55 protein-coding genes (1 of these 55 only partly in view) are annotated in these 56409 nt (G+C 63.9%); 31 read left to right on the forward strand and 24 right to left on the reverse strand.

Annotation, left to right across the window (positions count from 1 at the left end):
• Positions 1–288 precede the first annotated feature (288 nt).
• The 4 genes from FYC77_RS15010 to FYC77_RS15025 all read left to right on the forward strand — a co-directional run bounded on the left by FYC77_RS15010 (position 289) and on the right by FYC77_RS15025 (position 4802).
• Positions 289–1635: an ABC transporter substrate-binding protein gene (locus FYC77_RS15010; protein WP_238386971.1), complete on the forward strand. Its 1347-nt coding sequence runs from the start codon at positions 289–291 to the stop codon at positions 1633–1635.
• A 33-nt stretch (positions 1636–1668) separates the two neighbouring features.
• Positions 1669–2679 (forward strand): carbohydrate ABC transporter permease, encoded by a 1011-nt coding sequence (locus FYC77_RS15015; RefSeq protein WP_149082315.1) that lies wholly within the window; start codon positions 1669–1671, stop codon positions 2677–2679.
• Positions 2679–3593, forward strand: a complete 915-nt coding sequence (locus FYC77_RS15020) for a carbohydrate ABC transporter permease (protein WP_149082316.1) — start codon at positions 2679–2681, stop codon at positions 3591–3593. The genes FYC77_RS15015 and FYC77_RS15020 overlap by 1 nt, the downstream gene beginning before the upstream one ends.
• 63 nt (positions 3594–3656) lie before the next feature.
• Positions 3657–4802 carry an ABC transporter ATP-binding protein gene (locus FYC77_RS15025; RefSeq protein ID WP_149082317.1) on the forward strand — a complete coding sequence of 382 codons (1146 nt, stop codon included), beginning with the start codon at positions 3657–3659 and terminating at the stop codon, positions 4800–4802.
• 61 nt (positions 4803–4863) lie between these two features.
• Here the strand turns inward: FYC77_RS15025 and FYC77_RS15030 are convergent, their stop codons facing one another.
• From FYC77_RS15030 to FYC77_RS15045, 4 genes are all read right to left on the reverse strand, one after another.
• Entirely contained in the window at positions 4864–5616 is a 753-nt protein-coding gene (locus FYC77_RS15030) for a hypothetical protein (protein ID WP_149082318.1), read from the reverse strand.
• A 190-nt stretch (positions 5617–5806) separates the two neighbouring features.
• A complete protein-coding gene (locus FYC77_RS15035) occupies positions 5807–6649 on the reverse strand; it encodes an aldo/keto reductase (RefSeq protein WP_149082319.1) in 843 nt (280 codons plus the stop codon).
• Positions 6650–6759: 110 nt separating this feature from the next.
• Positions 6760–8136 carry a geranylgeranyl reductase family protein gene (locus FYC77_RS15040; protein WP_149082320.1) on the reverse strand — a complete coding sequence of 459 codons (1377 nt, stop codon included), beginning with the start codon at positions 8134–8136 and terminating at the stop codon, positions 6760–6762.
• Positions 8137–8257: 121 nt separating this feature from the next.
• Complete coding sequence (locus FYC77_RS15045) at positions 8258–9001, reverse strand: proteasome assembly chaperone family protein (protein ID WP_149082321.1); 744 nt, start codon at positions 8999–9001, stop codon at positions 8258–8260.
• Positions 9002–9159: 158 nt separating this feature from the next.
• Here FYC77_RS15045 and FYC77_RS15050 point away from each other — a divergent pair, with 158 nt between their 5' ends.
• The 3 genes from FYC77_RS15050 (at position 9160) to FYC77_RS15060 (ending at position 11550) form a co-directional block, all read left to right on the forward strand.
• A complete protein-coding gene (locus tag FYC77_RS15050) occupies positions 9160–10068 on the forward strand; it encodes an RsmB/NOP family class I SAM-dependent RNA methyltransferase (protein ID WP_149082322.1) in 909 nt (302 codons plus the stop codon).
• Entirely contained in the window at positions 10068–10631 is a 564-nt protein-coding gene (locus FYC77_RS15055; RefSeq protein ID WP_149082323.1) for a DUF7122 family protein, read from the forward strand. Before FYC77_RS15050 ends, FYC77_RS15055 begins: the two co-directional genes overlap by 1 nt.
• 166 nt (positions 10632–10797) lie before the next feature.
• Positions 10798–11550: a pirin family protein gene (locus FYC77_RS15060; protein ID WP_149082324.1), complete on the forward strand. Its 753-nt coding sequence runs from the start codon at positions 10798–10800 to the stop codon at positions 11548–11550.
• A gap of 52 nt (positions 11551–11602) precedes the next feature.
• Here the strand turns inward: FYC77_RS15060 and FYC77_RS15065 are convergent, their stop codons facing one another.
• On the reverse strand, positions 11603–12451 hold the full coding sequence (locus FYC77_RS15065) for an alpha/beta fold hydrolase (protein ID WP_149082325.1): 849 nt from the start codon (positions 12449–12451) through the stop codon (positions 11603–11605).
• 181 nt (positions 12452–12632) lie between these two features.
• On the reverse strand, positions 12633–14180 hold the full coding sequence (locus FYC77_RS15070; RefSeq protein WP_149082326.1) for a DUF790 family protein: 1548 nt from the start codon (positions 14178–14180) through the stop codon (positions 12633–12635).
• Positions 14181–14409: 229 nt separating this feature from the next.
• Between FYC77_RS15070 and FYC77_RS15075 the strand changes: the two genes are divergently transcribed.
• Both FYC77_RS15075 and FYC77_RS15080 read left to right on the forward strand, forming a co-directional pair.
• Positions 14410–16128: a cation:proton antiporter gene (locus tag FYC77_RS15075; protein WP_149082327.1), complete on the forward strand. Its 1719-nt coding sequence runs from the start codon at positions 14410–14412 to the stop codon at positions 16126–16128.
• The gene (locus FYC77_RS15080; protein WP_149082328.1) at positions 16121–17767 is read left to right on the forward strand and encodes a cation:proton antiporter domain-containing protein; all 1647 of its coding nucleotides are present in this window, start codon (positions 16121–16123) and stop codon (positions 17765–17767) included. The genes FYC77_RS15075 and FYC77_RS15080 overlap by 8 nt, the downstream gene beginning before the upstream one ends.
• A 144-nt stretch (positions 17768–17911) precedes the next feature.
• Here the strand turns inward: FYC77_RS15080 and FYC77_RS15085 are convergent, their stop codons facing one another.
• Both FYC77_RS15085 and FYC77_RS15090 read right to left on the reverse strand, forming a co-directional pair.
• Positions 17912–18277, reverse strand: a complete 366-nt coding sequence (locus FYC77_RS15085; protein WP_238386974.1) for a universal stress protein — start codon at positions 18275–18277, stop codon at positions 17912–17914.
• Between the two features lie 141 nt (positions 18278–18418).
• Entirely contained in the window at positions 18419–18742 is a 324-nt protein-coding gene (locus FYC77_RS15090; RefSeq protein ID WP_149082329.1) for a hypothetical protein, read from the reverse strand.
• Between the two features lie 461 nt (positions 18743–19203).
• Between FYC77_RS15090 and FYC77_RS15095 the strand changes: the two genes are divergently transcribed.
• Positions 19204–21201 (forward strand): glycoside hydrolase family 15 protein, encoded by a 1998-nt coding sequence (locus tag FYC77_RS15095; protein WP_149082330.1) that lies wholly within the window; start codon positions 19204–19206, stop codon positions 21199–21201.
• A gap of 123 nt (positions 21202–21324) precedes the next feature.
• Here FYC77_RS15095 and FYC77_RS15100 read toward each other — a convergent pair whose 3' ends face one another.
• The 3 genes from FYC77_RS15100 to FYC77_RS15105 are packed head-to-tail and all read right to left on the reverse strand — an operon-like array spanning position 21325 to position 23921.
• A complete protein-coding gene (locus FYC77_RS15100) occupies positions 21325–22251 on the reverse strand; it encodes an AEC family transporter (protein WP_149082331.1) in 927 nt (308 codons plus the stop codon).
• A gap of 42 nt (positions 22252–22293) precedes the next feature.
• A complete protein-coding gene (locus tag FYC77_RS20195; protein ID WP_162354541.1) occupies positions 22294–22467 on the reverse strand; it encodes a hypothetical protein in 174 nt (57 codons plus the stop codon).
• The gene (locus FYC77_RS15105) at positions 22464–23921 is read right to left on the reverse strand and encodes a DEAD/DEAH box helicase (RefSeq protein WP_149082332.1); all 1458 of its coding nucleotides are present in this window, start codon (positions 23919–23921) and stop codon (positions 22464–22466) included. Before FYC77_RS15105 ends, FYC77_RS20195 begins: the two co-directional genes overlap by 4 nt.
• Positions 23922–24052: 131 nt before the next feature.
• Between FYC77_RS15105 and grpE the strand changes: the two genes are divergently transcribed.
• The 6 genes from grpE to FYC77_RS15135 all read left to right on the forward strand — a co-directional run bounded on the left by grpE (position 24053) and on the right by FYC77_RS15135 (position 30039).
• Complete coding sequence (gene grpE / locus FYC77_RS15110; RefSeq protein ID WP_149082333.1) at positions 24053–25180, forward strand: nucleotide exchange factor GrpE; 1128 nt, start codon at positions 24053–24055, stop codon at positions 25178–25180.
• A 254-nt stretch (positions 25181–25434) separates the two neighbouring features.
• Positions 25435–26361, forward strand: coding sequence for a substrate-binding domain-containing protein (locus FYC77_RS15115; RefSeq protein ID WP_149082334.1), 927 nt, complete (start codon positions 25435–25437; stop codon positions 26359–26361).
• A gap of 11 nt (positions 26362–26372) precedes the next feature.
• On the forward strand, positions 26373–27092 hold the full coding sequence (locus FYC77_RS15120) for an ABC transporter permease (RefSeq protein ID WP_149082335.1): 720 nt from the start codon (positions 26373–26375) through the stop codon (positions 27090–27092).
• Positions 27089–27856 (forward strand): amino acid ABC transporter ATP-binding protein, encoded by a 768-nt coding sequence (locus FYC77_RS15125; RefSeq protein WP_149082336.1) that lies wholly within the window; start codon positions 27089–27091, stop codon positions 27854–27856. Before FYC77_RS15120 ends, FYC77_RS15125 begins: the two co-directional genes overlap by 4 nt.
• A 46-nt stretch (positions 27857–27902) precedes the next feature.
• The gene (locus FYC77_RS15130) at positions 27903–28592 is read left to right on the forward strand and encodes a TOBE domain-containing protein (RefSeq protein ID WP_149082337.1); all 690 of its coding nucleotides are present in this window, start codon (positions 27903–27905) and stop codon (positions 28590–28592) included.
• A 406-nt stretch (positions 28593–28998) separates the two neighbouring features.
• Complete coding sequence (locus FYC77_RS15135) at positions 28999–30039, forward strand: DnaJ domain-containing protein (protein ID WP_149082338.1); 1041 nt, start codon at positions 28999–29001, stop codon at positions 30037–30039.
• 28 nt (positions 30040–30067) lie between these two features.
• On the opposite strand, the gene menD is transcribed toward FYC77_RS15135, so the two are convergent.
• Genes menD through FYC77_RS15150 form a run of 3 tightly spaced genes read right to left on the reverse strand, consistent with a single transcriptional unit; the run spans position 30068 to position 33911 of the window.
• Positions 30068–31876, reverse strand: a complete 1809-nt coding sequence (menD, locus tag FYC77_RS15140) for a 2-succinyl-5-enolpyruvyl-6-hydroxy-3-cyclohexene-1-carboxylic-acid synthase (RefSeq protein ID WP_149082339.1) — start codon at positions 31874–31876, stop codon at positions 30068–30070.
• Positions 31873–33237, reverse strand: a complete 1365-nt coding sequence (locus FYC77_RS15145; protein WP_149082340.1) for an isochorismate synthase — start codon at positions 33235–33237, stop codon at positions 31873–31875. Before FYC77_RS15145 ends, menD begins: the two co-directional genes overlap by 4 nt.
• 32 nt (positions 33238–33269) lie before the next feature.
• The gene (locus FYC77_RS15150) at positions 33270–33911 is read right to left on the reverse strand and encodes a sulfite oxidase-like oxidoreductase (RefSeq protein ID WP_149082341.1); all 642 of its coding nucleotides are present in this window, start codon (positions 33909–33911) and stop codon (positions 33270–33272) included.
• A 254-nt stretch (positions 33912–34165) separates the two neighbouring features.
• Between FYC77_RS15150 and FYC77_RS15155 the strand changes: the two genes are divergently transcribed.
• Positions 34166–34465: a hypothetical protein gene (locus tag FYC77_RS15155; protein WP_149082342.1), complete on the forward strand. Its 300-nt coding sequence runs from the start codon at positions 34166–34168 to the stop codon at positions 34463–34465.
• A 267-nt stretch (positions 34466–34732) separates the two neighbouring features.
• Positions 34733–34957: a ribbon-helix-helix domain-containing protein gene (locus tag FYC77_RS15160; protein WP_149082343.1), complete on the forward strand. Its 225-nt coding sequence runs from the start codon at positions 34733–34735 to the stop codon at positions 34955–34957.
• Between the two features lie 5 nt (positions 34958–34962).
• On the opposite strand, the gene FYC77_RS15165 is transcribed toward FYC77_RS15160, so the two are convergent.
• Positions 34963–35148 carry a DUF7550 family protein gene (locus FYC77_RS15165; RefSeq protein ID WP_149082344.1) on the reverse strand — a complete coding sequence of 62 codons (186 nt, stop codon included), beginning with the start codon at positions 35146–35148 and terminating at the stop codon, positions 34963–34965.
• A gap of 139 nt (positions 35149–35287) precedes the next feature.
• Between FYC77_RS15165 and FYC77_RS15170 the strand changes: the two genes are divergently transcribed.
• Together FYC77_RS15170 and FYC77_RS15175 are read left to right on the forward strand one after the other, a co-directional pair.
• Positions 35288–35977: a hypothetical protein gene (locus tag FYC77_RS15170; RefSeq protein ID WP_238386976.1), complete on the forward strand. Its 690-nt coding sequence runs from the start codon at positions 35288–35290 to the stop codon at positions 35975–35977.
• Entirely contained in the window at positions 35974–37317 is a 1344-nt protein-coding gene (locus tag FYC77_RS15175; protein WP_149082345.1) for a hypothetical protein, read from the forward strand. The genes FYC77_RS15170 and FYC77_RS15175 overlap by 4 nt, the downstream gene beginning before the upstream one ends.
• 29 nt (positions 37318–37346) lie before the next feature.
• Here FYC77_RS15175 and FYC77_RS15180 read toward each other — a convergent pair whose 3' ends face one another.
• Positions 37347–37535, reverse strand: a complete 189-nt coding sequence (locus tag FYC77_RS15180) for a hypothetical protein (RefSeq protein ID WP_149082346.1) — start codon at positions 37533–37535, stop codon at positions 37347–37349.
• Between the two features lie 39 nt (positions 37536–37574).
• On the opposite strand from FYC77_RS15180, the gene hisF reads away from it, so the two are divergent.
• Both hisF and FYC77_RS15190 read left to right on the forward strand, forming a co-directional pair.
• Positions 37575–38390: an imidazole glycerol phosphate synthase subunit HisF gene (gene hisF, locus FYC77_RS15185; protein ID WP_149082347.1), complete on the forward strand. Its 816-nt coding sequence runs from the start codon at positions 37575–37577 to the stop codon at positions 38388–38390.
• Positions 38391–38651: 261 nt separating this feature from the next.
• Positions 38652–39497 carry a hypothetical protein gene (locus FYC77_RS15190; RefSeq protein WP_149082348.1) on the forward strand — a complete coding sequence of 282 codons (846 nt, stop codon included), beginning with the start codon at positions 38652–38654 and terminating at the stop codon, positions 39495–39497.
• Here FYC77_RS15190 and FYC77_RS15195 read toward each other — a convergent pair.
• Entirely contained in the window at positions 39494–39778 is a 285-nt protein-coding gene (locus FYC77_RS15195) for a DNA-directed RNA polymerase subunit L (RefSeq protein ID WP_149082349.1), read from the reverse strand. The two genes, FYC77_RS15190 and FYC77_RS15195, sit on opposite strands and share 4 nt — an antisense overlap.
• 116 nt (positions 39779–39894) lie before the next feature.
• Between FYC77_RS15195 and FYC77_RS15200 the strand changes: the two genes are divergently transcribed.
• The 4 genes from FYC77_RS15200 to FYC77_RS15215 all read left to right on the forward strand — a co-directional run bounded on the left by FYC77_RS15200 (position 39895) and on the right by FYC77_RS15215 (position 45313).
• On the forward strand, positions 39895–41730 hold the full coding sequence (locus tag FYC77_RS15200) for a rhomboid family intramembrane serine protease (RefSeq protein WP_149082350.1): 1836 nt from the start codon (positions 39895–39897) through the stop codon (positions 41728–41730).
• A 352-nt stretch (positions 41731–42082) separates the two neighbouring features.
• Positions 42083–42847, forward strand: a complete 765-nt coding sequence (locus FYC77_RS15205; protein WP_149082351.1) for an ABC transporter ATP-binding protein — start codon at positions 42083–42085, stop codon at positions 42845–42847.
• The gene (locus tag FYC77_RS15210; protein ID WP_149082352.1) at positions 42837–44084 is read left to right on the forward strand and encodes an FtsX-like permease family protein; all 1248 of its coding nucleotides are present in this window, start codon (positions 42837–42839) and stop codon (positions 44082–44084) included. The genes FYC77_RS15205 and FYC77_RS15210 overlap by 11 nt, the downstream gene beginning before the upstream one ends.
• Positions 44081–45313, forward strand: a complete 1233-nt coding sequence (locus tag FYC77_RS15215) for an ABC transporter permease (protein WP_394349025.1) — start codon at positions 44081–44083, stop codon at positions 45311–45313. Before FYC77_RS15210 ends, FYC77_RS15215 begins: the two co-directional genes overlap by 4 nt.
• On the opposite strand, the gene FYC77_RS20530 is transcribed toward FYC77_RS15215, so the two are convergent.
• The 3 genes from FYC77_RS20530 to FYC77_RS15230 form a co-directional block, all read right to left on the reverse strand.
• Positions 45261–45680, reverse strand: a complete 420-nt coding sequence (locus FYC77_RS20530) for a DUF5680 domain-containing protein (RefSeq protein ID WP_202911849.1) — start codon at positions 45678–45680, stop codon at positions 45261–45263. The two genes, FYC77_RS15215 and FYC77_RS20530, sit on opposite strands and share 53 nt — an antisense overlap.
• 85 nt (positions 45681–45765) lie before the next feature.
• Entirely contained in the window at positions 45766–46404 is a 639-nt protein-coding gene (locus FYC77_RS15225; RefSeq protein ID WP_149082353.1) for an METTL5 family protein, read from the reverse strand.
• Between the two features lie 9 nt (positions 46405–46413).
• Positions 46414–46815, reverse strand: a complete 402-nt coding sequence (locus tag FYC77_RS15230) for a hypothetical protein (RefSeq protein WP_149082354.1) — start codon at positions 46813–46815, stop codon at positions 46414–46416.
• A 151-nt stretch (positions 46816–46966) separates the two neighbouring features.
• On the opposite strand from FYC77_RS15230, the gene FYC77_RS15235 reads away from it, so the two are divergent.
• The gene (locus FYC77_RS15235; RefSeq protein ID WP_149082355.1) at positions 46967–47137 is read left to right on the forward strand and encodes a zf-TFIIB domain-containing protein; all 171 of its coding nucleotides are present in this window, start codon (positions 46967–46969) and stop codon (positions 47135–47137) included.
• Between the two features lie 40 nt (positions 47138–47177).
• Here the strand turns inward: FYC77_RS15235 and FYC77_RS15240 are convergent, their stop codons facing one another.
• The gene (locus FYC77_RS15240; RefSeq protein ID WP_149082356.1) at positions 47178–48203 is read right to left on the reverse strand and encodes a disk-shape morphogenesis protein volactin; all 1026 of its coding nucleotides are present in this window, start codon (positions 48201–48203) and stop codon (positions 47178–47180) included.
• A gap of 97 nt (positions 48204–48300) precedes the next feature.
• Positions 48301–49209, reverse strand: coding sequence for a DUF7139 domain-containing protein (locus FYC77_RS15245; RefSeq protein WP_149082357.1), 909 nt, complete (start codon positions 49207–49209; stop codon positions 48301–48303).
• 160 nt (positions 49210–49369) lie between these two features.
• On the opposite strand from FYC77_RS15245, the gene dph2 reads away from it, so the two are divergent.
• The 4 genes from dph2 (at position 49370) to FYC77_RS15265 (ending at position 54415) form a co-directional block, all read left to right on the forward strand.
• A complete protein-coding gene (dph2, locus tag FYC77_RS15250; RefSeq protein WP_149082358.1) occupies positions 49370–50419 on the forward strand; it encodes a diphthamide biosynthesis enzyme Dph2 in 1050 nt (349 codons plus the stop codon).
• Between the two features lie 156 nt (positions 50420–50575).
• Entirely contained in the window at positions 50576–51418 is an 843-nt protein-coding gene (locus FYC77_RS15255; RefSeq protein WP_149082359.1) for an MBL fold metallo-hydrolase, read from the forward strand.
• A gap of 79 nt (positions 51419–51497) precedes the next feature.
• On the forward strand, positions 51498–53435 hold the full coding sequence (locus tag FYC77_RS15260) for an AAA family ATPase (protein ID WP_149082360.1): 1938 nt from the start codon (positions 51498–51500) through the stop codon (positions 53433–53435).
• 53 nt (positions 53436–53488) lie between these two features.
• A complete protein-coding gene (locus tag FYC77_RS15265; RefSeq protein WP_149082361.1) occupies positions 53489–54415 on the forward strand; it encodes a hypothetical protein in 927 nt (308 codons plus the stop codon).
• A 65-nt stretch (positions 54416–54480) separates the two neighbouring features.
• Here the strand turns inward: FYC77_RS15265 and FYC77_RS15270 are convergent, their stop codons facing one another.
• Both FYC77_RS15270 and FYC77_RS15275 read right to left on the reverse strand, forming a co-directional pair.
• Positions 54481–55599 carry an ABC transporter ATP-binding protein gene (locus tag FYC77_RS15270; RefSeq protein WP_149082362.1) on the reverse strand — a complete coding sequence of 373 codons (1119 nt, stop codon included), beginning with the start codon at positions 55597–55599 and terminating at the stop codon, positions 54481–54483.
• Positions 55596–56409, reverse strand: partial view of an ABC transporter permease gene (locus FYC77_RS15275; protein WP_149082363.1) — the 3' portion only. Its footprint extends 5 nt past the window's final position; only the last 814 of its 819 coding nucleotides appear in the window; the start codon falls outside the window, past its right edge; the stop codon is at positions 55596–55598. The genes FYC77_RS15270 and FYC77_RS15275 overlap by 4 nt, the downstream gene beginning before the upstream one ends.

Below are 56409 nucleotides of genomic sequence, written 5' to 3' on the forward strand. Positions count from 1 at the left end.
ACTTCGGGGTAGGTACCAGAGGTGACCCTGTTTCCACAGGAGTCAGTTACGACTCTAGACGAGCTTGGGACACGACCGTTATACTGTTCGGTGTCTGACCACGACGGCAGGCGAAACAGAGTCACTCCGTCGATGTCGACGCCCGCGAAGACTCATTCGTCGACGAATACGTTCGCTCGAACGACGAGTCGATTCGAGTACGTGTCTGTTTACCAACCGTATAAAATATATAACTACTCGTAGCAGAGTAAATACAACAATCTTATATGAGTCTCCAACCAACGTGAAATGGAAGCAATACCCATGGGGAAGGACAACCGACTTTCACGACGACGATACCTTCAGGGCACCGCGGCGGCTGGTGCGGTTGCCTTCGCAGGATGTGCAGAGGACGAGGAGATCGACGACGGAAACGGAGACGGGAACGGCGATGTCGATACTGACGATACCGGAAACGGGGACGCCAGCGAAGGCGAACTCGAGATCGTCCACTGGTGGACCGCCGGCGGCGAGGAGCAAGCGTTAAACGCGTTGCTGGACGGCTACCAGGAGGAGTATCCCGACTACGAGATCGAGGACAATCCCGCACCCGGCGGTGCGGGTGCGGCGATCGACGCCGCGATCCAGACCCGCGTCATCGACGAGGATCCGCCGAGTACGTTCCAGATCTGGCCCGGCGAGGCGCTCCGTCCGTACACCGACGCCGATGCGCTCGAGCCTGTCGGCGACCTCTGGGAGGACGAGGCCCACGACGCTTACCTCGATGGCGTCGTCGACGCGGCCAGTCCCGAAGGCGATATCGTCTCGGTCCCGATCAACATCCACCGGCTGAACAACGTCTTCTACAACGTCGACGTCGTCGAGGATGCCGGAATCGACGTCGACGCGATCGATACGCCCGAGGATCTCGTCGACGCCTTCGCAGCCGCCGACGACGCCGGCTACGTCGGTCTCGCACAACAGACCCAGGAGCCGTGGGGTATCCTCCAGTTCTGGGAAGTGATGTTCACCGGCCAGCACGGCGCCGATACGTACCAGGAGTTCCTCGACGGCAACGCCGCCGATCTCGAGGAGGAGATCTACGACTCGCTCGCCCTCGTCGCCGACTCAGAGGAGTACTTCAACGAGGACGCTGGGACGGTCGCCTGGGACGAAGCCAACGCCGACGTCGTCACCGGCGACGCCGCGTTCCACCACAACGGCGACTGGGCCGCCGGCGAGTATCAGGCGGCGGACGACTTCGAGTACGGCGAGGACTGGGAGTACATGGCAGTTCCCGGTACCGAGGACGTCTACACGCTGGTGATGGACTCGTTCGTCATGCCGACGAATAACCCCTCGCCGGCGGCGACGGAGGCGTTTATCAACTACTGTTCGACGATCGACGCCCAGGAGCGATTCAACCCCCACAAGGGGTCGATCCCACCGCGAACCGACGTCCCGACCGACGAGTTCCCGCCGTTCCTGCAGGACCAGATGGCCGACTTCGAGGCGTCCGACGCCCAGATCACGTCGATCTCGCATGGAAGCGGCTTAGAGCCCGCCCTCGCGAGCGAGGTCGAAGAGGAGTTCGCGGTCTTTACGGACAACTGGGACCCCGACGAGACGACGGAAAACCTCGTCGCCATCTTCTAGGCGACGCCTCCCGAATTCGTCATGGTATTCGATATGGATCGGTTACTCGCGCGTGTCCGGCGGCGTGAGAAACAACTATCGAGAAACGACGACTCGAGCGACGGCGACAGCGTGGTGACCGACGGCGGGACGGCGAAGCCGGAGCGACGAGGGTGGCTCGCCCGACTGAGACACAGCGACGCGATCCAGGCGATCCCGTTCTGGCTGCCGCCGGCGCTGTTGATGGGCTGGTTCGTTTACGGCGCGGTCGGCTGGAATCTCCTCATCTCGCTGACCGACTGGAGCGGCCTGGGCCAGCCCAACTACACGAATCTCACGCTCGAGATGTACACCCAGATGCCGGACGACCCGTCGTTCTGGGCGGCGTTTCGCAACACGATCGTCTTGTTGATCGCCTTCACCGTGGTCTCGCTGGTGATCGGGCTCGTCCTCGCAATTCTGGTCGATCAGAACATCCGCTTCGAGAACACGTTCCGGACGATCTACCTGTTGCCGATGGCGCTGTCGTTCGTCGTGACGGCGATTTTCTGGTCGTGGATGTACAATCCGAGTACGGGGACGATCAACGTCGTCCTGAGTGCGATCGGGCTGGACGTTCTCGCGCTGAACTGGATCGGCGATCCGCGGACGAGGCTGGCGGCGATCATCTTCGCGCTCACGTGGCAGTTTAGCGGCTACGCGATGGTCGTCTATCTCGCCGGCTTGCGGGCGATTCCGGACGAACACTACGAGGCGGCGAAAGTCGACGGCGCGGGTTCGCTGCGGATGTACTGGCGCGTGATCGTCCCGCAGTTGAGCGCGTCGACGACCTCCGCGGCGGTCGTGTTGATGGTGTTCGCGCTGAAGGCGTTCGACTTCATCTTCGTCATGTTCGGGGACAACCCCGGTCGCTCTGCGGACATCCTCGCGGTGATGATGTTCCGCGTCGCCTTCTCGCGAACCCAGTGGGCCTACGGAGCTGCCATCGCGACCGTCCTCTTCCTGATGGCACTCGCAGTCGTCGCCCCCTACCTGTACATGCAGTACAAACGAGGTGATCTCTGATGACGACCGCCGAACCGACCGACGCCGGCACAGGCGAGGGCCGTCTCTCGGAGACGATCGAGACCGTCGATACCCAACGGGTCGCGTTGTACGTCGTCCTCGCCGGCCTCATCGGCTTTTATCTCTCGCCGCTGTGGGCCGGGCTGACGACCGCCTTCAAGACGCAAACCGGATTCGTCGAGACCACGCCGGTGACCCCACCAACGCCCGCCTGGTTCACCCTCGAGCCGTGGGAACTCGCGTTCGCCGCGATGCAGGGTGGGCTGATCAACAGCGCGATGTTCGTCGTTCCGGCGACGATCCTCTCGGCGACGCTCGGCAGTCTCGCGGCTTACGGGCTGACGAAGCTGTCCTGGCGCGGCCAGGTCGGTATTCTCGTGATCTTTCTGGCGGGTGTATTCCTGCCGTACCAGTCGGTGCTGGTTCCGCTTCGGCAGTTCTGGTCCGCGGTCGATCTCGCCGGCCTCCTCTCGTTTGCACCGTTTCTCGCGAACCGTGCGGACCTGCTCGAGTTGACGATCACCCACACCGCCTACGGGATCCCGATCTGTACGATCCTCTTTCGGTCGTACTACAAGACGTTAGACGACGAGATGATCGAGGCGGCGAAGATAGACGGTGCCAACGCGTTCGGCATCTACAAACGGATCGTACTCCCGTTATCGTTGCCGATGTTCGCGGTGACGCTGATCTACCAGTTCACGCAGGTCTGGAACGACCTGCTGTTCGCGCTGGTGTTGGTCACGTCCCGATCGAACTACGTCGTCACCCAGTCGCTAAACGAGTTACAGGGATCGATGGCACAGGAGTACAACATCCAGATGGCCGGCGCGTTCATCGCCGCCTTGCCGACGATCATCATCTACGTCATCTTCGGTCGACAGTTCGCGAAAGGAATCACAGGCGCATCATGATCCGACACCAGACGATTTGGCACTCGAGAACGAACGGACAGGCAAACGAACCCGAAGACATCCATGGCTAAACTCACACTCGACGGAGTGACGAAGCGCTTCGACGACGGTGGCGACGTCATCGTCGCGGTCGACGACGTCTCGATCGAGATCGACGACGGCGAGTTTCTCGTCCTCGTCGGACCCTCGGGGTGTGGCAAGTCGACCACGCTCCGGATGATCGCCGGCCTCGAGACGATCTCGGACGGACGGATCGCGATCGACGGCGACGTCGTCAACGACGTGCCGGCCCAACAGCGGGAGATCGCCATGGTGTTCCAGAGCTACGCGTTGTACCCGCATATGACCGTCCGCGAGAACATGCGCTTCGGTCTCGAGGAGTCGACGACCCTCGACACCGACACGATGAACGAACGGGTCGAGGAAACCGCGACGATGCTCGAGATCGACGATCTCCTCGAGCGCAAGCCGAGCGAACTCTCCGGTGGCCAGCAACAGCGCGTCGCGCTGGGACGGGCGATCGTCCGCGATCCGGCCGTCTTCCTGATGGACGAGCCACTCAGCAATCTCGACGCCAAACTCCGCTCGGGTATGCGAATGGAGCTTCAACGCCTCCAGCACGATCTCGGCGTGACGACCGTCTACGTCACCCACGACCAGACCGAAGCGATGACGATGGGCGATCGGATCGCCATCCTCGACGACGGCGAACTCCAGCAGGTCGCAACTCCCCTCGAGTGTTATCACCGGCCGAAAAATCTCTTTGTCGCTGGCTTCATCGGCGAGCCGTCGATGAACTTCTTCGACGTCAGCCTCGAGGACGACCGGCTCGTCGGTTCCGGCTTCGAGTATCCGCTTTCCTCGCCGATCCGGTCGGAACTGGCTGGAGACGAAAAGCTCGTCCTCGGCATTCGACCGGAGGATATCGAGGTCCTCGACGCACGCGAGACGGCACACGACTTCCCCGTTCGCGTCGACGTCGTCGAACCGATGGGCAACGAGAACAACCTTCTGGCGGGCTTTCGAACCGACGAGAACGACTCACAGTTCAACGTGACGACCGACGGGATGCGACGGATCGAGGAAGGAACCCACTACATCGCTCGGTTTCCCGAATCGGCGATTCACGTCTTCGACCGGGAGTCCGGAGTCGCGTTACACAGCCGGGAGATCGACGACGAGGCGACGTTGCTCGAGTCGCGGATCTGAGCGGGTCGAACGGTCGCGGGACGGTTTCGAAGAAGATCCGTTCTGAGATCGTCAGACGGTGTTACTCTTCGGACGGTCGAACGAGGTCGGCGAGTGCGATCGGAATGCCGAGGAACCAGCCGACGGGAAACGAGATGCCGACCCACATCGCGGCGTAGGCTGCGCCCTCGAGCGTGAAGTTGGCCCGTAGCCACTCGTTGAGGCCGGCGACGAACAACACGTTGTCGAGGATCCAGATCGCGAACTCGTAGCTGGGATCGAGTACGTACGGCTGAAGTGCTGGCGTGACGAGCGCGGCGACGACGGGCGGGAGAAACAGCGCCGTCATCGCGAACGGGTAGGCGAGCAGGACCGACGTTCCGCGGCCGCCGACCTTCGAGAACGTGGCCGCGAGTGCGGTCGAGACGACCGCGGCACCACTCGCCGCGGCGATGGCGAGAAACTCGTCCCACGGGAGTTGAAAGTGGGCGACGACGGTCAACGTCCCCCAGGCGAGTACCGCGATTCCGGTGACGCCGACGATGCCGAGTCGCGCCTGTGTCGAGTCGAGTTTCACCGCATAAAAGCGGGTTGCGAATCCGAGAACCGTCAGCGGATACAGAAAGAGCAAGCCCAGCGTCCCGAACGTACTCCAGGCGTAGTAGCCGATCTTCTGTGGGAGCGTTTCGGGCTTCCACTTGCCCATGACGGAGTGGCCACGGCCACGCTGGCGTGGAAAGACGAGTTCCATCCACGCGCCATGTAACCGGGCGAGGTCGGCTTTGATCGCGCCGACGATCCCACCTCCGCCACCTCTCCGAGAGTGGGTTGACATACGCAAGCCAAACTGCCGGTGTACCGTAAACTTTCCTTCTCTTTGTTCACTAACGACAGGTCGGTAACTCGAGAGGGAAACCGGAAGACAGGTCGTGACTGTGCCGGCTATCCGGATACTATGTGAAGCCGATCGTTCTGCTGGGATCGTCACCGTGGCGGCGACCTCGAATTCACGATCGGCTTCGCACTCAGTTCCAGGGAGCGAACCCAGGATCGACTTGTCGGTCGTTCGTCTCGATGGCGTCGATGGCGTCGATCTCGTCGGCCGACAGCTCGAGCGAGAGCGATCCCCAGTTATCGCGGATGTGCGCTTCGGACGTCGCTTTCGGAATCGCGATGACGCCTTTCTCGCGGAGCCACGCCAGGCTCACCCGGGCCTCGCTAACGCCGTGATCGGCGGCGATCTCCTGGAGCACTGGCTCGTCGAAGACCGCGCCGCGGGCGAGCGGGGAGTAGGCGACGACTTCGATGTCGTGGGCCGCACACGCCTCCCGAACGTCGTCCTGTGGGAGCAGCGGATGGAGTTCCACCTGATTGGCGAGGATCGGAACGTCGCTGACCGCGGTGGCCTCCGCTACCTGTTCGGGGAGGAAGTTGCTCACGCCGACGTTCTCGATTTGCCCCTCCTCGTGGAGTTCCGTGAACGCTTCCAGCGTCTCCTCGGGATCGTACGTCCGCGCGGGCCAGTGGACGTACAGCACGTCGACGTACTCCACGCCGAGGCGGTCGAGGCTCTCGCGAGCCGTCTTGAGGACGTCCTCGCGGGCCAGATTCGAGATCCAGATCTTCGTCGCGAGGAAGACGTCCTCGCGATCGACGTCGGCCCGTTCGATCCCCTCGCCGACGGCCGCTTCGTTGTCGTAAATTTGTGCGGTGTCGATGTGACGGTACCCCGTCTCGAGGGCCGTTCGGACGGTCTCGGCACACTGATCGGGGTCTTCGTTCTGCCAGGTTCCGAGTCCGAGCATCGGTATGTCGCTTGCGGTCGGGGACGATTCCGGTTCGTTCCCGTCGGTGTCGTCGGTTACCATGTGGAAGTGAAAGGCGAGGTCGGGAAAATTGGTTTGGGTTGCAAGGACGGAGGCGGGTTTTCGGATTCGCCATCGACAAACGGACGGAGTGGTCGGCGGTTCGACGGCGTTCAGTACTTCGGCTCGGCACCGGTGACCTCGTACACCTGCTCGAGGACACCGTCACGCTCGCTTTGCCATGCGCTGAAGTGGTCGGGCGAGGCGGGATAGCTGTCGTAGACGTCCTTGATCGAGCCGGCGGCGTTTTGAACCTTGTAGAGCTCATAGAGGACGTCCCAATGACCGAACGTCTTGGCGAGGGTCTTGAGTTTGAGCCCGAGTCCCATGTCGGCCGTTCCTTTCTTTCCGATCGCGTCGACGAGTTGCTGGCCGGGTAACGCGGTGATGATCGAGACGAGTTCGTCGAGTTCGTGAGCGGTGCCGAAGATGTTGTAGAGATCCATCGCGGCGAAGCGCTTGCCGAAGTCGGTCTGGACCCGCTGATTGTACTCCCACAGCGCCGCCTCGCTCACGTCGCCGTCCGAAATCGCGTCGATCGCGACCTGTGCCGCCCAGTGGCCGGCTTTCGCCGCACCGGGGATTCCCCCGCCGGTACAGGGGTTGACGTGTCCGGCGGCGTCGCCGACGGCCACGTACCCGGCGTGGACGGCCGAATCATACGGCCGGCGAGTTGGAAGCGCCGCGCCGAGTTTGTTCTTGACCGTCGCGCCCGCGAACTCCGACCGGTTCGCGATGTCGTCTTTGAGCACGTCGACGAGTTCGACCGGTTCCTGGGTCATCTGAAAGCCGAGGCCGGCGTTGATCTCCGTCGACGAGCGTGGGAAATACCAGAGGTAGCCGAGCTCTTTCGTCGGCTTGAACACGAGTGCGTCGTCCCACTCGACTGGATCGGGGACCTCGAGCACCTCACGGTAGGCCGAACAGAACTGGGAGTAGTTGACGTTCGTATCGAACGTCGACGAGGAGAAGTCGGCTTTGTCCTGCAGAACGGAGAGTGACCCAGCGGCGTCGACGACGACGTCGGCCTCGTACTCGAGGGGATCGCCGCCGCGAACAGCGGTGACGCCGGTTACCGTCCCGTTGGGCTGGACGACGTCGTTGACGACCGTCTCGTAGTGAATTTCTGCGCCCGCCCGGTCCGTCTCGTCGAGCAACACCTGTCCGTACGCGAGCCGATCGACGACCGCGCCGGTCTGACCGAAGGGGATCTCGAGGGATTCGCCACTTTTGGGGTTCTCGAAGATTCCGCGGCGAATGCTCCGGTTCGTGAAGGACTCGTCTTTGATCCGCTCTCTGTCGACGACGTCGGGGAACGAACTTTTTCCCTTGATTCCGTCGCCACAGGCGATCTTCCCGGCTTCCGCCGCTGTCTTTCGCTCGAGGAGGGCAACGTCGAGGCCGGCTCGGGCGGCGGTCGCCGCGGCGAAACAGCCGCCGGTGCCGCCGCCGACGACGACCATATCGTACGACGCAGTGGACGCAGGCATCTCTGTTCATCGTGGACGGTTCGGAGAATAAAAAACACGTGGAAGTTGTTCTGATGCCGATACGACGACGGATTTCGTTCGGGACGGCGAATCTCGTCCTCGTCGGGAAGCGGTTTGTGCGTTACTGATACATCCGGAGCGGCTGGGCCTGCGTGCTCTCGTCCTGGCCGATCGCCTGCATCTGCTGGGCGAGCTGTTCGCGTTTCTGTCGGATCTCCTCGGCGCGGTCGACGAGATCCCGGACGTCGATCGAGAGGTCGGCGATCGGTGCGATGGCGTCCTCGAGCAGAACGCTTGCTGCCTCGGGGTCGGGAAACTGCGGGCTGCACTCGACGACGAGGCCGAGACTGTCGGCGTCTCGTTGGGCCGCCCGGTTGATGAGCGCACCCGTCGGACCCGTGATGACGCCGTCTTCGGACGGGACCGGGATTTCGTGGCGCTCGAGCGTCTCCCCGGTTTCGCCGGTCGCGACGCCGTAGATCTCGGGTCGGTCCTCGTCACGTTCGGCCGGCAGGCCGCTCAGATAGATCGGCGTCGCCCCCTGGTCTCCGATCCAGGCGCTTACGCACTCGGCGACGCTTTCGACCGCCTGTGAGGCGATCGGGGCGTCGCTCTGGAGCGCGAGGAGGTTGTGTTCCTCGCTGACGTAGATTCGGACTGGCGGCCGCACGGTTCGATTGCCGCTCCGGTAGACGCCGATTCGGGGAAGTCCCTCACAGTGGACGCTCGCGTGATACGCCATCTCGAGTTCGTCGATCAGGTGGTCGGTCGCGATCTTGCCGACGAGGCCGACACCCGGGAACCCCTCGACCAACATCGGGTCCTCGAGGTCGACGTCCGGTCCCTGTATGCAGATCCGTGCCATACTCGAGGAAAGCGTGGGAACCAGTATAAAGGCGAGGGCGGAACGCGACGGATTCGACACGGCGTCGAGTGCCGTCGACTCGGAGCGCATCGGTACGGCGCTCGTCACGCTGGAGTGGTTCGAAACTCACAAACGCAGGGTGGCCGAATCACGAGTCGATGGAGCCACTCGAGCGGTATCGGCCGATCGTCGACGAGTTCGAGGCGTTTCTCGCGGCCTGCAAGCGCCCCATCGGAAACGTGGTCCGCGTAAACACGATCAAAGCGTCCGTCGATCGGGCGACCACCGCACTCGAGGAGGACGGCGTCGAATTCGAGCAGGCGTCGTGGAACCCCCGCGTGTTGGGCCTCGAGACCGACTCGCCCGGCTCGACGTGGGCGTCCTTCCACGGCTTTACGCACGGACAGGAGGAGGTATCGGCCGTCCCGTCGGTCGTCCTCGACCCCGAGCCAGGCGAACGCGTCTGGGACTGCTGTGCTGCCCCGGGCGGGAAGGCGACCCAGATCGCCGCACTGATGGACGACCGAGGAACCGTCGTCGCCAACGACAACAACCTCGGGCGGATCTCCGCGCTGCGGTTCAACGCTGAGCGACTGGGGGCGACGAGTCTCGCGGTGACGAACGACGACGCCCGCAACTACTCGCTGAAGCGCTTTTCGTTCGACTCGTTCGACCGAGCGCTCGTCGATGCTCCCTGTTCCTGTGAGGGAACGATTCGGAAGAACCCCGACGCGCTGGACAACTGGTCCGAAGACCACATTCACTCAGTTGCGGGAATCCAGAAGGGGATCCTCCGGCGGGCGATCCAGACCACCCGCGAAGGTGGGACCGTCGTCTACTCGACCTGTACGTTCGCCCCCGAAGAGAACGAGGCGGTCGTCCAACACGCTCTCGAGAACGAACCCTGTCGCGTCGTCGACTTCGACCTCGACCTCGAGTACTCGCCTGGAGTGACCGCGTGGAACGGCGACGAGTTCGATCCGGCGCTCGAGCGAACTGCCCGAATCTACCCACACCAGAACGACACCGGCGGCTTCTTCGTCGCGAAACTGGAGGTGACCGGCTGATGGTCGACGACACCGACGCCGACGGAGCGTCCGAAGACGGGAGCGGGGGCCTCGAGTCGAACGACGGCCAGCGCTTCGACCGCCTGCCCGCAACCGACGCGGAGCGGACCGTCGAGGGACGAGTCAGCCGAGCGGCGGTCCTCGAGTACTTCGAGGATCGGTTCGCAATCCCGCCAGAAACCTTCGAGGACTACACGTTCTGGGAGAAGGGAGCCGGAAAGATCTGGATCTACGCCGGGGAGTCCCCGACGCCGCTCGAGATCGAGGCGATCGGGATGACCTGCCTGCGAACCCGCCAGGAACACTGGAAACCGACCACCGACTTCGCCCAGCGCTTCGGACGCCACGCGAGCGCGTGCGTGATCGATCTCGAGCGCGAGGCGGCACAGCGGTTCGCCGCCGGCGAGGACCAGGAACTCGCGTGGGAGGGCGACTGGGGATACCTGATCGCCGCCCACGAGATCGGGGGTTCGCGCGAGCCCCTCGGGATCGGCCTCTACGTCCACGGGGAACTGCGCTCGATGGTACCGAAGGGGCGCCAGCGAGACATCTCTCGCGACTGACAGGGGTTAACGGAGACGTGTTCGTGTTTCTGCGTCGGATCGAGACACAGCCACGATAGACGGTGGCGATACCGTCGGTTGACGACGATACTCCCGATGAGCGTATCGACACGGGCGAAACGGCGACGGCACAGACATATGTGTTCATCGTCCCTAGGAAGTTGCGATGACACCTGGGTCCTCGACCACTCTCTACAAATCCCCGCGCACGGACGTCTCACAGAATCAGGGCTCGTTCAGGATACATTTCAACTTTCCTGGACGGAATCATCCTGATCACGACGATCACGGATACGGCCCGCTCGCGGCCGTCGTCGAGTCGTTTATGGACCCTGACACACTGATCTCGATGCACCCACATCGGAACGACGAGATCGTCTCCTGGGTGCCCGCAGGCGTAATGCGCCACGACGACCGGCAGGGAAACGCGGTGATTACGGATTCGGACCACCTGTTGGTGATGAACTCGGGCCGCGGATTCTGGCACGAAGAACGGACGCTCGCCGACGATCCGCCGTTGCGAATGCTACAGATTTTCGTTCGACCACACAGCCTCGATCTCGAGCCTACCATCCAACACGGTCCCATCCCGGAGCCGACCACAAACGAGTGGCGCTCCCTCTTCGGGCCCGAGGGATCGGACGCACCGTTTTCGGTTCGAAATGAGGTGGAGTTCTACGATATCCGCCTCGAGGACGGAGCGAGCGCCAGGCTTCCCGACATCACAGGCTGGGACGGCTACTTCTACGTCTTCGAGGGGGCACTCGAGGCCGGGGACGTTCGGTTCGATGAAGCGGAAAGCGGGCTAGTCGTCGGAGAAACGGACGTGACGTTCACGGCACTGGAAGAGACGGTGGCGGTCGCGTTCCTCGTCGACCGCGACGCGACGATCACGCGTCAGGGGACCATCGGTAGGTGACCTGTATCGATTGCGATCTCGACTCCAAAAGCCGATCGCTGCCGATCCGGGATCACCGCGGGTGCTGACGAACCTGCGTTTCCTCCCCCTCGAGGAACCGCTTCGTCCAGTTGTCGAACGCGGACTTTCGCTCGAGGAAGACGCCGTGTTTGGCCCCTCGAAACATCGCGAGCTGGGCATCGGGGAGACCGGCGTGGGTTTCACGAAGGATCTCCTCGGGGAAGAACGGGTCGTCGTCGGCGCCGATGACCAGGGTACGGGGATCGATCTCCGCGAGTCGGTCGGAGCCGTCGTACGCGAGGACCGCGTCGATGGAGACGACGACGTCACTGGGGGTAGCGGGTTCGGGCGACCGGAGGCGGCCAAGCGTTCGTGAGTACGCAGGGTAAAGTCGGCGACGTGCACCCGTGAACATCGCCTCGTGGAGCTGACACTGGATATCGATCCACTCGCCGTCGAGTGCGTGCCCGCGCATCTCCCGGCCCATCGGCCGACTGCTCGCCGAGAGACGACAGCCCGAAACCGCGACGACGAGACGCTCGAGTAAGTCGGGACGGATTCGGGCGAGTTCCTGGGCGATCAGTCCGCCCATCGAGATACCCAACACCGACGCGGAGCCGACGTGGGTCTCGAGAACGCGCGCGTAGTCACGGGCCATCGTCTCGATGGTCTGGTCGTCCGACAGTCCGCGGGGTCGGCTCACGACGTACACCGTGTACTCGTCCATGAAGTGGCCAAATCCTCGCCAGGCGAGCACCGCGCCGGTCGAGCCGTACTCGCCGTCGAACATCGCGTCGCCGAGACCCGGAATCACGAGCAGGGTTTTCGGCCCGTTGCCGATTCGGACGTACGGGTACGTCTGATCTAACCACCCGGTTTCGGGAGTGATCGAAGAGAACATCGCTCTCTCGAGACTTTCTACGTGCTGGGACAAAACGATTGCACGTGCCGGTCGCACAGACGATTCATACGGTCTGCTGTAACGATTTACCGCCGAAACCGCAGACGGGTCGCGGTTTCGGCGGTAACGACTTACAGTAAACCGTATCACGCGGCGGTGCCCTCTGAGCCGACGGCAGCGGTTATCGCTCGACGACAGTTCCTCCCGCGAGTCCCTCCCACTCCACGCGATAGCCGAGTTCGGAGAGGATCGCACTCGAGTCGCTCGCGCCGTAGCTCTCGAGGACGGCTTCGGCGTCCGAGAGCGCCACGCCGGCGTCGATCTCCTCGCCGACGGCCTCGAGCGTCGCCGGTCGGAGCAACGTCCGTCCGACCCGCTCGTGTTCCGGAAACGCGACCGCCTCGAGGGCGTCCTCGCTGACGCCGTGTTCGTCGGCGACCGTCTCGAGCGTGACGACGTCCGCGTCGGGACGAATCTCGTCGGGAAGGTCGGCGGCGCTCTCGGCGACGAGTTGCCGTTCGTACTCTCGGAGGACGTCCGCGACGTCTTTTACCCTGACCGTTCCCGAGTAAGGAATCGCCCGGAAGTCCCGCGCGGCGATCTCCTCGCCGACGCCGAGCGATTCGTCGACGGCGACGACCAGCTCGACGTCCTCGAGCCCCTCGAGCTGGGTGAGTTTCTTCTCGACGTACTCGGGCGTCCAAAAGCCCATGATCTCGAGGAAGACCCGGAACCCGCCGTGGCAGTACTCGAACGCGAAGTCCGGGATCATCACCCGCGTTCCCGTCGCGAGGGGTTCGGGTTCGCGAACGAGGTTCCACTCGAGGTCGAGCGCCGAGACGCGGGCGGCGAACTCCGACTCGACGCTGCTATCGAACTCGACGTCGGCGACGGGATCGGCGTCGGGGACCTCGATCGGATCCTCGTGAGAGAGCGAGAGGCGTCTGTCGGTGCCGCGGTCGTCGATCGTCGCCTCGAGGAACCACTCGTCGGCGTTCGCGATCGACCGCAAGAGCCGGGCGAACCGGGTTCCGTACCGCCGTGTGGCCCGAAAGAGGTGTGTGGGTCCAGTGACGACGACCTCGCGGTCGCTCGCCCGGTCGGCGGCCCCACCGTGGAGTGTGTCGGTCGTCTCGCCGTCCGGTACGTGAATGTCGTACATCAGCCGCAACCGTTTGACCGCCGACACCAGCGCCTTCGGATCGCTCGAGCGAACCCGGAGTTCGGTCGCGTCGAACAGCGCGGTCTGTGCGAGCGAGAGATTGTACTGGGCGATCAGGTCGTCGGGATCCCAGCGAGCGTCGACCGCCGTCAGGACCTGCCGTTCCTCGAGGTCTGCGTACAGCGACCGCTCGAGGTCGGCGGCCGAACACGCGAGCGAGTCGGCGGCGTCCGCGAGCGCGGCCGACCTGTCGTCGTCGGTTACGACGCCGACGGCCTCTGCGGCCTCGAACGCGGCCCGGCGCGCTCGCTCCGGCCCGATCGGCGCTTCGGTCTCGAACGTCGCGTCGCGCTCGAGCAGCGCCGCGAACCCGCGAACGAGTTTGAAGTCGGGGGCGTCGGCTTCCAGATCGGCGAGGGCGTCCCCGAGGTCGCCGCGCGTCTCGCCGGCGTGGCCCTGATAGGTCCCGACGACGCGGGCGGCCAGCGGGCGGTGTTCCCGCTTGGCGAACTGGGGGTGGTACCCCCCGCCGGCCCTCGAGACGCGCAACAGGTCCTTGGTCAGCATCCGTCCCGAGTTCGGGACCGGGGCGGCAAAAACGGTCCGTTCCGGTACGAACGAGACCGCCGTCCAGAATCGGGGTACCCGTCGTTCGAACCGTGTATGCCGGCCGAACGCAGTTAAGACTCTTCGTCGTACGTCCCTGCAGGGCCGTTTCGTGAACTAACCGCGACGTGAACCAATCGCGGATCGACTACGCGGCGCGAACGAACCGCGAATCGACTCGTTTCGACACATGTCACTCGGCGGAATCGCTCTCGCGACGGACTTTGCGTTACTGATCGTCGCCGCGACGATTCTGAGCTACGTGGCGAGGCTGCTGAACCAGCCGACGATCGTCGCGTACGTCCTCACCGGCGTGGTCGTCGGCCCGATCGGCCTCGGGATCGTCGCCGAGGACCAACTGATCGAGATCGTCGCCGAACTCGGCCTCGGATTCCTCTTGTTCCTGCTCGGCATCGAGATGCGATTCGAGGACATTCGGGAGATCGTCCGACCCGTCGGTGCGATCGCGGTCGGACAGGCGGTACTCCAGGCGATCGCCTCGACGGCCGTCGCCCTCGTCCTCGGGTTCACGCTCTTTCAGTCGCTGATGATCGCGCTGGCGACGACGTTCGGCGCGACGCCGATCATCGTCAAGGTCCTCGGCGACAAAGACGATCTGAAAACGCTGTACGGCAAGGTCGACGTCGGCATCCTCATCTTTCAGGACATCTACCTCGTGATGGCGCTTGCGATACTGGCAGTCGGGACCGTCGACGGCGTAAGCGAGATCGCCGTCAGCATCGGCCGCGTCTTCTTCCTGATGGGCGTCATCGGCGTCGTCGCGTACCTCGCCAGCCGGTACTTTCTCCCCGCGCTGTTGCGAGCGAGCGCCGCGAACAAGGGCACGCTCTTTACCGTCGGTATCGCCTGGGCGTTCCTCTTTATCTTCGCGGCCGAATCGCTCGAGTTGTCGGTCGAGATCGGCGCGTTTCTGGCGGGACTCGCACTCGCCCAGCTTCCGTACAGCACCGAACTGAAAGAGCGGATGCGCCCGGCGACGAACTTCTTCATCGCCGTCTTCTTCGCGTCGATCGCCCTCCAGATGGAGGTGGACCAATTACTCGCCTACTGGTGGCAAGCGATCGTCGCTGCCGTCTTGCTCATCGTGATCAACTTCTTCATCGTCTTCGGGCTCTTCTACAGCCAGCGATTCGACGTCGAGACGTCGTTTCTCGGCACGGTCTCGATGCTCCAGGTCAGCGAGTTCTCGCTGGTGCTGGGTGCGCTCGCGGTCGATCAGGGGTTCATCGAGGAGGGTATCCTCGGCTTTCTCAGCCTGATGGCGCTGATCACGATGCCGATTTCGACGTACTACGTGCTCTACAACCGGCGGATCTTCCGGTACGTCCGCCCGTGCCTCGAGCGACTGGAACGCGAGGACACCCTCGAGGCCCAGCCGGTCGAGTACGAGAACCACGCGGTGATCGTCGGCTACAGCCGACTAACCGGAGAACTCGCGGACGTCCTCAGAGCCTCCGTCGACGAGGTCGTCTTCGTCGAGGACCGCGCCGAGTACGTCGACGAACTCGCCGAGGCCGACGACGGGTTCATCTTCGGTAACGCCAGACACGGCGACGTCCGACAGGAGGCGAACGTCTCCGGCGCGGACGTGGTCGTGAGCGCGGCCGAACGCGTCGACGTCAACCGCAGGCTAGTCGAAGACGCCCCGGAAGCGGTGTCGGTCGTCGCGGCGAGAACGGAAGACGACGCTGCGCTACTGGCCGACAGCGGCGCGGACTACGTCGTCGTGGGACGCGGACTCGTGGGGGCGGAACTGCTGGCCCTGCTCGAGACGCTCGACGACCCCCAGGTGTTCGATCGTCGAATCGAGGAACTGAACGATCGCGCACGGGACGGCGTACCGCGTCGGACCGACTCCGCTTCACGCGACGGTGAGACCGATGTATGAGATCCTATTCACACTGACGCTGATCTTCGTGCTCGCGGCGGTCTTGTTGCTCGTCGCGGCTCAGAAAGGGCTGCCGGTGATCCCGTTCTACCTGTTCGCCGGGATACTGGCGGGGGCGTTCGTCGACGAGACCGCGTTGCTCGACCTCGCACAGTGGGGGATCGCCTTCCTCGTCTTCCTCTTCGGAATCCACGTCGATCTCGAGGGGGTCCGATCGCAGGGACGAATCGGCGTCGCGGTCGGGACGATTCAGGCGACGCTCGTCGGTGCGATCGGCGTCGGCGCCGGACTCGCGTTCGGACTCGGTCGGCTCGACGCGGTGTACTTCGGGGTCGCCGCCGCGTTGAGTTCCTCGCTCGTCGCGACCAGCTACCTCGACGAGACGGGTCCGTTTCGACCGACCCACGAACGTCTCGCCGAGTCGATCCACTTCACCGAGGACGTCCTCGGAGTCCTCGTCGTTCTCTCGCTGAGCGCGTTCGTCTACGCGGCGACGCCAGCACCCGAGCAGTTCGCGGTTGCAGGGGGGATACTCGCGCTCGCACTCGGGATTCGTCACCTCCTCTTTCACCGGCTGACCGCCAGGCTCCGCGGCGACTCCGAGGTCATGATGCTCGTCGGCGTCTCGTTCGTGATCGGATTCATCGCACTCGCCGAAGCCGCCGGACTCTCGATCGTCGTGGGCGCGTTCGCGGCCGGTATCGCCGTCGCCGACGACTACCCGCACTCGCTCGAGTTGGTCGACACCGTCGACGACCTGGAGGACTTTTTCACGCCGATCTTCTTCGTCACCGTCGGCGCGTTGCTCACGATGCCGGGACTCGAGGCGATCGGCTACACGGTCGCACTCGTAGCGGCGGTCCTCGTCTTGAATCCGCTCATCGTCGCGTTCGTCCTGATCAGAGGAGGGTTCGACGGACGGACGGCGGTCCTCACCGGACTCACGCTCGACCAGGTGAGTGCGTTCACGCTCTTCATCGCGATCGATGCACTCGCCGCTGGGACGATCGCGGAGCCGCTGTTCGATGCGATCGTCCTGTCGGCTGCGATCACGATGCTCGTCGCGACCTACACCACTCGCCACGCAGGCGAGATCAACCGGTGGCTGCGAGCACGCGGCTTCGTCAGCCTCCTCGGCGATCCGGTTGACGACCGAACGCGCGTCTCCGACGACCTCGAGGCGCACGTCATACTCCTCGATTACCAGCACGGTGGTCAGTCCGTTCTCGAGGCCTGCGCCGAGCTCGACCGGCCGGTGCTCGTCGTAGAGGACAACCCCGTGGTGTTCGAGGAAATACGCGGCGAGTGCGACGAGTACGTCTACGGCGACATCTCGAGCGAACGCGTCTGGGAGCAGGCGCGACTCGAGGAGGCGGCCGTAGTCGTCTCGCTCACGCCGGAGCGCGACCGCGCCGAGACGGTCCTCGACCTCGATACCGACGTACCACGGATCGTTCGCGTGAACGAAACCGACGCGGCCGACGCCTTCCTCGAGCGGGGCGCGAGTGGCGTCATCTACCCCGACGCCATCGCGGCCGAACGCGTCGGCGACGACCTCGACGCGCTACTCGCCGGCGAGAGTTCTCTCGAGGAGTTCAGAGCGCGCGGTCGATCACAGTTCGAAGATCCGTCGTCGTGACGCGCATCACAATCGTCGACCGTCTCGCACACCTGCCCGCGAATCAGCGGCCAGCACGACCAGTGTGACCACCCGAGGACGAGCGGTGGGGAACTCGTTTCACCGATTGCTCCGGTTCGCCGTCCGGCGCGTCGGCCGAGATCGTCAGGTCAGTCTCGCATCCGGACGAACGACGAACACGTCCGCGGGAGCTTCGTTGACGACGTACTTCGCCACCGTCCCGTGCAGCTTCTCCGCCACGTCCGACGCGCCGGTCGATCCGATGACGATCACGTCGATGTCGTGGTCGGCGGCGTAGGCCTCGATCGTCGTTCGCGGAACGCCGGACTCGACGCCTGTGACACTCTCGAGTTCCTGCTCGGTTGCCCGCTGTTCGACGTCTTCGATCACGTCTCGCCCCTGGTTCAGTTCCTCGGCGACTTTCTCCTCGAGTCCCTTCTGGGTCGGTTCCGACCGCGTTCGCTCCGCGACGTAGAGTGCGTGCAACTGCGCGTCGTAGCGATCCGCCATATCGACGGCGCGTCGACGGCCAGCGTCGCGGTGTCGCTTCCGTCGGCCGACACGAGGATTCTGTCGTACATGACTGGCCCCCGGAGTGGATACGGGTCGGTATCCGCCGGGTATGAGAATTGTGCCGGAGTATCGAGACAGCTATTCGAGCCGGTGCCACAGCGGAGTCGATTCGAGTTCCTGGAGAGCCGAGTCGAGTTCCGATCGGATCGCGCCGTAAAACCGTTCTCGCCCGACGGGCGTCCGAACGCGGATGAGGGCGGTTTCACTCGTCACCGCGAACAGGGATACTCGCCACTTCCGGCCCTCGTGGGTCCACGTACCGAGAAGCGTCGCTTCCTCGTCCTGTACGGAACGTGACCCCAACTCCCAGCTCAATCGGGTCGAGTACTCCAGGGAAAATGGCACGACACCAGGGAGCGTGCCGACACGATCGCCCTCCTCCCGGCTGTTATGGACTGCCATACCAGGAAATTGCGGTCGGTCAGTAAAAATGCACTCATTCTCGAGAGGACGACCACTTCCCATCCAGTTCACGGAGAAGTGAGTTCCCGTCCAGTGGCGACGGTGACGACGGCGCTGTGAAACGGTGAGTCCTCGGTCACTATCTGGGAAACGCGCCGGAAAGTGTTCGACACCCCCGGCTAATACGGGCTGCTGTCCGTCAGTACCGCCGCATCCGGAGAACGGGTTCCGGGTGCGGCGCCACACAGGTACAGCAATCCGTATGAAACTCGCCACTCTCGGCCGATCGAACGGAAATCTCGGAGCATCGCAACTCGAGGAATCGACCAGCCGTGAGCCCCGGCTACGAAACGGGGCGGCTATCGCACAGTCTACGTTTTTCTTGGTCCGCGTCGAACGTAGTTTACTGCCACTCGACCGGTCCACTGCAGTACTCTCACACCCACGCAGGAACCCGATTCATGGACGACGAATTCCTCCCAATAGACGCGTACGGCATCGTTGGCAACGACGACCGTTGTGCCCTCGTCGGTCGTGACGGATCGATCGACTGGTGTTGTTTCCCCCACCTCGAGTCACCGAGCGTGTTCGCGGCGATCCTCGATCCCGAAGACGGTGGTCGATTCGCCGTCCGTCCCACCGGCCAGTACGACGCGAGCCACGAGTACGTCGATCGAACGAACGTACTCGAGACGACGTTCGAGACGGACGACGGCACGGCGACGGTGACCGATTTCATGCCAGTTACCGGGGCCGAGGCGCTTCGTGATTCGAACGACGACGAACTCGAGCGCGATGGCGACTCCGCCGACGAGCAGGCACAGCAAGCGATCTACCGCAACGTCACCGGCGTCTCCGGCTCCCTCGATCTGGACGTCGTGTTCGAGCCACGGTTTGACTACGCACGGTCTCCGATCGCTCTCGAGTACGACGAGAACGGCGACGTCGTCGCGCTCGAGGAGCGGGACGGGTCGGAAAGCAACCACGGGGAAGTCGTCCCCGGGAACGACCGAACCCACGACCACGAACCGGGGTCGCTCTACCTCCACACCGACGTCGACCTCGAGATCGACGCGGACGAGGACATCGCGTCGACGACGCTGACGATCCACGAGGGCGAATCACGCTGGCTCTGCCTCCAGTACGGCGGGGTGAACCGTCGCTCTGACGACGAGTGTGCCGACATCCTCGACGAGACCGTCGACTACTGGCGAGCGTGGCTCGAAAGCTGTGAGCAAGCGGCGACTGACATCTTCGACTTCGAGGAGGAGTGGCGGGACGCCCTCGTCAGATCGGCGCTCGTGCTCAAGGTGTTGATCCACGACGAGACCGGGTCGATCCCCGCCGCGCCGACGACGTCGCTTCCCGAGGAGATCGGCGGCGAACTCAACTGGGATTACCGGTACAACTGGATTCGCGACGCGAAGTTCACCATTCAGGCGCTTCACAGCGTCGGCCAGTCGACGGAAGCCCGCCGCTACTTCGAGTGGTTCCGGGAGATCGGCCACGAAACGCCCGCGGATATCCAGCCGCTGTACGACCTCCACGGGGGAACGGATCTCGAGGAGGAGTACCTCGAGCATCTCTCCGGCTACCGCGAGTCGACGCCGGTCCGAATCGGTAACGCAGCCGCGGGCCAGGAACAACTCGACATCTACGGAACGATCGTTCAGGGTATCTACGAAACCGTTCGGTACGAGGACGGCCTCTCCGAGTACGACTGGGAGTCGATCCGCGCGCTCGCGAACTACGTCTGTGACCACTGGGACGAGCAAGGCAAGGGGATCTGGGAGTTTCGCGACCTCCACGAACACTTCGTTCACTCGAAGCTGCTGTGCTGGGTGGCACTCGACCGCGCGCTCCGGTTGGCCGACGAGTACGATCGCGAGGGGCCGTCCGACCGGTGGAAACGCGAACGCGAGAACGTCCGGAACGCGATCGAAGAACGCGGATACAACGAGGAACGCGAGAGCTTCGTCCAGTACTTCGACGCCGACGGCGCTCTCGACGCGACCGCCCTCCTGATCCCGCTGTACGACTTCTTGCCGCCAGAGGACGAGCGCGTCCAGAACACGATCGATACGATCCTCGAGGAGTTGACGACCGACGGCGGCCTCGTCTTTCGGTTCGCGGACAGCCCGGCCCGTCCGCGTGAACCCGGCGGGTTCATCATCTGTTCGTGCTGGCTCGTCGACGCGCTGGCGCTCTCCGGCCGCCTCGAGGAGGCGACCGAGATCTTCGAGTCGCTTCTCGAGCACACCTCGTCGCTCGGATTGCTCTCGGAGATGATCCACGAATCGGACGGAACGTTCCTCGGGAACTTCCCGCAGGCGTTCAGCCACATCGGGTTGCTCAACAGCGCGATCTACCTCGCCAGCGCGAGCGACACCGAGAAGTTGCCACCCGAGGAGCTCTCGACCGGTGCCGCGGCGCCGCTGTTTCGGCGACACGGCTCCTGATACGGTTTACTGTAAGTCATTTCCGGCGCAACCGCCGGACGGGTCGCGGTTGCGCCGGTAAATCGTTACAGTAATCCGTATGAGTGGTTTGGCAAGCCTGCACTGCTGGGCGAAACGAGGCCCTCACGTCAACAGCGTGATGACGACGAACAGCGTCACGATCGAGACGAGCGTGGTGGTGAACACGTTCAGGGAGGCGAACTCCTCGTCGCCCTCGAGTTTCGCGGCGAAGACGTACGTCGAGACGGCGGTCGGGGTCGCGAGCATCACGACCGACGCAACGAACGTCGGCGTGTCGACGGCCAACGTCGAGAAGACGATCCACGCGAGCACCGGCATGCAGACGATTTTCAGCCCGACCACGGTGCCGGTCGCGCCGACGTCGACCGCCGGGACGTCGAACTCGAGGGACGCACCGACACAGAGCAGCGCCAGCGGTAACGCCAGCGAGCCGACGGCGTCGAGACCGGTCGCCGCGGCGGTCGGGAGCGCGACGCCGATAGAGCCGACGCCCAGCCCGACGATCAGCGACAGGAGGACGGGGTTCGTCGCAAGCCCTCGGAGTTCGTCGACGAGATTTGCGTCGGCACTGCTGAACGTCGAGAGGACGACGATCGTCATCGGGACCTGAACGAGCGTCACGACGCCGAGGACGACGCTCGCGACCGCGGTCACCTGCGCGTCGAACGTCGCAGCGACCAGGGGCAAGCCGAGATACCCCAGGTTCGAGTGGTACGACTGGACGATCGCGACGCTCCGGCGACCGTTCGTCTCCTGTCCGCGATGGACGAGCCACGCCAGGCTGGCGGTCGTAAACAGGACGAATAACAATCCGCCGACCAGCGTAACCGACAGTAACTCGCCGATCGCCTGATCGTACGTCGAGACGAAGATGAGCGCCGGGAGCGCTACGTAGTAGGCGACGGCGTTGAGCCGCGCAGTCCGTTTCGCATCGAGGACTCCCGACGATCGTAACCCCGCACCGATCAGGAGGACGACCAGCAAAGCGAGCAGCCGAGCGAGAACGCCAACGTCAAATCCGAGGTCCATGCTCGATCTGAATCGGTACGAACGTTTCCGCCACGCGGCTGCCTATGACGGCGTGGGGTCTCTCTCCCGGTTTGGAACCGGCAACGCGGGAACCGCCGCCTCGAAGACCGCCGCCTCGAGAACCGCTCGTTCTCCCCGAGCGCTCTCGAGCCACCGCTGATGATCCCCGGAGATCGTCGACGCACCGCTGATCTGTCCCGAACATGCGATACTCACCGGCGACGGGCCGCGATGCTCACCTCCGACGTATCCGCGGTGACGACCTCGTACAACAACGCTCGATCCGTCTCCGCGCTCGGCCGGAGGATTCGACCGAGACGCTGGGTGAACTCCCGTTCGCTCCCGCTGCCCGAGAGGACGACGGCGACCGAGGCGTCTGGAACGTCGACGCCCTCGTCGAGGACGTTCGAGGTGGCGATCCTGGTGTAGGTCCCGTCACGAAAGCGCTCGAGGATCTCGCGTCGCTCCGCGGCGGCAGTCTGGTGGGTGATCGTCGGAATCAGAAACCGCTCGCTGACGTCGTACGCGAGGTCGTTGTGGGCGGTGAAGACGATCGTCCGCTCGCCGCGGTGGTCGGCGAGGATCCCCTCGAGGGCCTCGAGTTTGGCCGCGCTCCCGAACACGATCTCTCGGGCGCGCTGGCGCGCGAGCAGGGCCTCGCGGGCCGCCGGATCGTTGCCGGATCGCTTGACGAGTTCCTGGTAGTCCGAGCCACTTTGCATCCGGATGTTCGATTTCGCGAGGTAGTTCGTAAACGTCTCCTGATTTCGCTCGTATGCCTCGCGCTCGTCGGCCGTCAGGTCGACCTCGAGGCGTTTGACGTCGTAGGCGGCCAGGTGGTCGCCCGCGAGTTCGTCGGTGCCGACGCGGTGGACCAGCGGGCCGACGATATCCTCGATCACCTCGTGGGCGCCGTCCGGCCGCTCGAACGTCGCGGTGAGACCCAGTCGCGCGGGTGCGGCGAGCAGCCGTCCGATCTCGCGGTACCCTTCCCCGCCGAGGTGATGAACCTCGTCGAAGACGACGAGGCCGAACCGGTCTCCGATCGAATCGGCTTTCAGGTACGCCGAGTCGTACGTCGAGACCGTGATCGCCTCCCGGCGTTGCTCGCCGCCGCCGAAGCGGCCGATCGGCACCCGAAACTCCGTCTCGAGTTCGCGTTCCCACTGCTCGAGGAGGTCGATCGTCGGGACGACGACCAGCGTCGGCACGGAGAGACGCTCGATCGCCGAGAGCGCGATGACGGTCTTTCCGCTCCCCGTCGGCAGTTCGAGGACGCCGGCAGGAGCGCGGCCGACCCCGTCTTCGCTGCCGTCGGAACGATCTGCCCATCGATCCGTCTCGAGCCACGCCGACAGCGCCTCACGCTGGTACGAACGCAGTTCGTACGCCGACTCGAGGGGAGGGACCGACTCGAGTGCGAGCACGCGATCCTCGACTGAAACGGCTCGCTCGGCGAGTGCGTTCCGAAGATCGGCGTAGCGAACCGCTGGAACGCGCCAGCCACCGGATCGGCGATCGCTCGAGAGCGCGGCAACTGTCTCCTCGAGGGACCGAACGAGGGCGGCGTCGCCGCCGATCCGGATCGTTCCGTCTTCGTACCGGAGGTCGATCCCGTCACCGGCGTCGGACGACTGCGACACGGCCGGTACTGAGAACCCGTCGGTCATATACTGTCGGGATTCCCCACCACCCACGACCGGTCGGTTCGGAGCGGACCGAAACCGGTCGTCGGGATCGGGACAGGCCGAATCTCGGCGGGACCTCAACCCTTTTATTTACGCTGTTCGTTGATCCGAACATGAGCGAAGACGAGGGCACGAACTCCGCCCAGGGAGCCCCGTCCGAGGAAGAATCGGACGAGGGCGAGTCGACGGTTACCGAAACCGAGGAGACGTCCGAGGGAGACGAGCACGACTCCGAACCGGCATCGGACGCGGCAGAATCGATTGAAGACGAGCCGTCCAATCCGGTGGAAACGACGGAATCGAGCGCCTCCGACGGAACGCGCGCGCCCGACGAGGACCTACAGGAACTCCTCGACCGCGTCACCGAGTACGACGACGAACTCGCCGAGCGGATCACGTCGGTCCTCGAGGATGTCCAGGAACTCTCCTCGACGGTCGACCACCAACGCGAGGAACTCGAGGATCTCTCCGAGCGCGTCGACGCCCAGGCCGACACGATCGGCGACCTCCAGGACGACCTCGAGAGCCGCGAGCAGGCCCTCGCCGAACGCGAGGACCAACTCGAGGAGTACGAGGCGGAGATCGACGATCTGAAGAGTCGACTCAAGCGCAAGCAGGCCGACTTCCAGAACTACAAGAAGCGGGCGAAAAAGCGCCAACAGCAGATCAAAGACCGGGCGACGGAGGATCTCGTCGAACGCCTCATCGGCGTTCGCGACAACTTAAAACGTGCGCTCGCTGAGGAAAGCGACGACGCCGAGGGGCTTCGCGAGGGCGTCGAGATGACCCTGCGGGAGTTCGATCGGGTGCTCGCCGACGAGAACGTCTCCGAGATCGATCCCGAGCCCGGAACCGAGACCGATCCCCAGCGCCACGAGGTCATGATGACCGTCGACAGCGACCAGCCCGAGGGAACGATCGCGGACGTCTACACGCCGGGGTACGAGATGGGCGAGAAGGTAATCCAGAACGCGCAGGTGACCGTCTCCAACGGAGAGCTCGCCGACGAATCCGCCGGATCGAACCCGGACGCGGCCGAGGCGGATACGGACGCGGCGGATGCGGGGGAGACCGCGGACGCCGAGTCGGCGGACTCGAGCGACGACGCGGGTGAGGCGGCCGAGGACGACTCGAGTGAGACGGCCGACAACGACGGTGAGGACACGATCGAGCTCGGTGGTGAGGTCGATACCGGCGAGGAGGGAAGCGACGACTCGCCCGAGCGGACGGGCGACGCCTGACCTGCCGGCTCGTCCGAGTGGAAACGGGAACGGACACCCCTCCGAACGGGTCGGGGTAGATGAGACCGGTCCCGCCACGATGTCTCGAACGTAACTGTCAGGGGCGCATCCTGTTCCGGAGCTGTGTCGAACTCTGAACGAAACGATGGGTGTTTTACAGCAGCGGCTATACCGACGTTTGGATCGCTTCTGTAACTGGAACTGGTTACGGACACGGCCACAGCTATTTGTACGACGGCTCCCTCGTGGTATCCATGGCGATACAACGACGGGCGTTCGTCGGAGGAATCGGGGCCACGGTCGCAGTCGGTCTTGCCGGGTGCACCGCACTCGGCGGTGACGAGAGCGGTGATCAACCAACGATCAGCGACGAGACGCTGACGCTCACGACGACGACGAGTACCTACGATACTGGTCTGCTCGACGAGGTCAACGGCTCGTTCCAGGATCGCTACGGCGTCACAGTCGACACCGTCTCACAGGGGACGGGCGCCGCGATCGAAACCGGTCGAAGCGGCGACGCCGACGTCGTGATGGTCCACGCCCGTTCCCAGGAAGACGAGTTCATGAACGACGGTTACGCGATCAACCGACGAGATCTTATGTTCAACGACTTCGTCGTCGTCGGGGAACCGGACGATCCTGCCGGGATCGCCGACGGGGACGACGCCGTCGAGGCGTTTACCCAGATTGCCGACTCGGAATCAACGTTCGTCTCGCGCGGGGACAACTCGGGGACCCACACCAAAGAACGCGAGATCTGGGCCGAAGCGGGATTCGACGACGACTTCGGCGAGTGGTACCTCGAGGCGGGGCAAGGGATGGGCGAAGTGCTCGTCCAGACCGCCCAACAGGGCGGATACACGCTCGCAGATCGCGGCACGTACCTCTCGATGATCGACGAAATCGACCTCGAGATCCACGTCGACGGACCGGTAGAAGACGGGCCGGAGATTCTCGCGAACCCCTACGGCATCTTCGCGATCAACCCTGCCGTTCACGAGAACGCGAACTACGACCTCGCGATGGCGTACATCGGGTTCCTCACGAGCGTCGAGGGGCAGGATATCATCGACGAATACACCGTGGAAGGAGAACAACTCTTCTTCCCGAGAGCGCTCGCCGAGGAACCGAACTACCACCAGTACGTTCCCGAAGATTGGGACGGTTCGGACCAGTAACCCGACGACCGATGTCACTCGAGCCAGCGACAGTTGCGCCACTGCTCGCCGAGTTCCCCTTCGAGTGGAACTACATCCGAAGTATCGTCCGGGTGTCGCTCTACGTGAGCATCACGGCCGTCGCGTTGAGTACGGCGTTCAGCTTGCCGGTCGCACTCCTCGTCGGCTTTCGAGAGTTTCCCGGCAAGACGCTGCTCGCGTCGATCATCAACACGGGAATGGGGTTTCCGAGCGTCGTCGTCGGACTCGTCGTGCTGTTTACGGTCTCGAACGAAGGGCCACTCGGCTCGTGGGATCTCGTGTTCACGCCCGAAGCGATGATCCTCTCACAGTTCGTTCTCGCCGCGCCGGTCATCACGGGCGTCAGCCTGGCCGCGGTGAGTAGCGTCGAACAGAACGTCCGCGATGCGGCCTACGCGATGGGCGGGACGAGATTCGACGTCGCCCTCGTGACGATCAAGGAAGCCAGATACGGTATCGCGACGGCGGTGCTCGCGGGATTCGGCCGAGCGATTAGCGAAGTCGGCTCCGTTCTCATCGTCGGCGGGAATATCGCGAACGCGGATGGGACGTCGGTTACCCGCACCCTGACGACGGCGATCCAACTCGAGGCGCGACAGGGCCGGTTCAGGACGGCGATGATACTCGGTGCGATCCTCGTCGCGCTCGTACTGCTCGTCAACGCGCTCGTCGTTCGTCTCGGGAACGGAGGGGGTGGACGCTACGGATGACGCTCGACACGATCGACGTTCACCACGGCTACGGAACCGAGACGGTGTTCGACGGCGTCTCCCTCTCTGTTCGTCGAGGGGAAGTCCTCGCGATCATCGGACCGTCGGGCGTCGGAAAGTCGACGCTGCTTCGCTTGCTCGCGCTGTTCGACGCCCCGGACCAGGGCACAGTCAGATACGGGGGCGAACCCGTCTGGCAGATCCCCGAGTGGCAGCGACTCGAGTACCGCCGGCGAATCGGGATGGTGTTTCAGGAGGCGAGTCTCTTCGACGCGAGCGTTCGGCGCAACGCCGAGTACGGGCTTCGAGTCCGTCAGTCGTGGCCAGACCGGATTCGCCACGAACTCGCGACGCTCGTCGGACGGACGAACGGAACCGGTGATGCGATCGACGCCCTCGACACCGTCGGGCTACGGGAGAAAGCCGATCAGGACGCGTCGTCACTCTCCGGGGGCGAGGCCCAGCGGGTCGCGTTCGCCCGGGCGCTGGCCTACGAACCGGACGTGCTGTTGCTCGACGAGCCGACGTCGGACCTCGATCCGCGAAATACAGCGGTCATCGAAGATGCCGTCCTCGAGGCGAAAAACCGCGGAATCGGCGTCGGAATCGCGACCCACGATATGCACCAGGCCGAGCGCATCGCAGACAGGGTAGCGGTGCTTCTCGAGAACGACGTCATCGAGATCGGGTCGCCCGAAACCGTCTTCGAGAATCCGGCAGACGAACGCACCCGGAAGTTTATCGACGGCGAACTGGTATACTGAGACCGGTAAACCGGTCTGTCGTCACCTCCGTGAGAGAGAACAACCGATGACGATCGAAAAGGAATACAGTACGAAACTGACCGCCGACGGCGTCACGATCGATCGACGCGACGTTGACATGCTCGAGGCGATCGACCAACACGGATCGATGCACAAAGCAGCCGAAGCGCTTGGACGATCCTACGCCCGATTGCAAAACCGGGTCGTCGAGATCGAAGACGCGGTCGGACCGATTACGGAACGACAGCGGGGCGGAAGCGACGGCGGCGGGACAGAACTGACACGGACTGCCCGCGAGTTACTCAATCAGTACGATCGACACGACGCAGAACTCGACGGCGTCGCACGGGTTACGGAGTCCGTGTTCACGGGAACCGTCGCGGATCGAACCGGGGAACTGGCGACCGTCGCGACGGAGGTCGGGCCGATACTCGCACGGACTCCCGAAGCTGCCACCACCGTACAGATTACTGTCCGCTCCGATGCAGTCGTCCTCACAGATCCGGCGGAAACCCCCAGAACGGATCAGACGAGTCTTCGAAATCGATTTACGGGCGAGATTAGCCGGCTGGACACGGGTGAGGCGGTCTCGAGAGTGACGATAACTCTCGCCGACGACGTCACGTTGCAAGCGCTCGTCACGAACGCCAGTTCGGACCGGTTGGGAATCGCTCGAGGGGAACCGATTACCGCCTCGTTCAAGGCGACCGCTGCGAGAGCGATCAGTATCGATTGATCCCATCCGAGAATACGGGTCACAGCAATATCGACCACGACTGGACCACCGCTCGTCACGGCGGAGAACGCGTCTGTTTTTCCCGGCGAGCGTGTGCGAGTTACGGGCCGGTTGACGAACGTGACGGAGGCGAAGATGCGTCCCCTCGACGGAGTGGAAAATCGAACACGAACGTCTCCGCTTTCCTTCCATACTGCAAACCGCCGTTCGAACCGACCGCAGCCTCGAGATGACGGAACGACACTCCGAAACTGTCTGCCACAGCCATCTATTCTATATAGCGATATAGGGTTTGTCTGTCTCGTTTTCTCGCGGAGAACAGCCGCCACGAAGACGCCTCCACGAAGCTGACAGTTCACTAACCCGAATGGTTTTTCACGACGGGCAGCAGAATCGAGGTCGGCGGATGGGTAAAACGTACTACGACGTACTCGAGGTCGACCCGGATGCGACCGAAGACCAGATCCAGGACGCATACCGCGAACGTGTTCTCGAGACCCATCCTGATCACAACGACGCTCCCGACGCCACCGAGCAGTTCCAGCGCGTGTCGACGGCCGAGTCGATTCTCACTGACGAGACGGAACGCGCCCGGTACGACCGACTCGGACACGACGCCTACGTTCGACTCGCCGAACACGCGGGTCAGACGACCGCGGACTCGAGCCATGATCCGGACGACGACAGTGGCCCGTCGGAGACTCGGGGCGGGAAAACGGGACGAACCGGCGCCGAATCGGACTCGAGGGGCCGACACAGTAGCAGGGCTTCGGGCAGCCGCGACACGAGAGATTCCTCGAGCAACCGATACGCTACCAGCGGGACGAGCGGACGACACGCCAGCGGGACGTCGGCTGGTGGACGCGACTCGAGCCACCACGCTCGCAAGCGGCGACGGCGTCAGCACGAGAAAGCACGCCAGACGTCGGCCGACCGGTTTACAACCGGTACGAGCGCGGATACCGGTCGAAAGCGAACGGTGCGAACGAACACCGATCGGGTGGGTTCGACGCGAGCGACCACAGACAAACCGGGTGAGACGGCGGCCGAAAGCGACGGATCGTCCAGCTTTCGGTACACCGTCAAAGACTGGGACGGCGACATCGACCTCGAGTGGGACGGCCGATCGATCGAACACTCGACCGCGGTGACGCTCGTCTGTATCTGGCTGCTGTATCCGGTGCTCGTCTACACGAGCGTGACGCCACTGGTTTCGCCGGTGTTCAATGGAATCCTGGTTCTGTGTACGCTCGGAATCGTCGCCTACCTCCTCACCATGCCACGAATCGCGACCGCGCTGTTTGGATCCTGGGCCGTCGTACTCCCGGTCGGACTCGCCGGATTCTCGCTCGTCGATCCACTCTCACTTCGCGGACTGCTCGCGATCGGATTCGTCTGGATCCCCCTCGGCTACGCGATGGCGCTGTGGTGGGCCCTGCGGCCGTAACCGGTCCGACGAAAATGCCCGCGCTCGATCACTCGGTGTCGAGTTCCTCCCGGACCCGTTCCTCGAGTGCGTCCCGTCGACGGTGGCTCCGTTCGGAGTCGAACGCGACGGAGAGCACCTGTGTTCCGTCGCGCTCGAGCGAGCGGCGGTACGCGTCCGCGAAATCGACGGGGTCGACGTGGTCGAACTCGAGGTCGTAGAGCGCTGTGAGGTCCTCGAACTCGAGGCCGTGGGGCGTCTTGAACTGCTCCGTAAACGGCGGATCGAACGCCTCGATCGGCAGATTGTGGAAAATGCCGCCGCCGTCGTTGTCGAGGAGGACGATCGTGGCGTCGACGCCACAGCGATCGACCGCGAGCAGACCGTTCGCGTCGTGATAGAACGCGAGGTCGCCGGTCACGAGAACGAGCGGTTCGTCGGTCGCGCTTCCGGCGCCCAGAGCAGTGCTCGTGATGCCGTCGATACCGCTTACACCCCGGTTCCCGATGACGGACAACTTCGAATCGTTCGGACGGCCGAACCGGTCTGCGTCCCGGATCGGCATACTGTTCGAGACGAACACGGTCGCCGGCTCCGGTGCGTGCTCGAGAACGGATGCGAGGATCGCTCCCTCGAAGGGATCTTCCGCGAGCGCTTCGTCCGTCGTCGCATCGTCGCGGACCGCCCAGTGTCGACGCTCCGCCTCGGAAACCGTCTCGATCCAGCCGTCTCGATCGGGATCAGCGCTTCCGTCGGGAGAGTCGGCGAGCTCCGCGAGCAATCGCTCGAAGACCGCATCGGGCGAGGCGACGAGGAGATCTGTCGCGGTAAACGTCGCCTCGCGCCACGCGCCTGCGGGATCGATCAGCGTCTGCGCTGCGTCCGCGTCGCGAAGCGCGTGGCGCAGTGACTTCGACGTCGGAGACGCACCGAACCGAACGACGAGGTCGGGTTCGGGAAGCTCCGAGACGTACGCGTCGTAGCCGCCGACGACCGTGGCCGCTCCCGTCGAATCGCCCGAATCAGCCACGTGTGGACCGAACCGAAGGCCCGACAGCGGATCCGCGAGAACCGGTGCACCGACCCGCTCGGCGACGGCGACGATCCGGTCGGGATCGAGGGCGCACAGGTCGGCGGGGTCGGCCGGTCCGGCGACGATCAGCGGTCGGTTAGCTCCCTCGAGCGCCGTCGCGAGCGATCGGATCGCCTCGTCGCTCGGAACCACTCGCCCCTTTTCGGTCTCGACGAACGCCTTCTCGCGTCCCGATCCGGCGAGCGTCTCCGAGAACGCCTCCGGAACCGAACCAGGGACGTCGATCGGCTCGAGTGGCTTCCGAAACGGGCAGTTGAGGTGAACCGGACCCGGGGGGACGCCGACCGTCTGGGCGAGTGCCCGCGCGGCCGTCGTTCTGAGGCTGCGACCCTTCCGCTCGTCCGCTTCGGGTTCGGGCAGGTCGGCGTACCACCGAACGGCGTCGCCGTAGAGTTTGACCTGGTCGGCCGTCTGGTTCGCGCCGCTGTCTCGAAGCTCCGGGGGGCGATCGGCGGTGAGCGCGAGCAACGGCACCCTCGCGCGGTCGGCCTCGAGAATAGCGGGGTGAAAGTTTGCCGCCGCAGTGCCGGACGTACAGACGAGGGCCGTCGGTTCGCCGGTTCGTCGAGCCCGTCCGAGCGCGAAGTACGCCGCCGACCGTTCGTCGAGGTGCGAGTAGACCTCGACGTCGGGATGTTCGGCGAACGCGACGGTCAACGGCGTAGATCGACTCCCGGGCGCGATACAGACCGCCTCGAGGCCGCCGCTGGCCAGTTCGTCGACGAGAATCCGGCCCCAGAGAGTCGATCGGTTCGGTGCGGTCATCGGTCCCGAAGCTCGTCGAGAATCGGTCGGAACTTTAGCTCCACTTCCTCCCACTCCTCGTCGGGGTCGCTGTCGGCGACGATGCCGTTGCCGGCGAACAGCGTAGCGGTGTCGCCGCTCGCAACCGCTGATCGAAGGCCGACCGCGAACTCGCCGTCGCCGTCGCCGTCGAACCAGCCGATCGGTGCGGCGTACCAGCCGCGGTCGAACGTTTCCGTCTCTCGAATCGTCTCCCAGGCCCGGTCGGGCGGGACGCCGCCGACGGCCGGCGTCGGGTGAAGCGCTTCGACGAGTTCGAGGACGTGGCGGTCGCGCTCGAGCGTCGCCGTGATCGGGGTCTGCAGGTGTTGTATCGTCGCCAGCTTTCGAATGCGACGGTCGTCGATCGTCAACTCGCGTGCGAGGGAGTCGAGTTGTTCGCGGATCGCCCGAACAACGAGGTCGTGTTCGTGCTGGAGTTTCTCGTCGTCGAACATTCGATCCGCGTACTCGTCGTCGGATTCGGGTGTCTCGCCCCGGGGTGCCGACCCCGCGAGCGCCTCGGTTTCGACGTCTGCGCCGTGTTTCGAGACCAGCCGTTCCGGAGGTGCCCCAAAGAACGTTCCGCCATCACGCTGACCGACCAGAAACCGATAACAGTTGGGATACCGCCGACGGAGGCGCTCGAGCGTCTCCGGAACGTCGACGGGTGCCTCGAGGTCGACCGATAGCGCTTGTGCGAGCACGACTTTGACCAGCCGGTCGTTTTCGATCCGGTCGAGGGCGTGTTCGATCTGTGAGGCCCACGCCGAGGGTGAGGTCGTTCTGTGCGTCGAGACGACGCCGGGACCGGTGCCGCTCGAACACATCGTCGGTCCCTCGGTCAACCGGTCGTCCCACCGCTCGAGGCGGTCGTCGGCCTCGTCCACCGAGTCCGAGACGACCGTCAACCACACGCCGTCGCGTTCGGTCCGCGTGACGAACGCGCGAGGAACGACGAACGAGGCGGCGGCGAACCCCGTCCACGGTGGCGTCGGTTCGTGGCCGTCGTGGAACGAAAACCCGCCGAACGCTCGTGGACGGGCGACCGTCGATCCGTGGTACTCGAGTGTGTCGAACACCTGCTTCGCCTGCGCCTGGAGCCGGTCGAATCGATCCGGGCCCGTCGCAGTAATGTGGGCCGCAATTCCCTGTCCGGCGATCTCGAGACCGTCGGGTGCGGCCCACAGGATCCGTGGGAGTTCCGCGTCGTCGACGACGGCGGCGAACGAGACGTCACCGACGGCTCGGCTGCGGGCGACCAGGTCGTTCGCCTGCTCGTCCGGATTCGAATCCGCTGGCGATTCGGCCGTCAGTTGCCCCTCCCCCGACGTACGATCCATCGACCGAGACTCAGGACCGGTCCGTCTTCAGCCTAACTATATCGCTCCTCTCGCCACGGGTTCGCCGTCCGGGAGTAGCCCCGTTTCTCCCAGTAGCCAGGTTCGGCCTCCGTCAGGAACTCGATCCCGTCGACCCACTTGGCACCCTTGTACGCGTACTTGTGGGGGGTGACGACCCGGAGTGGACCCCCGTGTCCCGGCGGTAACTTATCGCCGTCGTACGCCCACGCGAACAACACTTCCTCCCGGAGACAGTCCTCGAGTGGGAGATCGGTCGTGTAGCCGTCGAGCGCCGAGAACACGACGTGGGTGGCCCGGCCTGATTCGGTTCGGTTCCCCGTGGAATCGCGATCGTTCGGATCGTCGATCACGCCGGCGCGACTCGCGAGTTCGGGAAACGGAACTCCCGTGAACGCACAGTCGAGTTTGCTCCAGCCGGTGACACAGTGAAAATCCTGCGTCTGCGTTTCGGCTGCCAACTCCCGAAACTCCTCCCACGTAAACGATAACTCCTCCTCGACGGCACCGGTCACGGTAAACTCCCAGCTGTCGGGGTCCCAGGAGGGCGTCTCTCCCATCGAGAGCACCGGAAACGTCGACGTCTCGTGTTGTCCCGGCGGAAGACGCTCCTCGCCGAACTCCTGGTAGAGATCGGTTACGTCGGTTTCGCGCATACTCCCTCATCGTAGCCGAACGGACGTAGGTGTGGCGTTCCCCCGATTCCGAGCCGTCACGACTGGCGTCGGAGACGGCGTCGTGCCGATCGCGAACCGAACGTTCCTGTCCGTCTCTTGGTGGTAATTCGATATTTGGGTGACGGCGTAGCGGTCGAAACGGTTCGAACGGGCCGATCGATCGAACCCAGTCGCGGCCTTTCTCGTGAAACCCTCGCCACCCCTTAGTAGCGTCTCGCCGACTCGAGTAGCGTATGGCGAGTAGACAACAGATGACAGAACGGGACGTATCCGCACAGGCAGCCGAAGAGGTTGGCGAACAAGCGATGGGGCCGGCGTTTCTCGCATCAGTGGCCTCCGTCGGACTCTCGTGGTATTATTTCTTCGTCCGCGGGGACCGCCAACGAGGACTGTTCGTCGGGCTCTGGCCGCCGACTATCCTCGCGTTCGCGAGTTACTTCAATCAGCAAAAGATGAGCCAACAGCTCGAGACGATCACCAAACCGGGGACGTCGATCAAAAACGCGATCGACTCGATGATGGGGAACTCGTAACCGTCGGTCCCAACGTCGACCGGAGCCCTGAACCGCCGGATTTTGCGGGGACTCATACGGACCGTGGTCGTTCGGTACCGGTGATCGATGACCCCGTCCGAGCGATCACCGGTACAACGCGACAACAAGCCGTATCACGTTCACCGTCCGTCTCGATTTTCCGACAGGGGTCCCAATAGCCGTTCTTCTCGGCGGAAACCACCTGAGAGGCACACCCGAGGAAATCCCCGTCAAACCTAAATACCCCCTCGCCGAAAGCCGAATCAGATGCCGAAAGTAGAGATCACTATCCCGGAACACCTCGAGATGCAGATCGCCCAGATGGTCGAGCGCGGCGAGTTCGTCAACCGCGAGGAAGCCATCGAGGATCTGCTCTCGACGGGTATCAAAGCCTACAAGACCAGCGGACCGATGGACGAAGAGGAAGGAACCGGCGGCCCCGGACTCGAGGACGACGGCATGATGGGCCACGACGACGAGTACGTCTTCTGATCTCCTTATAAGCCAAGCGACAGGAGAGGTATCCCGAACGCGATCACCGTACCGACCAGAAAGATAGCGATGCCGACGCCGACGTCCCGCGCGGTGTACTCGCTCATCGGTGCGGTCGTCCGTTCGGCCTCCAGGTCGTGACCGACGTCTGCGGCCGTATCGTCGTCCGTGTGTTCGGTATCGTCTGCCATATTCGGCCCTTGCCGACTCGAGACCTTATACTGTTCGCTGCGCAGTCGGCCCCCCGGGTCTCCATTCGTGCCAGCGACGATCCGAAAACCAGTCGTCGATCCAGAGAGTATTTACTGGCGGACCAACAATTCGCTGTGAATGCCCTCCAGCGAATGCACCCGCCGCCGGCTGATAGCCTGCGGAGTCGGATCCCTCACGGCGCTGGTCGCCGGCTGTACGGGAACCGACGTCGGTGAAACCACGACTGCCGAGCACAACGCGACCGAGGGTGTGGGGACGGATCCGACACCCTCGGACGAGTACGACCTGCTCACGCTTCGGTCGGACGACGCCGAGGCGATCGTCTATCCGAGCGACGATCCGCCGGACGACGACGATCGTCACGCGAAACTCTCGCGACGCGGCCCACAGTTTCTCCTCGACGGCGACGACGCCGCCGACCTCGTGATCAATTCGCCAGACGAACCGGAGGCGCGGGCGTTCATCGAGGAGACTGACTTCGAGACCGAGTCCGTCGTCGTCGTACAGCGGACGATCGAGGACTGTTACGAACGCCGCGTGCTGAGCGTGCAGGCGAGAGACGACAATTTCCGAACGGAGTACTGTCGGACGCTGAAGAGCCCGACGACGCGCTGCAAAGCGGATCGCGAGGTGATGGAGGCGTTGTTCTTCCGGGTCCAGCGTGCGTACGAGGATTCCCCCTCGAGTCGCTCGAGCAGCGAGAGCATGTCGTGTCCACCGACGGTCCGCGACTCGCTGGACGGAGCGTCCGAGACGAACGGATCGGCGGACGAAACCACCGACGGAGCGACCGGAGGCGAGCCATGACGGACCGACCGGTCGCGAGCCGGCGGCGATTCCTCGCCGGAGTCGCCGCCACGTCGATGGCCGCCGTCGCCGGTTGTAACGAGACTTCGATCGGTGGGGACGACGGCCCGACCCGCTTCTCTCCGTCGGAAATCGATCCAATCCTCGAGCAATCCCGGCCGGAAGCCGATCGACCGGTGCCGATCGAACCCGACGACGACGTCATCGGGCGCGGGATCGAGCGCGTCGACGACCTGCTCGCCGACGTTCCCGATCCGGTCCCCGTCGAGACGGTCCCCAACGGCGTCGTTCGCGAGTCGATCGATCGGCGACGGGAGAGCGCGACGGACGACCGTTCGGACGCACTCGAGCCCCCGGAGTCGAGCTACCGTGCGCTCCGGGTCGCCGTCCCCAGGGCACGCGAGTCCGCTCGAGGGGCAGCCGTAACGCTCTCGGCCGTCGACGCGGACCCCGACCTCGACGACCTTGCCGCCGAGTGCGACGAGGCCCAATCGACCGTCGACGACCGCCTCGAGGGGCTCGAGTACCGCGGCGACGATACCGACGACGGACGGCTCCGTGGGGCGCTCGTCGCCGCCGACCGCGAGGACGACCTGGCTTCCGCTCGGCGAACCGTCGATCGCTGGCGGGTGACCGAACACACGAACGTCGTCGACCTCGGTGAGAGTGCGGGCGACGTCGAGTTCGTCGAGGCGACGGTCCACGCCTGGGATCACCTGGCCGACCGATACGACGCGGACGTCGACGGCGTCGACCTCGAGCCAGTCTTTTCGGACGCACTCGCGGTCTCGATCGACGCCGCGGACGGGGTCGATCTCCCCGATCAGGGCGAGCAGGACTGGCTCGACGAACTCGTCGACGGCGAACTCGAGATGGGATTCCCGCAGACGTTGATCTGGGACGCCGTTCGCCCGGTGTACGACGCGCGGGATCGGATGATCGACGCCCGCGAGGACGGCCGCCTGGGGACGGGTCTCGCGGCCGCGATCCGATTCGAACAGGAGTACCGCACCTTCCGAACCGTCCGCGATCGGTTCGAGGACGGCGACCTCGAGACGCCGGAGTCGATCGACGAGGTGCGGGCCGAACGGGAAGCCGCCATCGCCGCGGCGGAGTCCGCAATGGCGGAGTTCACGACGCCCTCGCTCGCCTCGGCCCGACTCGCCGAGACGCTCCAGACATTCGAGTGGACCGACGACCGGATTCAGCGAGACGCCGATCGCGATCCCGACCGGCAGGTGTCGGTAAGCGACGAGTACAGCGAGTACGCCTGCCTGCGGGCCCGGTTCGACGCGCTTTCTGACGCCGCCGCGGCGGTCCGCGAACGGCTGCTCGAGTGACGAAGGCGTCTCACCGATTCGAGTAATAGTCACCGCGTACCGACTCGAGTCATCGTCTTCCGTTTCGCCGTCTGACGGTGTCGACTCTTCCGTTTCGCCGTCTGGCGGTGTCGGTGTCGCCGACTCGAGCCGTCGTTCGCCCCGAGGCGGTCGTCCGCCGCGGCCATGTCTGGGACGGGCCCGCTGATCGATCCGCCGACGATCGTTGCACGATCCACTCGCCTTTACTATCCCCGGTGCGAACGGACGCGTAGGAAATGGTGCTGACCAAACGAATCATCCCGTGTATCGACGTCGATCTCGACGACGACGGGAATCCGGCGGTCTATACGGGCGTTCACTTCGAGGACCTCAAATACACCGGCGACCCGGTCGAGATGGCCAAAGCGTACAACGAGTCCGGGGCCGACGAGTTCGTCTTCCTCGACATCACCGCCTCGGCGGAGGGGCGAGAGACGATGCTCGACGTCGTCCGCGACGTCGCCGACGAGGTGTTCATCCCGCTGACCGTCGGCGGCGGCATCCGCACGACCGACGACATCAAAGAGACTCTCCGGGCCGGCGCGGACAAGGTCTCGATCACGACCGGGGCGCTCGAGCGGCCCGAACTCGTCAACCAGGGAGCTCGCGCGTTCGGTAGCCAGTGTATCGTCATCAGCGTCGACGCCCGACGCCGGTACGACGAGGGCGGCGAACACTACGTCGAGATCGACGGTGAATCCTGCTGGTTCGAGTGCACCAAGAAAGGCGGCCGCGAGGGGACCGGCATCGACGTCCTCGAGTGGGCGGCCGAGGCCGAGTCCCGCGGTGCGGGCGAACTGTTCGTCAACTCCATCGACAAGGACGGGACCAAAGACGGCTACGACCTGCCACTGACGAGTGCGGTCTGTGACGTCGTCGACACGCCGGTCATTGCCTCCTCGGGCTGTGGCAGCCCCGAAGACATGTACGACGTCTTCACCGAAGCGAACGCCGACGCCGGACTCGCGGCTTCGATCTTCCACTTCGACGAGTACTCGATCGAGGAGACGAAGGAGTACTTGGACGAGCGCGGCGTGCCGGTTCGGCTGTAGTACCGCGAGCGAAGAACGAGCGAGCCTCTTTTTGGTCCCTTTGCGAACGTAGTGAGCGAAGATCAGCGAGAGCGGAGCTCTCGCCGGACAGATTTTTGCGCGATGGTGAGCGATGTGCGGTTCGGAGCGAACGGAGTGAGTGAGAACCGCGGATGCGAACGGCGAAGCCGTGAGAAAAGCGAACCCGAGCAGAAAAAGGTGGGAACGGAGTTCGCTCCGATATTCAATACGCTTATACCGTCACGGTCGACCCATTACTCTGTGAAGTGGCGGTGTTCGTGGTGTGGGAAACCACACGAGGAGAACGACCCACCATGCGATAGCTGCGGGCACAACTCCTTCGAGAAGGCGGTCGTCCGAGCGGACGAGAAGCCTGCGAGCTCGTCGGGCAAAACCGTCGACACCGGCACGACCTACGTCTGGCGGTGTACCGACTGTGGCCGCGATCACGTGCGAAACAACCCGCCCTGTTCGCGGTGTCACAACCACGACCTCGAGAAGATCGAACAGACTTACGACGACGTCGACGACGAACTCGAGACGCCGAGCTGGCTCGAGGTCGCAAAGCCGTACATTCCGGCGTTCGCGGTCATCGGCGTCGTCGCGCTCCTGTTCGCGACGGGGATTATTCCGGCGTCGATCCTGCCGGGAATCGGCGCGCCGTCTCCACCAGACGCCCCCGGCGAGGGAGCCGACGCCGCTGGCATTGACCTCGAGGCGACCGAAGGCGAGATCCACGAGCGACTCGAGGCCGAACGGGCGGCGATCGACGCGGACTCGCGAGCGTACGACGACGGACTGGCGGGCTACGCAGAGTACATGAACCGTGCGTTCGTGATGATCGACTACGAGGACGAACGTCCCGACGGCGTCCAGCCCGACGACTTCGGGGCGGAGTGTGCGACGAGACCGACCGGCGGGCAGCTACCGCTCGCCGACGGACCAATTTCGGCGTTCGACGACGAGGGCGCTCTGGCCGAGGCGGTCGCGGACGGACTACTCGAGTCGGAGATCGGCGACGCGGTGAGAACTGGATCCGACTCCGAGGGGGTCGACCTCCACGTCGGGCCGGACGGCGACGTCTACGTCTACTACGTGGCCTGTTAGGCCGCGGCTTCGAACGCGTTGCGGAACGCGACAGCCTTCTCGCCGACGTCGACTGCGGCCTCCTCGAGGGCGTTGAGCGGGTCGACGCCGCCTTCGGTCTTAATCGTCAGAATCGGTTCCGTCTGCCCACCCGACTGTTCCGGGTTCACGTCGTAGGTCGCTGCACTCACGTCGTCGTGCTCGAGGAGCGTCCCTTTGAGGACGTTCATGAACGTGTGATCCTCGCCGGCGATCTCGATCGAGAGTTCGTTCTCGCTGCTCTCGGTGACCCGGAGTTCCATGTTAGACGTTCCGTTCGTCGACCGCTTGTACCTTTCGAAGGCGTCTCTGTGCGGGTTCGGGGCCGGTTCCGTGATCGAAAGCAATCACTATACGACTTCGCTCGACAGTACCGGGTATGCTCTCGGCCGTCCTCACGGTGTTCGTCCTGGCGGTCTTGCTGGGTTCCGTCGCAGTCGTCGCTCGCCTCGAGAGCACGGACCGGCGGTTTTGGGACGTCGCTCGAGCGAGACTCCATTACGGCGTGCCGTGGGGGACACTCGTCGTCCTCGCGGGGGTCGTCTGCGTGTATCTGTTCGTTCAGGACGGGGTTACCGATCTCTACGACCCCGTTACGATCCCCTACCGGGCCTGGTCGTACTTCTATCCGCTCGGGATCGTCACCTCGTCGTTCTCCCACGCCAGTTTCGGCCACCTGCTTGGGAATCTGATCGCGGCGGCCGTCGTCGCCCCCATCGCCGAGTACGCGTGGGGACACTACCCCGACGGCGACGTTCCTTCCTGGCGGGCGAACCCGTGGATTCGCGCAGTGGTGATCTTTCCGCTCGCCGTCGCCGCTATCGGAATCCTCACGAGCCTGTTCGCTCTCGGTCCCGTGATCGGCTTCTCCGGACTCGTCTACGCGTTCGCCGGCTTCGCGATCGCTCGGTACCCGATCCCGACGCTCGTCGCGACGATCGGCCTCCAGGGCGCGCTGGTGACCATCTACAACTCGATCCGGGACCCGATTCTGGTCTACGTCGCCCAGCCGAGTCCCCCCTCGTCGCCCTCGTGGGCCGACGTCGCGATCCAGGGCCACGCCCTCGGCTTTTTCATCGGACTCGTGCTCGCACTCGCCTTGCTCGAGCGCCGTGGCGGTCGTCCCACCGCGTTTCGCGTCTGGATCGCCGTCCTCCTCTATGCGTTCTCGAAGGGGCTCTGGCAGATCTACTGGTTCGGAGAAGGGAACACGTACCTCCTCTTTCGGGGACCGGGCGTGGTGATCGTCGCGACGCTCGCGATCGTGATCACGCTGGCCGTCTCCAACACCGATCGGACCGTCGTTCCGGAACGGCTCGAACGCACGCTCCCAGACGTTCTCTCCTCGAGTGAGCATTCCCACGGTCACGGCTCGACCGACGGTCGAGGCCTTGCCACGCCGCTCGACCGACTTCGAGGGCTCGAGTCGGAGTCGGAGGGAGAGCACGGTTCGACGGTCGATCGCCTCGCTCGAGTGTGCGACATCGCGACCGGCGGCCGCCGTAGCGAGGTCGGTCGGCAGACGGGACCGGGGAGTCGGCAGGTCGGTTTCGTCGCCGTCTTCCTCGTCCTCGCGGTGCTTGCAGGGGTGGCGATCCCGTTTAACGTTCTCGTCCTCGAAGACGATGCCGACGCCGACCGGGCGACCGTCGAGGTCGAAGATTACACCGTCGAGTACGTCGAGGAGGCCGACCACGAACTCGTCTCGGGGATCGGCATCGAGGCGGTCGAAGACGACGCCGGACTCACGGCGAGTGGCGTCGTCGTCTCGAGTACGGAACGACACGCCTGGATCGAGGCGGTGACGAGCCAACGGCTCGCGTTCTCCGGATCGGAGACGATCACGGTCGGCGGCCCTGGGTGGCGGGAAACGGTCCACGTCGAACGGGAGGGGTGGGAACCGGTCGGTAACGACACCGTCTACCAGGTCTGGCTGTGGCAAGACGGCGACCAGCCACGACACGTCTACGAATCGGAGAGCTCCCAGGCCGACGTGTTGATCGACGACAGAACCGTGTCGATCGTTCCCGACGACGGCGCGTTCCGTCTGTCGGTGGAGTCCCTCGAGACGGGCGACGTCTCGACGGCACAGGTTCCGGACGAAAACGAGTCGGTCGACGCGGGGGGACTGACGTTCGACCGCCACAACGAGACGGTGTACGCGGTCTCGAACGGGACGGAAGTCGCGGTCGCGAGCGCGGAAACCTACGAGTGATCGGACAGAACGCGGTCGTTTCTTCTCCTCGTGGTGGAACCGACGGGAAGCGTCTCGAGCCGAGAGTGAAGAAACGCTTCGATCAGGCGGTCGTCGCCGACCCTTACGCCCAGCCCTTTCCTCGCTGGACCGGCACGTCCAACGGACGTACAGCCGGTCGGACCGGTGTGTGACGAACACGGCTTCCGAACGGTCGGTGTACGTGGACGTTTCGGTGAACCGGGGCGAGCGCCGGTGGTAGCGCCAGCACAACGAACCGATCCGGCAACGGTTAACGTTCCGACTACGGTCGGAAGCCGGCCTGAAACAATGGCTCGTCCCCTCGAGGTACCGGCCAGGTCGAGACTGGACGATGATCCAACGAGTACTACGGCGGTCGTCCGCGAGGGATTCGCAGACGGGCGGGGATAGTGATGCGAACACCGCCGTCCGTCTCGACGGGGTCACCCACAGCTACGGGTCGGCCGGCGGGCGTCTGGACGCGGATCGAGATCCGACGGTGATCGCACTCCGGGACGTGGCGCTTACGTGTGACTCGGGTGAGACCGTCGGTCTCGAGGGGCCAAGCGGGAGCGGAAAGTCGACGATCCTTCACGCGATTGCGGGCCTGCTCGTGCCGACGGCGGGGAGCGTCGAGATACTCGGAACCGACATCACTCGGCTGTCGGACCACGAACGAACCCGACTCCGGCGTCGACACGTGGGGATCGTCTTCCAGCGATTTCACCTCCTGCCGTCGCTTTCCGCTCGTGCGAACGTCGCACTTCCGCTCGTCCAGGCCGGCGTTCCGAGATCGACACGGCGTGAACGCGCAACGACGCTGCTCTCTGACGTCGGCCTCTCTGGACGAGCAACCCACTTGCCAAGCGAGTTGAGCGGTGGCGAGTGCCAGCGCGTCGCCATCGCGAGAGCGCTCGCGACTGATCCCGACGTAATCGTCGCCGACGAGCCGACTGGCGAACTGGACACCGAAACCGGCTCGACCGTCCTCGAGTTGTTGACCGACGTCGGCAGCGACCGGGCGGTGGTGGTCGCCTCCCACGACGACGACACGCTCGCGATCACCGATCGCGTGGTGACGCTTCGCGACGGGTCGGTGATGTCGGATGGAGGCTGATCGGGGAGGGAGTCGCCGCGAGCGGTGGCGCGGACTCACCGAACTCTCGCTCGTCCGGCTTCGGAATCGCGCGACGCGAACCGGTCCGCGTCGGACGATCGCGACGGTCACTGCGGTAGCGCTGACGATCGCGCTGCTGGTCGTCCTCACCGGGGTTGCACTCGCACTCGCCGGCGGCGTCGCGGAGGATACCGACGCCGACGTCCGGATCGCGCCCGAAGACGGCGGGACCTTCTCGAGCATCGACGGCGTCGAGGAGCCGCGACTCGGGGAGACCAGCCAGCGATCAGCTACGATCAGAGAGCAAGACGGCGTCGACCACGCCTCGCCCGTCCTCGTCGAGACGGGACGGCTCGAGACGGGCGATGGGAGCGATCACGGACCCGTTCTCCTCGTCGGCGTCGTCCCCGATGGAGAGTCACGGACGGTTGCGGGCGTCCCGACCGACGGCCTCGAGCCAGGAGATCCCCACTACGCCGACGGATCGTACGACGGGGTGCCGACGGGCGACGTCGTCCTCTCCGAGCCAGCGGCGGACCGACTCGACGCCGAGGAGGGCGACGAACTCGGCGTTCCTGGGGCACACCTCGAGGGGGAATCGACGCACCCCCCGCTGACCGTTACCTCCGTCGAGGGCGAGGATGGCGACTCCGAATCCGACGTTCCGGTCGCACTCGTCCACCTGAGCGAGTTGCAGACGTTCGCCGGGAGCGGAGATGACGAACTCGCGGATACGATCCTCGTGTGGGGTGAGCCCGACGCCGCAGCGTCCGCTGCAGCCGACGCCTATCCGAACGCAGCCGTCGGGCCGGTCGGCAACGGCGGCCCGTCCGCGCTGTTCGACGACGGCCTCGCGCTTGCGACCGGGCTGCTCGCGCTCGTCGTCGGCATCGCGATCTGTGCCTCGTTCGTCGCGACTACCGCCGGCATGAACGTCGATCACGATCGTACGGCTCTCGCCGTCCTCGAGTCGGTCGGCGTCCCCGCGAGTGGTCGACTCGGGATCGTCGCGCTCTCGACGGTGACGACCGCGATGTGTGGTGCACTCCTCGGCGCCGCGCTGGGGTTCGTCGGCATCCGCGTGGTGAACGTCGTCGCTGGTAGCGCGGTCGCCACCACTCACCCACTTTTCGTGCCGTACGCCGTCGGAGTTGCACTTCTCGCCACGCTAATCGCCGTTCCGTACCCCCTCGCCGTCGCGAGTCGGACGTCCGTCCTAGAGGAGGTGAGTCGGTGATCCGCGCCAGACCGCTGGTCAGGGCGCGAGCGGTCGCTGGGATCGCACTGGCGCAGTTACGGCGATCTCCGGGACGGACGCTGCTCGCAATTCTCGCGGTCGGGATCGCGGTGTTGTCCGTCACGCTGCTGGGGAGTCTCGGTGCTGGCGTGGTCGGCGCCGGTGAAGAGGGACTCGACACGGCCGGGCGGGACATCTGGATCAGCGGTGATCCCGTCGACGCCTCGACCGGTCCCGCGGAAAACTCGATCGTGGGGTCACACGAGATCGCCAACGAGGTTTCCGAACGCGGCGACGTCACCGGCGCGTCGCCCATCGGGATGCACGAGGTGTATCTCGGCACCGATCCCGACGAACTCGAGCGGACTCCCGCGGTCGGTGTACAACGAACGCACGAGGGGTTCGACTTTCAGGAAGGGGGCGGGTTCCGGACGCCTGAGGAGGCCTTCGAGGGCGGCCGATCCACCGATCCGACGACCGAGGAGATCGTCCTCGATCCGGCGGTCGCGTCGGAACTCGGCGTCTCCCCCGGCGACACGATCTACGTCGGGGCCAGCCAGGAGACGGCACCGGGAGAGGAGTTCACCGTCGTCGGAACGTCGTCGTACTACTCACAGTTTCTCGGCTCCGAGACGGCGGCGCTCCCGCTCGTCGACCTTCAGGCGCTGGCCGGGACGACCGGAACCGACAGGGCGACGTTCATCACGGCGAACGTCACCGCCGACGCCGATCGAGACGCCGTTCGCGACGACATCGCAACGGAGTACCCCGAGTACGACGTTCGCACGAGCGACGAACAGATCGGAGCGATGGCGGCGGAGCGGCCGATCGTGATGGCGAGCGGTGCGACGCTCGTCGGCCTCGCGATCGTCGGCGGCACCGTCCTGACGGTCAACCTCTTCGCGCTCGTCACCTACCACCAGCGGACCGAACTCGCGGCGCTTCGGGCGCTCGGCCTCTCCCGATGGGTGCTCGCGGGGACGATCGGCGCGCAGGGGCTCGCGATCGGCGTGCTGGGCGGCCTCCTGGGACTCGCTGCGACGCCGCCGATCGTCGCGGGGCTCAACCACCTCTCGGCGTCGGTCGTCGGCTTCGAGAACCTGCTGCATACGCCGCCAGCAGTGTACGCCGCCGGGCTCGTCCTCGCGATCGGGCTCGGAACGGTCGTCGCGGTCGTTACCGGCTGGCGGGCCGGCCGATACACGCGGATCGAACACCTCGATGATTAGGCGAGAGTTCGTCTCTGGCTCGTGTCTGTGCGCCGGTAGGTCGGTACAACGGACCGGTCGGTCGACGCGGCCGCCGACGAACGTTCCGACGTAGATGGTCGTCCGTTCGTCCGAATTCGTCCCTCGCCCTCGAATCGCTCGAGGTCGCCAGGTCCCCGTAGAAGCTCATCCCGCATACGGGTTCGTCGTCGAAGAAGACGACTTCGGGGCCGACGAATGCCTCGGATCCGTGGTAGGTATCCCGGTACTGCCAGTTGCCTCGCCCGTCGGTAATGACCTTCCCCTGTCGCTCCTCACCGGCATCCGGATCGGTGGTTGCGTAGCCGTTCTCGTGTGCATCGGCGATGAATTCCGAGAGTTCTCCCATATCTTATCGATCCTCAGATAGTTACAAAAAGGCGATCCGAGCGGGGCGAAAGTGGACTGTGAGTCGTCGAACGAGCGATAGTGGACTACCCGTCCCACTCGATCCGAAAGACCTCCGCCTCGAGCGTCTCTCGATCTGCGGTGTGGAACTCGAACCGGCGGTCGATCGAAAACGACGCCCGGAACGCGTGGGTCACGTCACCACCCTTGTCGGCCGCGAACGACTCGACGAACTCTTGACTTCCCTCGTTGTGAATCGTATAGGAGACGTCCGCGACCGCTCGAGCGGTCTCGAGGAACGCCCGATCTGCGTGGCGGTTCCCCCGCTGTGCGCCGAACGGAGGATTCGAGACCACCGTCGCGTCGGCGATCGAAAACGGGTGTCGTGTAACGTCTCCCCGAAGCCAGTCGATGCCCCGAGCCGAGCGACCTCCGATATCGATGGCTGTGGCATTTCGCCTGGCTAGTGCGAGCGCATCGGCGTCGACGTCGATTCCGATCACGCGTCCGGCGCTCGCAAGCGACGCCGCGATCGCGAGCATCCCCGTCCCGGTGCCGAGATCGATCACCGGCCGCTCGAGGTCACCCTGCAGGCTCGCCAGGTGGGTGAGGTGGGCAGCGAGTTCGGGTGGTGTGAGGTACTGTTCGAGTTCGACCGAAGGATCGGCAAAATCGTCGACCGACTCGAGCGTGCGAGCCAGCTGTCGCCGCGAGAGTCCCGCCATTCCGTTCGCTCAGTTCTCGAGTGAAACCGGTGTTTCTAGGTCCAGCACGACGCCTTCGCGTTCCGCCCGTTCGGCACAGGCGGCGAGCGCCGGCCGGACCTTCTCCGGATTTGTGACGTCGGCGACGGTGACAGAGACCGATCCGACGCCGAGGAACGCTCCCGCGCGAACGTAGCTTCGAATCCGGTCGATCTCCTCTTGAGTGGCGAGCGAACAGTCATCGTCGAAACACGCCTCGACCGACAGGTCCGCGGGAACGAGTCCCTCCGTCGCGAACTCGCGTTTGAGATCACGGAGGTATTCGGGTGCCGTCGACTCGAGGGCCGTCGCCTCGAGTGAGACCGGCGTCGCATCGGCCGGTTGACAGCGGTCGATCGTCGGTGCGAACTCGGAAGACGGGGTCGTACTCATCACCACCACATACATGAGTTGCATACAAAAACCTTTGTAAATGCACAGTGGTAATCACCCAGAAATGTTCGTTGCACTCCGATAGGGCGTGAATAGTATCTTTCACGACACGTTCGAATAGAGTTAAGGGCCGTCCGTGAGACGTTTCGGTATGGACGAGTGTCCTCGGTGCCAGGCACCACTCGAGCGCCTCGCCCTCGGAGACGTGACCACGATCTCCTGTCCGCGCTGTGCGTACGCCGACATTCCAGTCGAACACGAGAGCGCACCGGACGAGCGCGAATCCTGGCAGGACGCGTTCAACCGATTCTACGAGACGTAGTCGGCTCTACCCGTCCAAAGAAACGGAAAGAAGTGACGCGTTACTCGCTCGCAGCGGCCGCTTCCGCCTCGTCTTCGTCCTGGTCGACGTCCTCGTCGGACCGTGCGGCAACGAGTCCACCGCGTGCGACGCTGTACAGCGGTTCGCTCGCGTGAGAGACGCCGCTGATCGAGAACGGGATGTTCGCGTCCTCAAGATGGTCGCGGAACAGCGCCTCGAACCCGTCCGGACTCGAGGTACCGCCGGTGACGACGACCGGAACGTCGAGACCTTCTTCGACGTCCTCCTCGTCGACTTCGGAGACGATGTTCTCGATGACGTAATCGAGCAGGTTCTCGTAGTAGATCGACACTGCGCCTTCGACGCCGCCAACGTCGGTGGTGAAGTCGAGTTCGAAATCGTCCTCTTTGATCGACGTGACTTTGTCGACGGGCGTCCCGGTCGCGCGAGCGGCCTGCTCGTCGACCCAGTCGCCACCGCGGGCGACGGAGAACTTCATGACGGGGACCGCGTAGTAGGCGAGACAAACGTTCGTCATCCCCGCACCGAAGGAGATGCCGAGACCGGTGAAGTTGTTGTCCGCGAGTTCGCTGTAGATGACGGACATCCCCTCGTTGATCGGCTCGGCGTCGTAGCCCATGTCGTTCAGGAAGGACTCGATCGTCTTCTGGTGGTAGAGCGTCGAAAGGTCGGAGTCGATCGGATCAGCGGGCGTCGAGAAGTACAGTTTCTCGTCCGGATAGCCGGGCTCGCCGACGACCTGTTCGATGATGAGTTTCATCATCGGGATCGCGCTCTTCTCGTCGTTCGAGAGGATCCCGTGTTTCATCGGACGCCGCGTCTCCTTGTTGAAGATGTTCGCGAAGTTGAGGGCGTCGTCGCCGACGACGTACACCTTGTCGTCTTTGCGGATGTGAAGGACTTCGCTTCGCGAGAGCATCTGCTCGGCCATATCCGAGTACTCGATCTCTACGAAGGAGTTACGCTGTTGCACGAAAACCGTATCGTTCCCATCCTGCTGTGCTGACAGGATGTTCATCGTTCCAACGTCTAGGCCTTTGGCCATAGTTGGCCAAGGTGGCCGACGGATTATAAATCTATGTGCCTTAATTCTATTTGAAAAGATCCGAGAACAATATAATATTTACCAAGATAATACCGTCTTAATTTCTGGTGAGAAGGGTCCGGATACGATCGAGCAGACTCGAGACGGCGGATTCGGATTCGGTTGCCGACGACGATGCTTCGTTAGCCTGTTGCTCCTCACGGAGCTCTCGCAGCTTTGCGGTCTGGTCGTCGACGGTCGAACTCGAGGTAGTCGTCTTCGTCTCCCCGCCTTTGAGCCCCTTGAGACCGGCGACCTGCGAGTCGACTCCGCTCGAGCGCGTCGTCTTGGCCTGGACGTCCACGTCGATGTCGTCGAACTCGTCTTCGGAGAACGTCAGGCGACTGTGTTCGGTCTTCTCGACGCCACCCCACGAGAGTTCGACGCCGTCCATCGCCTGGTCGATGTCACGGCGGATCTCCTCGTCGGAGTACGACTCATCGTCGGACTCGTCGGATTCGTCGTCCTCGGCGTCGACGCGGTCGGCCGCACGGGCCATATCGAGATAGTGAGCGATCAGCGCCGCGCCGGTCGAGGCGGTGAGCCCGGCCATGCCGACGGCGTAGACGGCGACGACTTCGGCGGTGTAATCGTTTCCGACGCCGTACCAGTCGTAAGGGTACGCGATCAGGAAGCCGACGATGGCGGCGAACGTCACTGCGACAGCACCGACGGACGCATAGCGGACCCGACGCTCGCTGGGAAGCAAGACGACGATACCGAGCATCGTTATCGGGAGAGCAGCCATCACGATCGCGTACGCCGGCTGTGCCCACCTGACGTGCTCCGTGGTGCGCGGCTCTAACGTATTACTCCAGAGGAACAACACCAGTGCGACCGCTGCCAGTGCGATTCCACCGATGAACAGACCGAAGCCGAGGTAGACGTCGGTCCGGTCTTCCGGTTCGCCGATGTATCGACGGTAGAGGTCGAATAGATAACCGTTTTCGGGCGATTCCGCTGCCATTAATCCTCCGTTTACACTCCAGTACTATCACTGTTGGGTTGAAATTATCCCTCGCCAGCCGCTCGAAAACAGTCGATCCCTGCCCCGTCAGATCGATGGACCAACCCCGATATGTCGGTAAAACGCCGCCGTTATACGTCCGTGGCGGTTAGCACGCTCAATGAGCCAGGAGTCTGGGTACACTGAGGGAGACCTCCGCAACACCGGGATGCAGTTGAAACACGACCGCGAGTGGAACTACGAACTCGAGCGGATCGTCGACGCGATCGAAGAACGCGACGCGTCCAAGGTCGGCCTGCAGTTTCCCGAGGGACTCAAGCGTCGCGGCCCGTCGGTCGCCGACGATCTTCGCTCGCTCGTCGGCGAGGACGTGACGTTCATGCTCTCGGGACAACCCTGCTACGGTGCGTGTGACCTCGACACCTACCTGATGAAACGCACCGACGTGTTCGTCCACTTCGGCCACTCGCCGATGAAGAACACGGACAAGGTGATCTACGTGCCGCTGTTCTCGAACGTCGAGGTCCTCCCGATCATGGAAGAGGCACTCGAGACCTTAGAGCCGCCGGAGGAAACCGAGGGCGTCGGCCTCGTGACGACGGCCCAGCACATGAACCGTTACGAGGAGATGACCGAGTTCTTAGAGGAGCGTGGCTACGAGGTTCACAGCCGCCGTGGCGACGACCGACTCACTCACGAAGGGCAAGTACTGGGCTGTAATTACGCGAGCGCGGACGTACCTGCCGACCAGGTCCTCTACGTCGGTGGCGGGAAGTTTCACCCACTCGGGCTGGCGATGGAACACCCCGAGAAACACGTCGTCATCGCCGATCCGGTCAACAACGTCGTCACCGTCGCCGACACGGAGAAGTTCATGAAACAGCGATTCGGCGCGGTCCACCGGGCGATGGACGCCGAGAAGTGGGGCGTCATCTTCTGTACCAAGATCGGACAGGGCCGGTGGGATCAGGCCCAGGAGATCCTCGAGGAGAACGACGACGCCTACCTCATTACGATGGACGAAGTGACGCCCGATCGTCTGCGCAACTTCGATATGGACGCGTTCGTCAACACCGGCTGTCCACGGATCACGACCGACGACGGACCACAGTTCCACAAACCCATGCTCACCCCCGGCGAGTACGAAATCGCCGTCGGAAACGAACCGCTCGAGAACCTCTCGTTTGACACGTTCCACGGCACCTGGTGACGTCGTCACGACGGATCATCCGATCGTCGAAACCAGGATGATCGAAGCCGTCGTCGACGACCTCGAAGACGGGTAAGCCGGAGAAGTCACAACGGTTTCGACCGTGATGGACTCGAAGACAACAACATTTACCCTGGCGGTCCGCGCACCTCCTGTATGCCCAAAATAACAAGCGATTGGGGCGATTGGCTCGTTCGCGACGTTGAAGAGGCCTCCCCGGAAGGGGTGGCGGTCTGGTATCTCGGCTGTAACGGGTTCGTTCTCAAGGGGCGTGAGGGAACCACGATCTACGTCGACCCGTACGTCGGTCTCGGCGACCCACCCCGAACCGTTCGAATGATTCCCGTTCCGTTCGACCCAGAAGACGTCGAGGAGGCCGAGGCCGTTTTCGCGACCCACGAACACACCGATCACGTCCACGGACCGAGTCAGGCACCGATCCTCGAGAACACGGGTGCGACGTTCTACGGTGCCGACGACAGCCTCGCAGTCGCCCGAGAAGACGAACAGTGGCTCGAGGAGTGGGACCTCGACGCCGACCAGTTCGTCGAACTCACAGAGGGAGACTCCCTCGAGGTCGGCGAGTTCACCGTCCACGTCGAGGACGCGTACGATCCGGACGCGACTCACCCCCTCAGCTACGTCTTCGAACACGACGCCGGAACCGTCTTCCACGGCGGCGATACGAAGCCCAGCGAGGAGTTCGAACGTATCGGTGGCGAGTACGACATCGACGTCGGCATCCTCGCGTTCGGAACCGTCGGTCGGATTCCGGACAAGGAGACGGGCGAGCCGAAACGAACCCGCTGGTACAGCGACGAAAACCAGATCGTCGAGGCCGCAAGCGACCTGCAACTGAATCGACTCGTACCGAGTCACTGGGACATGTGGCGTGGGCTCACGTCCGATCCGAAAGTCCTCCACCACCACGCAAAGAGTTTCGAGCACCCGGGTCGAGTCGATGTCGTCGAGATCGGTGATCGGATCGACCTCGAGTAATTCGATTCAACGAGCGGTACTGACTCATATGTGATACTGTCCGTACCATTTATAGTAGTGGTGAGGTAACGTTGTGGCCATGAGTAGCACCGCCGACACGGACGACGTGATCGAGGTCAGTTCGGACGGGTTGACCGTCCAGAAATCGTTCACGGCGGACGAGTTTCCCGTCCCGGCGATCCGCTTCGAGATCGAATCGGATCGCGACGAACAGGTGACGTTTCGACTCTCCGAGGACATTCCCGAATCGTTTCCGATGGACAAAGTCGGCTTTCACCCCGACTACCACAGCGACGAGTGGACCGCGTTCCAGGACAACCACGTCGAGTTCAGTTGCTCGCTCGAGCCAGCGGAACAACTCGTAACCGTCTACGGCATTCGAGTCGACGACGACCAATCTGCGGCGCAGTTTCTGACCGAGCCGGCGATCGTCGAAGTGAGCTCCGAGGAAGACGGCGAGTCCGACGATCGCGAGGAGGTTGACGACAGCGTCATCGACAGCATCGTCTCGGAAGACCGGAATCAGCCAGTAAAGGACATGCTCTCCGGTGACGCGGACTCCGTTCCGGGTCTCGAGAACGAGGAAACCGACGACGACGCCGACGACGAGGATCTCGATCTGGATCTCGACCTCGGCGATGTCGACACCGAACCCGTCGAGACTCCGGACGAGGAAGAAGAGCCCGACGACACGCCCGACATCGATCTCGACTTCGGCGAGGAAGAGATCCCGGAGCCCGAGGAATCGTCCGAACCGGCCGACTCCGAGGACGAACCGGAGATTACGCTCGGTCTGGGCAGCGAGGACGACGAAGACGATGCGGGCGTCGAATCCGATACCGAACCAGACTCGGACGTCGAACTCGAACTCGAGGACGAGACGTCCGACCTTGAGGAAAGCGACGACGAAGATGCGGAACCTGACGTTGGCGTCGAACCCGAAGACGCCGACGTCGAATCCGAAGACGACGGCGCGGACCCGATCGAACTCGAGACCAAACCCGCTGATACCGACGACGAAGAAGCCGAAGACGACGCGGATGCCGAAACCGACGTGGACGCTGAATCAGTGGAAGTCGACACGGATGTCGAACCAGAGGAGGCCGACGCGGATGTCGACGCCGAACCCGACGAGGTCGACGAGACCGAGCCGAGCGAATCCGACGCGGATCCCCTGGAAGAATCGCCCACGGACCCCGGTGAAGCCGACGTTTCGGTCGACGTCCCGACCGCCGAATCGCTCAGCGCACAACTCGCGGCCGAGCTCCGTGACGGATCCGTCGACGACGACGATCTTTCGGTACTCCGGTCCGAACTCGAGATCGAACCGTCGAACCTCGAACAGGTGAAAATCGACCACCTCCAGTCACGGGTCGAGGAGGTCGCCGCCTACGCAGGCGCGCTCGAGGAGTTCATCGGCGAACACGGAACGGGAGCGGAGATCATCGAGAGCCTTCGAAACGAAGTCGCCGAGTTCGACGAGGAACTCCATACGATGGGGAACCGACTCGACCGAACCGAAAGCCAGGTCGGCGACGTCGAATCCGAACTCGAGACGCTCACCGAGTGGACGACCGACCTCGAAGGCGACGTCGAAACGCTCGACGAGCGTGCCGAATCAACCGAATCGGAACTCGAATCGCTCGGAGACGGGCTCGATTCGGTAGAGGCGGACGTACGCTCCGTCGAAGACGACCTCGAATCGGGTCTCGAAGACCTGGAAGGCGCCATCGCCGAACTCGACGCGACGGTCGACGACGTCAAACGCGACGTGACCGACGTCGAAACCGACGTCTCGAGCGTGTCGGGTGAGGTCGACGATCTGGAGGGGACCGTCGAAGCGGTCGAAGAGGACGTCGACGACCTCGAAACCGGGTTGGGATCCGTCGAAGAGGACGTCGACGATCTCGGGGAAACGCTCGAAACCGTCGAAGACGACCTCGAAGACGTTCGCGCGGACGTGACGGCGATCCAGGACTGGCGCGACCAGCTCGGTTCGATGTTCTCGGAGAACTGACCGACGCGGTCGAAACACAACTCGTTTATCCGCCGCCGTCCGAAATTCCCCCGATGGGCGAGACGATTCCGATCGCCGTTCCTCGAAAAGGCCGTCCCCTCGAGTCGGTACTCAATCGGCTCTCTCGTCGACTCGACGTGGCGAAACTCGCCGACGAGATCTCTTCGACGCTCCGACACGAGAAGGCCCTCACGAAGGGGAATCTGACACCAGACGAGGAAGACGTCTACCAGCGTCTCGCCGAGTACAGTACCGTCTCGGATCCGACGGCACCCGAGTACACGCTCGTCCGTGACGACCGCGCGGGGAAACCCCGACGGATCGTCTTCGACAGCGTCACTCTCCCGGTCGACGGTATCGACGGCGTTCCGAACGGAACTGACGTTCAACTTGTCGGCCGCGAGGAACCGTTTCGCGCGCTTCGCACTCACGAGTTTGCACTCGGGTTCGACAGCGCCGACCTCGTTCTCGAGGAGGTCGTTGAACTTCGCCCGGAGCCACTCGATCGGATCGCCGACGTCAACGCCCGGATCGATCCTGCCGAGTCTGACGTTCGCGTCGTAACGGGTCTCGGTGACACCGTCTATCACACGCTGATGGCGACGCCGGCGGTCGCGTCGTCCGGGTCAGCGCTCGATCGTGCGTTTGTCGAATCCTACGACGGTCCCCTGTGTATCGAACCGCGATACGAACGCCTCGTTCGGGCCGTCCTCGGCACGCAAACGCTCGAGGGTATCGACTTCCGATATCCCGAAAACGGCCGAGAGGAGGAGGCGGCGATCGCCGAAACTGGGGTTGGCATCTATCTGACGGTGACGGGTTCGACTGCCCGCGACCACGGACTGTTGCTGGGCGAACAGCTTTTCCCGAGCGAGACGGTGTTACTCGAGACGACACCGGAAGTCACCGAAACCGCCGAGGCAGTCCGTGCCGTCCTGAACGGACCCGATCTCGAGACGAAACTAGCAGTCGAACCGTAAACCCGTGTTCGCCGGTGTGGTCACGGAAACGAGTTCACGGGGTGTTTTCCCCTTCCGAGGTGGTCTCAGTCATCGTATTTTTCGGTGTCGGACCGGGGAGTCGATTCTCGACTGTCGTGAGTCGCGGACTCGAATATCGTTATTCGATCTCGTGGCAGCTCGACCGTGACCGCCTCACCGGATACTGGTGGACGTTCCATCGTCTCCACTACGAACTGGGACCCAGTTTCGGCCTGGATCCTCACGTCGTATCGGCGGCCAACGTCCGCGATAGACACGACTTCGCCGGGGAGTGACAGGGCAGAACCGGTGTCAGTTGCATCGGGATCCGACACGGAGAGCCTGTCCGGACGGACGTGACACGTAACGGCCGTCCCTTCAGACGCGGTAATCGTCCCGCTGGGGAGGCTAAACGTCCGATCACCTACTCGAAGGACGGGTGGAAACTGAGAAACGACTGTCGCCGGGAACGTGTTCGATCGCCCGAGAAACGACGCTACGAACGGGGTCGGCGGTGATTCGTACAACACTCGAGGGGCTCCAGAACCGGAAACACGACCATCGTTCATGACGATGAGTCGATCGGCAAGCGCCATTGCCTCCTCCTGATCGTGGGTGACGAATAGGGTCGTCACGCCTGTTTCAGCCTGAATTCGGGCGATTTCGTCTCGCAGTCGCTCACGTAGCTGTCGATCGAGTGCCGATAGCGGCTCGTCGAGTAACAACACGTCTGGTTGTGGGGCCAGTGCTCGGGCTACTTCGACCCGGCGTCGTTGGCCGCCGCTCAGCTCCGAGGGATGGGCATCCCGTTTCTCGGAGAGAGCAACTAACTCGAGATATTCACGTACTCGTTTATCCCGCTGAGTCGGTTCGATACCACGAGCAGCGAGACCGTAGGCGACGTTCTCGTTGACGGTCATGTGGGGATAGAGCGTCGATTGCTGAAAGACGATCCCGACATGACGATCTTCGGGAGGTTCACCAGTCACGTCTCGGTCACGGAGTACAACCCGTCCCGCCGTCGGCTGGACGTGACCGGCGATTGCCTGGACGAGGGTCGTCTTTCCACAACCACTCGGACCGAGCACGGCGACGAGTTCGCCCTCGTCGAGTCCGAACGAGACGTCGTCGACTGCCAGTTCATCACCGTATCGGTGTGTCAACTGATCGAGTTCGAGGATCATTGATCGATCACCGTCGGTACGCGTCCGAACCGTTGAACTGCTGCAAGGACCGCGAGCGTAATTCCGAGTAATGCGAGTGCAAGCGGCACGATCGAATCGATACCACCTGCGATGAAGTCGACCCATATCCGGGTCGGCATCGTCCGTGGATTGTACGCGACCATCATCGTCGCGCCGAACTCGCCGATTGCTCGTGCGAAGGTGAGGATGATCCCCGCGACGATTGCCCCACGAGCGAGTGGCAGTGAGACGTTCCAGAACGTCGAAAGCGGGCCGTAACCGAGCGAGCGAGAGGCCTGCTCTAACCGTTCGTCGATCGCGCCAAACCCGGCACGGGCGGTGATAATCACGAACGGAGCGGCGACGAACGTCTGTGCGAGAACGACGCCGATCAAACTATCGGTGAGTGAGATGCCAAGGGTTGCCACAGCGGAACCGATCGGAGTAAAGCGTCCGACGGCAGTAAGAATCATTGCACCACCGACGACAGGCGGGACGACGAGCGGTAAGATCACGAGCGCCTCGACGAATCGCTTCCCGACGAACGACGTTCGAGCGAGGACGTAGGCGAGTGGGATGCCGAAAACGGCCGCGATCAGTGTCGAAATTGGGGCGGTTATCAGCGAGTTGTGAATCGCTCGTTGTGCTTCCGGTGAGGACAACCCCGCGACAACGTTTGCTGGCCCACTCCGAGCTAGAAACGCGACGAACGGGATTGCAAAGTAGACGAGAAGGAGCGCGCCCAAGAGCGCGGGAACGAGTAGTTCCGGCAGTCGGTTGGACTTCTGGCTTGGAACAATTTTGGTGAGA

This window comes from Natrialba swarupiae, from assembly GCF_008245225.1.
Classification (GTDB): domain Archaea; phylum Halobacteriota; class Halobacteria; order Halobacteriales; family Natrialbaceae; genus Natrarchaeobius; species Natrarchaeobius swarupiae.

Excerpts from the sequence above, each read along its gene's own strand:
- FYC77_RS15075 (WP_149082327.1), top strand. The coding sequence starts at position 14,410 with ATGTCACTCGGCGGAATCGCTCTCGCGACGGACTTTGCGTTACTGATC.
- FYC77_RS15130 (WP_149082337.1), top strand. The coding sequence starts at position 27,903 with ATGACGATCGAAAAGGAATACAGTACGAAACTGACCGCCGACGGCGTC.
- FYC77_RS15030 (WP_149082318.1), bottom strand. The coding sequence starts at position 5,616 with ATGTCAACCCACTCTCGGAGAGGTGGCGGAGGTGGGATCGTCGGCGCG.
- FYC77_RS15010 (WP_238386971.1), top strand. The coding sequence starts at position 289 with ATGGAAGCAATACCCATGGGGAAGGACAACCGACTTTCACGACGACGA.
- FYC77_RS15200 (WP_149082350.1), top strand. The coding sequence starts at position 39,895 with ATGCTCTCGGCCGTCCTCACGGTGTTCGTCCTGGCGGTCTTGCTGGGT.
- FYC77_RS15255 (WP_149082359.1), top strand. The coding sequence starts at position 50,576 with ATGCCCAAAATAACAAGCGATTGGGGCGATTGGCTCGTTCGCGACGTT.
- dph2 (WP_149082358.1), top strand. The coding sequence starts at position 49,370 with ATGAGCCAGGAGTCTGGGTACACTGAGGGAGACCTCCGCAACACCGGG.
- FYC77_RS15165 (WP_149082344.1), bottom strand. The coding sequence starts at position 35,148 with ATGGCAGACGATACCGAACACACGGACGACGATACGGCCGCAGACGTC.
- FYC77_RS15135 (WP_149082338.1), top strand. The coding sequence starts at position 28,999 with ATGGGTAAAACGTACTACGACGTACTCGAGGTCGACCCGGATGCGACC.
- FYC77_RS20530 (WP_202911849.1), bottom strand. The coding sequence starts at position 45,680 with ATGGGAGAACTCTCGGAATTCATCGCCGATGCACACGAGAACGGCTAC.
- FYC77_RS15195 (WP_149082349.1), bottom strand. The coding sequence starts at position 39,778 with ATGGAACTCCGGGTCACCGAGAGCAGCGAGAACGAACTCTCGATCGAG.
- FYC77_RS15230 (WP_149082354.1), bottom strand. The coding sequence starts at position 46,815 with ATGAGTACGACCCCGTCTTCCGAGTTCGCACCGACGATCGACCGCTGT.
- hisF (WP_149082347.1), top strand. The coding sequence starts at position 37,575 with ATGGTGCTGACCAAACGAATCATCCCGTGTATCGACGTCGATCTCGAC.
- FYC77_RS15045 (WP_149082321.1), bottom strand. The coding sequence starts at position 9,001 with ATGGCACGGATCTGCATACAGGGACCGGACGTCGACCTCGAGGACCCG.
- FYC77_RS15105 (WP_149082332.1), bottom strand. The coding sequence starts at position 23,921 with ATGACCGACGGGTTCTCAGTACCGGCCGTGTCGCAGTCGTCCGACGCC.
- menD (WP_149082339.1), bottom strand. The coding sequence starts at position 31,876 with ATGACCGCACCGAACCGATCGACTCTCTGGGGCCGGATTCTCGTCGAC.
- FYC77_RS15160 (WP_149082343.1), top strand. The coding sequence starts at position 34,733 with ATGCCGAAAGTAGAGATCACTATCCCGGAACACCTCGAGATGCAGATC.
- FYC77_RS15270 (WP_149082362.1), bottom strand. The coding sequence starts at position 55,599 with ATGATCCTCGAACTCGATCAGTTGACACACCGATACGGTGATGAACTG.
- FYC77_RS15260 (WP_149082360.1), top strand. The coding sequence starts at position 51,498 with ATGAGTAGCACCGCCGACACGGACGACGTGATCGAGGTCAGTTCGGAC.
- FYC77_RS15015 (WP_149082315.1), top strand. The coding sequence starts at position 1,669 with ATGGATCGGTTACTCGCGCGTGTCCGGCGGCGTGAGAAACAACTATCG.
- FYC77_RS15060 (WP_149082324.1), top strand. The coding sequence starts at position 10,798 with ATGACACCTGGGTCCTCGACCACTCTCTACAAATCCCCGCGCACGGAC.
- FYC77_RS15175 (WP_149082345.1), top strand. The coding sequence starts at position 35,974 with ATGACGGACCGACCGGTCGCGAGCCGGCGGCGATTCCTCGCCGGAGTC.
- FYC77_RS15090 (WP_149082329.1), bottom strand. The coding sequence starts at position 18,742 with ATGGCAGTCCATAACAGCCGGGAGGAGGGCGATCGTGTCGGCACGCTC.
- FYC77_RS15025 (WP_149082317.1), top strand. The coding sequence starts at position 3,657 with ATGGCTAAACTCACACTCGACGGAGTGACGAAGCGCTTCGACGACGGT.
- FYC77_RS15235 (WP_149082355.1), top strand. The coding sequence starts at position 46,967 with ATGGACGAGTGTCCTCGGTGCCAGGCACCACTCGAGCGCCTCGCCCTC.
- FYC77_RS15145 (WP_149082340.1), bottom strand. The coding sequence starts at position 33,237 with ATGGATCGTACGTCGGGGGAGGGGCAACTGACGGCCGAATCGCCAGCG.
- FYC77_RS15050 (WP_149082322.1), top strand. The coding sequence starts at position 9,160 with ATGGAGCCACTCGAGCGGTATCGGCCGATCGTCGACGAGTTCGAGGCG.
- FYC77_RS15170 (WP_238386976.1), top strand. The coding sequence starts at position 35,288 with ATGCCCTCCAGCGAATGCACCCGCCGCCGGCTGATAGCCTGCGGAGTC.
- FYC77_RS15095 (WP_149082330.1), top strand. The coding sequence starts at position 19,204 with ATGGACGACGAATTCCTCCCAATAGACGCGTACGGCATCGTTGGCAAC.
- FYC77_RS15245 (WP_149082357.1), bottom strand. The coding sequence starts at position 49,209 with ATGGCAGCGGAATCGCCCGAAAACGGTTATCTATTCGACCTCTACCGT.
- FYC77_RS15020 (WP_149082316.1), top strand. The coding sequence starts at position 2,679 with ATGACGACCGCCGAACCGACCGACGCCGGCACAGGCGAGGGCCGTCTC.
- FYC77_RS15115 (WP_149082334.1), top strand. The coding sequence starts at position 25,435 with ATGGCGATACAACGACGGGCGTTCGTCGGAGGAATCGGGGCCACGGTC.
- FYC77_RS15065 (WP_149082325.1), bottom strand. The coding sequence starts at position 12,451 with ATGTTCTCTTCGATCACTCCCGAAACCGGGTGGTTAGATCAGACGTAC.
- FYC77_RS15070 (WP_149082326.1), bottom strand. The coding sequence starts at position 14,180 with ATGCTGACCAAGGACCTGTTGCGCGTCTCGAGGGCCGGCGGGGGGTAC.
- grpE (WP_149082333.1), top strand. The coding sequence starts at position 24,053 with ATGAGCGAAGACGAGGGCACGAACTCCGCCCAGGGAGCCCCGTCCGAG.
- FYC77_RS15100 (WP_149082331.1), bottom strand. The coding sequence starts at position 22,251 with ATGGACCTCGGATTTGACGTTGGCGTTCTCGCTCGGCTGCTCGCTTTG.
- FYC77_RS15150 (WP_149082341.1), bottom strand. The coding sequence starts at position 33,911 with ATGCGCGAAACCGACGTAACCGATCTCTACCAGGAGTTCGGCGAGGAG.
- FYC77_RS15080 (WP_149082328.1), top strand. The coding sequence starts at position 16,121 with ATGTATGAGATCCTATTCACACTGACGCTGATCTTCGTGCTCGCGGCG.
- FYC77_RS15210 (WP_149082352.1), top strand. The coding sequence starts at position 42,837 with ATGGAGGCTGATCGGGGAGGGAGTCGCCGCGAGCGGTGGCGCGGACTC.
- FYC77_RS15225 (WP_149082353.1), bottom strand. The coding sequence starts at position 46,404 with ATGGCGGGACTCTCGCGGCGACAGCTGGCTCGCACGCTCGAGTCGGTC.
- FYC77_RS15265 (WP_149082361.1), top strand. The coding sequence starts at position 53,489 with ATGGGCGAGACGATTCCGATCGCCGTTCCTCGAAAAGGCCGTCCCCTC.
- FYC77_RS15040 (WP_149082320.1), bottom strand. The coding sequence starts at position 8,136 with ATGCCTGCGTCCACTGCGTCGTACGATATGGTCGTCGTCGGCGGCGGC.
- FYC77_RS15155 (WP_149082342.1), top strand. The coding sequence starts at position 34,166 with ATGGCGAGTAGACAACAGATGACAGAACGGGACGTATCCGCACAGGCA.
- FYC77_RS15205 (WP_149082351.1), top strand. The coding sequence starts at position 42,083 with ATGATCCAACGAGTACTACGGCGGTCGTCCGCGAGGGATTCGCAGACG.
- FYC77_RS15125 (WP_149082336.1), top strand. The coding sequence starts at position 27,089 with ATGACGCTCGACACGATCGACGTTCACCACGGCTACGGAACCGAGACG.
- FYC77_RS15120 (WP_149082335.1), top strand. The coding sequence starts at position 26,373 with ATGTCACTCGAGCCAGCGACAGTTGCGCCACTGCTCGCCGAGTTCCCC.
- FYC77_RS15055 (WP_149082323.1), top strand. The coding sequence starts at position 10,068 with ATGGTCGACGACACCGACGCCGACGGAGCGTCCGAAGACGGGAGCGGG.
- FYC77_RS15240 (WP_149082356.1), bottom strand. The coding sequence starts at position 48,203 with ATGGCCAAAGGCCTAGACGTTGGAACGATGAACATCCTGTCAGCACAG.
- FYC77_RS15085 (WP_238386974.1), bottom strand. The coding sequence starts at position 18,277 with ATGGCGGATCGCTACGACGCGCAGTTGCACGCACTCTACGTCGCGGAG.
- FYC77_RS15035 (WP_149082319.1), bottom strand. The coding sequence starts at position 6,649 with ATGGTAACCGACGACACCGACGGGAACGAACCGGAATCGTCCCCGACC.